Origin of the sequence: Arthrobacter sp. zg-Y844 (assembly GCF_024385465.1) — a bacterium.
Classification (GTDB): domain Bacteria; phylum Actinomycetota; class Actinomycetes; order Actinomycetales; family Micrococcaceae; genus Arthrobacter_B.
The window spans coordinates 113,242-170,009 of sequence record NZ_JANFLS010000004.1; the positions used below are offsets into that span (position 1 = coordinate 113,242).

The window sequence follows — 56,768 nt, forward strand, 5'->3', positions numbered from 1 at the left end:
ATGTGGGTCCGGCGGATGCGGGGCTATCAGGGGACCGTGCTGATGACCGCCATTGGCACGCCGCTGGTCTACCTGCTGGGCATGGGCACGGGCCTGGCCGTGCTGATCGACGGGAACTCGAATGCGGGTTTCCCGGGCGCCAACGGCTCGACGGTGTCCTACCTGATGTTCCTGGGACCGGCCCTCGTGGCAACCGCCGCCCTGATGGTCTCCAGCGAGGAAAACACCTACACCGTCATGGGCGGGTTCAAATGGCACCGCACCTACTACGGACCCAATGCCTCCCCGCTCTCCAGCGGGCAGATTGCCGTCGGACATGTCCTGGGACTGACCGTCCGCATCCTGCTGACCACAGGCATCTACTACCTGTTCCTGGTGCTCTTCGGTGCGGTTGCGCAGCCCGCAACCGGCTGGCTGATGATCTTCACCGCACTGCTGGCCGGACTGGCCTTCGGGATGCCGCTGATGGCCTTCAGCGCCACCCTGAAAGAGGACAAGGGGCAGTTCGCCTTGGTCCAGCGGTTCATCGTGATGCCGTTGTTCCTGTTCTCCGGCACCTTCTTTCCGCTGGAGTCGCTGCCGCTGGCCGTCCGCTGGATCGGCTGGATCTCACCGCTCTGGCATTCCACTGAACTGGGCCGGGTGCTCAGCTACGGGCACCCGGAACCGGCAGCCATGACCGCCGTCCACGTGGTGTACCTGCTGGTCCTAACCCTCGGCGGGCTGCAGCTGGCCCGGCGGAACTTCACGAGGAGGCTCGACGGATGAGCATCGAAAACCGCACGGCGCCCACGATGCTTGTACCGCAGGACCGGTTCCTCGGCTCGCTGTACGGGCGGAACATCCGTGCCGTGATTGCCCGCGGGCTGAAGGCCACGTGGGGCACCAACTGGAGCATCATGGTCAGCGGGTTCGTCGAACCGGTGCTGTACCTGGTGGCCATGGGCATTGGCCTGGGTGCCCTGGTGGGGGCGGTCACCGGCCCGGGCGGGCAGGAAATGGAGTATGCCAACTTCATTGCACCGGCGCTGCTGGCAGTCTCCGCGATGAACGGCGCGGTGTATGACTCCACCATGAACGTGTTCTTCAAGCTCAACTACGCCCGCCTCTATGAGGGCATGCTCTCGACGCCGCTGGGTCCGCTGGACGTCGCGATGGGGGAGATCTTCCTGGCCCTGCTCCGCGGTGCCCTCTACGCCACGGGCTTTACCGCCGTGATGGGCGCCATGGGACTGATCACCTCGCCCTGGGCGCTGCTGATGATTCCGGCAGCAGTGGTGATCGCGTTCGGCTTCGCCTCCTTCGGGATGGCCGTGACCAGTTACATGAAGACGTTCCAGCAAATGGACTGGATCCAAATGCTCATGCTGCCCATGTTCCTGCTCTCTGCCACCTTCTACCCGCTGAGCGTCTACCCCGAGGCGGTGCAGTCCGTGATCCAGGCGCTGCCGCTCTGGCACGGCGTGGAACTGCTCCGGCAGATCAGCGTCGGCATCTTCAGCTGGGGGACGGCAGGGCACTTGCTCTACTTCGTGGTGATGATTGTGCTGGGCCTGACCCTTACCACTCATAGGCTCCGGGCGCTGTTCCTGAAATAACTGCCGGTCAGCCGGCCAGCTGCTCATACTTGCGGGCGAAGATTCCGGCCAGGCGGTCGTTGAACAGCACGAACTCCGCGCGCTTCAACGTCCCCGGGGTGTGGTCCAGGAGCTCCTGCAGCCCGATCCCAGCCACGGTCTCCGGGTCCCAGCCGTAAATGCCGGCGCTGACGGCGGGAAAGGAAATGCTCTCGGCGCCCAGGTCCTCGGCCGCGGCCAGGGCAGTGCGGAAACATGACCTCAGCAGCTCCGGGTCCGTTTCCCCTGCCCCGGCGTTGGGTCCCACGGTGTGCACCACCCACCGGGCCGGCAGGTTGAACGCCTCGGTAGCGACGGACCGGCCGGTGGGCAGTCCCTGCGGCAGTGATGTTTTCCGCAGCTCCCGGCAGGCTGCCAGGAGCTGCGGGCCTGCCGCGCGATGGATGGCGCCGTCCACCCCGCCGCCGCCCAGCAGCGATGAGTTGGCGGCATTGACGACGACGTCGGTATCCCGGGTGGTGATGTCACCGGTGGCGATCGTGATCTGCATCGAGCCAGTCTGCCACTGCAGCTGCCCCGTTTTCCACCGCCGGGGGGAGGCAGGCACCAGCGCAGAGCGAACGCGGCACCGGGCACCTGTCCGAGTTTGAGAGAATAAAACCATGCAGTCGATCCGAAACGGCCAGATGCCGTCGTCCTCGTCCTCGCCCGGCCGCGGCATTAGCCGCAAGATGGGCTCTACGGGCATCGTCGTGATGCTCATTGTCTTCCTGGTGGCAGTGGTTTTCGCCGCCAACCAGAATGACGTCATCGGTTGGATAGTGGTTATTGTGTCCCTCGGCTGGCTGTTCCTCGCTACGTTCGTTGTGTTCTCCGTTCGGAGTGCCACGCGCAAGGCCACCGCAAAGCTCGCCGAAGCCACTGCCGGCCTTGCTCCCCGGGGCGGCGTCCAGATTGTCGACGAAAGCACTACTGTGCGCGACCAGAAACTGGACCACAGCTTCAAGATCATCCAGGTCCAGGCGAATGTCATTGCCCAAAACCTGGACACTGACCGCGAAATGGTGGACCGCGCGCTGGAGACCATCGAGATCACGGCGCACAACGGCCGTGGCATGATCAAGAAGGACGACGGCGGGTCCGTCGAAGGCACCATAGTCGACTAGTTCCCGCCTGCCGCTTCCGGAAGCGCCGCATCGACGCGGCGTGCCGGGGACGGCCGTTTCGGGATGAACAGCTACTGAGGAGTATGGTTATTCGCGTGAGTTCGGCATCAACAGGGACGGCATCAACAGGGACTGTGGACAGTTCCGGGGAAACGCTGCGCATTGCGTCCGTGAACGTCAACGGCATCCGCGCCGCCTACAAGCGGGGCATGGCCGATTGGCTGGCAGGACGCGATGTGGACATCCTGTGCCTGCAGGAGGTGCGCGCCCCCGACGCGATCCTGAAGGACCTGCTCGGTGATACCTGGCACGTCCAGCACGCCGAATGCCTCGATGCAAAGGGCCGTGCCGGTGTTGCCATCGCCTCCCGCACGGAGCCCGTGGCCGTCCGGGAACACATTGGCGACGAGTACTTCGCACGTTCGGGCCGCTGGGTGGAGGCGGACTTCAAGGTTGCCGTCGCGGGAGAAGAGAAGATCCTCACCGTCGTCAGCGCCTACGTCCATTCCGGCGAGGTGGATACGCCCAAGCAGGTGGACAAGTACCGCTTCCTCGACACGATGGCCGCCCGGCTTCCGGCCCTGGCACAGACGAGCGACTTCGTGCTGGTGGTGGGGGACCTGAACGTGGGACACACGCCCCTGGACATCAAGAACTGGAAGGGCAACGTCAAGCGCGCAGGTTTCCTGCCCGAGGAACGTGCCTACTTTGACCGCTTCTTCGGCGAAGAGATCGGTTACACCGACGTCCACCGGTCCCTGGCCGGCGAGGTCAACGGACCCTACACCTGGTGGAGCTGGCGCGGACAGGCGTTCGACAATGACTCCGGTTGGCGGATCGATTACCACATGGCCACGCCGGAGCTGGCGGCACGCGCCGTCACCGCCGTCGTCGACCGTGCCCCCACGTACGACTCGCGCTTCTCAGACCACGCTCCAGTAGTGATCGACTACCAGTTCTAAGGGTTTCCTCCATGACATCTGAGTCTTCCAGCAGCCGCCGGCGCATCCTCTCGGGCATGCAGCCGTCCGCGGATTCCCTGCATCTGGGCAACTACCTCGGCGCCTTGGTGAACTGGGTACGGCTCCAGGACGAATACGACGCCTACTTCTTCATCCCGGACCTGCACGCCATCACGGTGCCCCAGGATCCCGCGGACCTGCGCAAGCGCACCCGCGTCACCGCTGCCCAGTACATCGCGGGCGGCGTCGACGTCGACAAGGCCACTCTGTTCGTCCAGTCCCAGGTGCCCGAACACGCCCAGCTGGCCTGGGTGCTGAACTGCCTCACCGGATTCGGCGAGGCCTCCCGCATGACGCAGTTCAAGGACAAGCAGCAGCGCTTCGGCTCGGATTCGGCCAGCGTCGGACTGTTCACCTACCCGATCCTGCAGGTGGCCGACATCCTGCTCTACCAGCCGCACGGCGTGCCCGTGGGCGAAGACCAGCGGCAGCACGTGGAGCTGAGCCGGGACCTCGCCAAGCGGTTCAATACCCGGTTCGGCGAGACCTTCGTGGTGCCCGAGGTCTTTATCCAAAAAGAAGCAGCCAAGATCTACGACCTGCAGAACCCTTCGGCGAAGATGTCCAAGTCCGCCGCATCGCCGGCAGGCCTGATCAACCTCCTCGATGAGGACAAGGTCATAGCCAAGCGGATCAAATCGGCCGTGACCGACGACGGCAGCGAGATCCGCTTCGACCGGGACGCCAAGCCCGGGGTTTCGAACCTGCTGTCCATCTACTCCCTGATCAGCGGACGCAGCGTCGAAACACTGGAGAAGGAGTACGAGGGGAAGATGTACGGACACCTGAAGGTGGACCTCGCGGAGGTCGTCACCGAACACATCCGGCCCATCCGTGAACGTGCACTGCACCTGCTGGACGATCCGGCCGAGCTGGACCGCCTGCTCGCAGTGGGTGCCGCCAAGGCGCGGGAATCGGCTTCGGTGACCCTCGCGGACGTGTACAACAAGGTCGGCTTCCTGCCGCTGGGCAGCGTTACCGCGTAATCCCATGAGAATCTCCGAATCCTACGACCAGGCCATGGCAGCCGGCAGCATGAACGGCAGCCACGCTCCTCAATGCGATGCGCGCTGCGTGGGGATCGTGATTGCGGTTCCGGAGCCGATGGCGAGCGAGCTGAAGGCGGCACGGGCATCCTTCGGGGATCCCATGGCGGCACTGATCCCTGCCCACATCACCTTGGTCACGACCACGGAAACGGATGACTGGGAAGCGACGTTGCGGCATGTGCGCAAGGTCGCCGCGGCGCAGGAACCGTTCCGGGTGACGCTGGAGGGGACCGCCACCTTCCGGCCGGTTTCGCCGGTGGTCTTCCTGAACGTCGAGGAGGGCTTTGACGAGTGCACGGCGCTGCATAAGGAGCTCCAGAGCGGCCCGCTGGCCCGGGACCTGGCCTTCCCGTTCCACCCGCACGTTACGGTGGCGCACGATGTCAGCGAGCAGAGCATGGACGAGGCCGTCCGCCGGCTGGACCGCTATTCCGCAGGCTTTACGGTGGATTGCGTGGGCCTTTACGAGCACGATGCCACCGGCCTGTGGAAGCTGCAGGAGCACGTCCGGCTCGGATCTGGGAAACAGCCGGACTAGGACTCCCTGCCCAGATCAAGATAGGTGCCGGCCCACGCGGCGATGATTGCCGCTGCACGCGCTGTCTGGGCCCGGTCCACCATCAGATGGTCGCTGCCTTCCAGCGAAATGAAATTCCGGGGATGCCGTGCCGTCCGGAAGATCTCGCTCGCGTTGTCGATGCCCACGGTGTTGTCGGTGGGGGAGTGCATCACCAGCAGGGGCAGGTGCAGCTCCTTGATGCTGTCCGTGAGGTCATGGCCGCGCAGGTCCTCAATCAGGTGGCGGCGGATTTCCAGTTCCCCGCCGCCCAGATCCACGGCTGCCGAACCCTCTTCGTGGATCCGGTCCAGCTCCGATTCAAAGAGGTGGACCACATGTGAGGGACGGAAGGGCGCGGCAATGGTGACGACGGCGTCCAGTCCGGGAACCCGTGAAGCGGCCGCCAGGACGGCCGCGCCGCCGAGCGAATGTCCGACCAGCAGGGAGACCGGGCGGCCGGTATCCGCCATGAAGCCGCAGGCACTGAGCACATCTGCCACCTTGGTACTGAAGCTGCCGTCTTCCCACCTGCCGGTGGAGCTGCCCAGCCCCGCGGCGTCGTAGCGGAGCACCCCGATGCCGTGGCCGGCCAGGGCCTTGGAAATCCGGGAGGCCGCGGCGCTGTTCTTTCCCAGCGTGAAGCCGTGGCAAAAGACCGCCCAGGCGCGGGCACCGCCGTCGGGGACATCGAGGGTTCCGGAGAGCGTGGTCCCGTTGACGCCGGGAAAGGACACAGATTCAAACGAAGGCATGGAGCAACTCTATCGAGTACGCAAAAGGCGCCGGTAAGCGGAGGAATCCGCTTACCGGCGCCTTGCGCGGGGAAGTACTTAGAGGGAACGGGCCAGGATGGCCTGCTTGACCTCTGAAATGGCCTTGGTGACCTGGATGCCGCGGGGGCATGCTTCCGAGCAGTTGAAGGTGGTGCGGCAGCGCCACACGCCTTCCTTGTCGTTCAGGATCTCCAGGCGCATATCTCCGGCGTCGTCACGCGAATCGAAGATGAAGCGGTGCGCGTTCACGATTGCCGCCGGGCCGAAGTACTGGCCGTCGGTCCAGAAGACGGGGCAGGAGGACGTGCACGCGGCGCAGAGGATGCACTTGGTGGTGTCGTCGAAGCGCTCACGGTCCTCGGCGGACTGCAGGCGTTCCTTCGTGGGCTCGTGGCCCTTGGTCACCAGGAACGGCATGATCTCGCGGTAGGACTGGAAGAACGGCTCCATGTCCACGATCAGGTCCTTTTCCACCGGCAGGCCCTTGATGGGCTCGACGAGGATGGGCTTGGACGTGTCCAGGTCCTTCAGCAGGGTCTTGCAGGCCAGGCGGTTGCGGCCGTTGATGCGCATGGCATCGGAGCCGCAGACACCGTGGGCGCAGGAACGGCGGAACGAAACCGAGCCGTCGTGCTCCCACTTGACCTTGTGCAGTGCGTCCAGCACGCGGTCCGTGCCGTACATGGTCAGCTTCCACTCATCCCAGTAGGCTTCGTCGGAAACCTCGGGGTTGTAGCGGCGGACCTTCAGGGTGATCTCAAACGAGGGGATCTCTCCGCCGACTGACTCGGGGAGCTCTACCTTCGAGGCCGGCTCGGCGATTTCGGTTGTCATTAGTACTTCCTCACCATCGGCTCGTAGCGCGTGAAAATGACCGGCTTGGTGTCCAGCCGAATGCCGGCGGTGTGCTCGGCATTCTCGGCTTCGTCAACCTTGTAGGCCATGGAATGCTTCATGAAGTTCTCGTCGTCGCGCTCCGGGAAGTCCTCGCGGAAGTGTCCGCCGCGGGATTCGGTGCGGTGCAGGGCGGCAACGCTCATGACCTTCGCCAGTTCCAGGAGGAAGCCCAGCTCCACGGCCTCGAGGAGGTCGAGGTTGAAGCGCTTGCCCTTATCCTGGACGCTGATTTTCTGGTAACGCTCCTCGAAGGAAGCGATGTCCGTCAGGACCTGCTGGATGGTCTCCGCAGTGCGGAAGACCTGCATGTTGGCATCCATGGTGTTCTGCAGGTCCCGGCGGATTTCGGAGACACGCTCAGTGCCTTCCGAATTGCGGACGTGGTCCAGCAGATTGACCGTGTCCAGTTCGGAGTTCTCCGGCAGGTCGACGAAATCGGCGGTCAGGGCGTATTCGGCAGCGTAGATGCCGGCCCGCTTGCCGAAGACGTTGATGTCCAGCAGCGAGTTGGTGCCCAGACGGTTGGAACCGTGCACGGACACGCAGGCGACTTCGCCGGCCGCGTACAGCCCAGGGATCACCGTGTCGTTGTCCTGGAGTACCTCGGCCTTGATGTTGGTCGGAATGCCGCCCATCACGTAGTGCGCCGTGGGGAACACCGGCACCGGTTCGGTGTAGGGCTCCACACCGAGGTAGGTGCGGGCAAACTCGGTGATGTCCGGAAGCTTCGCGTCGATGTGCGCCGGTTCCAGGTGCGTCAGGTCCAGCAGGACGTAGTCCTTGTTCGGGCCGCAGCCGCGTCCTTCGCGTACCTCGTTGGCCATGGAACGGGCCACGATGTCGCGCGGCGCCAGGTCCTTGATGGTCGGGGCGTAGCGCTCCATGAAGCGCTCACCCTCGGAGTTGCGGAGGATGGCGCCTTCGCCGCGGGCAGCCTCGGAGAGGAGGATGCCCAGTCCGGCCAGGCCGGTCGGGTGGAACTGGATGAACTCCATGTCCTCCAGGGGAATGCCCCGGCGGAAGGCGATGCCCATGCCGTCACCGGTGAGGGTGTGCGCGTTGGACGTGGTCTTGTAGACCTTGCCGGCGCCGCCGGAGGCGAACACGACGGACTTGGCCTGGAAGATGTGCAGCTCGCCGGTGGCGAGGTCATAGGAAATGACGCCCGCTACCCGCTTCTGGCCGTCGAGGTCGACGACGGTGATGAGGTCCAGGACGTAGTACTCGTTGTAGAACTCAACGTTGTGCTTGACGCAGTTTTGGTAGAGCGTCTGCAGGATCATGTGTCCCGTGCGGTCTGCGGCGTAGCACGCACGGCGTACCGGTGCCTTGCCGTGGTCACGGGTGTGCCCGCCGAAGCGGCGCTGGTCGATGCGTCCTTCGGGCGTGCGGTTGAACGGCAGGCCCATCTTTTCCAGGTCCAGCACGGCGTCAATGGCTTCCTTGGCCATGACCTCGGCTGCATCCTGGTCCACCAGGTAGTCACCGCCCTTGACGGTGTCGAAGGTGTGCCATTCCCAGTTGTCTTCTTCGACATTGGCCAGGGCCGCGCACATGCCGCCCTGTGCCGCACCGGTGTGGGAGCGGGTGGGGTACAGCTTGGTCAGTACCGCCGTACGTGCGCGCTGACCTGATTCGATGGCGGCACGCATACCGGCGCCGCCTGCGCCGACGATGACGACGTCGTACTTATGGACCTGCATAGCAGATGCTCTTTCTGTTGAAACTACTAGAAATTCGTGGGCGTACCCTGGTTGTCCTGCGCAGGCCTTAGCTGGCGCCGCAGAACTCCTGGAGCGTCTCAGCCGAGGCGCCTGCAAGGCAGGGGTCAAAGGTGAAGATCACCAGGGTGCCGAGCACGATGATCACGAAGGTCGCGACATAGAGGACAGTCTTGAGCCACATGCGCGTGGCCTTCTTGTCTGCGTAGTCGTTGATGATGACGCGGACGCCGTTGGTGCCGTGCAGCATGGCCAGCCACAGCATGACCAGGTCCCAGACCTGCCACAGCGGGCTCGCCCACTTGCCGGCAACGAAGCCGAAGTCGACGGCATGGATGCCGTCGCCCAGGACCAGGTTCATGAACAGGTGCGTGAAGATCAGGACAACAAGGATCACGCCGGAGACGCGCATGAACAGCCACGCAAGCATTTCAAAGTTGCCGCGGCCCGATGAATTGCGCGTGTAGCGCGGGGCGATGCGTCCTGAACGGGGTGCTTCGAGGGCGTGCGCTTCGTTAGTAGATGTGCTCATTGGTTATTAACCCCCGAAGACGTTGGGCAGGTGGCGAATAGAGAAGCCGATAACCGTAACGGCCCACAGGGCAAGAACGCCCCAGAGCATCTGGCGCTGGTACTTCGGCCCCTTCTTCCAGAAGTCGATCAGGACTACACGCAGGCCGTTGAAGGCATGGAACACAATGGCCGCAACGAGACCAAGCTCGCCGAGGCCCATAATCGGGTTCTTGTAGGATTCGATCACCACGTTGTAGGCCTCCGGCGAAACGCGCACCAAAGACGTATCCAGAACGTGGACCAAAAGGAAGAAGAAGATCGCCACGCCGGTGATACGGTGCACAACCCACGACCATTGGCCCTCACGGCCACGGTAGAGAGTGCCTGCTGGTAACTTCGACACTGAATTTTCCTCCCTGCATCGCAGCGGCGTTAGCGCGTGTTCCACGCAGTGATGACGCCGGTGCGACAGCGATATAAGCTCTACCATAATCTAGGCTTGCGTGACCGGGGTTTCAATTTAGGTTCGCCTATGGTGTGACGCTGATTACATTGAACCCGCAGCGCAAACGCTGTATCGGGGGTGGTTCCTGATGCTCGCCGACCGGCTGGGCTAATCTTGGCTGTGATGAGTAACGAAAAGCCACAAGCAGACACTGCGTCCGTTCTTGACCGTTTTTACGGGGTCATCCCGGCGGGCGGCGTCGGGACGCGCCTTTGGCCCCTTTCCCGTGCGGCCGCACCCAAGTTCCTGCATGACCTGACAGGTTCGGGGTCCACCCTGATCAGGGCCACGTACGAGCGCCTCAGCCCGCTCAGCGGAGACCGCGTCATGGTGGTGACCGGGGCCGTGCACCGGCAGGCCGTGCGGCAGCAGCTGCCCGAAATCTCCAACAAGAACCTGGTCCTGGAACTCGAGCCGAAGGATTCGGCCGCAGCGATCGGCCTTGCAGCGGCGATCCTCTACAAGCGGGATCCGCAGATCATCATGGGATCCTTCGCCGCAGACCAGGTCATTGCCCCCGTGGAGGTCTTCCAGGCCGCCGTCCGGGAAGCCGTGCACACCGCGGCGCAGGGATATATCGTCACCATCGGCATCGAACCCACGCACCCGTCCACCGGATTCGGCTATATCCGTGCCGGCGAGCAGCTCCGGGTTGCCGGCGCACCGACCGCGCGCGCCGTGGTCGAGTTCGTGGAGAAACCGTCCGCGGACGTTGCGCAGACGTACCTGGACAGCGGCAGCTACAGCTGGAACGCCGGAATGTTCGTGGCCCCGGTGGACCTGATGCTCAAGCACCTGGAAGCCAATGAGCCGGTGCTCTACGCCGGCCTGATGGAAATCGCCGACGCCTGGGACACCACCCGCCGCCGCGAAGTGGTCCGTCGGGTCTGGCCCACGCTGCCAAAGATCGCCATTGACTATGCCGTCGCTGAACCGGCGGCCGCAGCAGGCGACGTCGCAATGATCCCAGGCGCCTTCAGCTGGGACGATGTAGGCGACTTCGCCGCGATCGGCCGCCTGAACCCCGCAGCGGAAAACAGCAACCTGACGGTGATGGGGGAGGGCGCCCGCGTCTACTCCGAAAACGCCTCCGGGATAGTCGTCTCCGATACCAAGCGTGTCATTGCGCTGATCGGGATCGAGGACATCGTCATCGTGGACACACCCGACGCCCTGCTGGTGACCACCAAGGAACACGCGCAGGAAGTCAAGAAAGCCGTGGAACACCTGAAGGCCAGCGGCGACACCGACGTCCTGTAGGCCGTCCGCGGAACACCGTCACGCAGCGTCGTTTCCGGCGTCGCACATTCCCGTTTTGGCTCCGGAATTGGCTAACCTTGAGGTTGTGCAGACTATCCCTTTGAGCAATTCGCCAATCCCCTCAATACAGGGGAGTGTGGCGCCGCTCCTGGGCGGGTTGATCGAGTTCCGTCGGGACCTGCACTCGCATCCCGAGCTCTCGCATAAGGAATTCCGCACTACCGACCGCATTGTCGAAGCCCTGGAGCATGCAGGCCTGACGCCCAAGCGACTCGACAACACGGGCGTTGTGGTGGACATCGGTGAGGGCCCCGTCCGCCTGGCGGTCCGGGCGGATATCGACGCCCTTCCCGTGCTGGAGGAGACCGGGCTGCCGTACGCCTCGGAGAACACCGGCATAGCCCATGCCTGCGGCCATGACATCCACACCACGGTGATGCTGGGCGTGGCCAAGGTGCTCGCAGGGTTCGACGCCGCCGGCCAGCTGGGCGGACGGGTGCGCGTTATCTTCCAGCCGGCCGAAGAGGTCATGCCGGGAGGCGCCCTCTCGGTGATCGAGCAGGGAGGCCTGGACGGTGTCCCGCGCGTCCTGGCCCTGCACTGCGACCCCCGGGTGGATGTGGGGCAGGTAGGCACCCGCATCGGCGCGATTACCTCGGCGTCAGACACCATCCGGATCGAACTCAGCGGCCGCGGCGGGCATACCTCCCGCCCGCACCTGACGGAGGACCTGGTCTTCGCGCTGGCCGAGATTGCCGTCAGTGTTCCGGCCGTGCTCTCCCGCCGCATCGACGTGCGAAGCGGTGTTTCCGTGGTGTGGGGGCAGATGCACGCAGGTTCCGCGCCCAATGCCATTCCCGGACACGGATTCATGGCCGGCACCATGCGCTGCCTCGACGCCGAGGCCTGGCACGCCGCCGGCGAGCTGCTGGACAAGGTGGTGCGGGAAATCGCGGCGCCGTTCGGCGTCGACGTGCATCTGGAACACATCCGGGGCGTTCCCCCGGTTATTAACGCCGACGCCGAGATCAGCCTGATCGAAGCGGCGGCCCGCGCCGAACTGGGCGAAGACGCCGTCGTGCTGGCCCCGCAGTCGATGGGCGGGGAGGACTTTGCCTGGATGACGCAGGCGGTTCCGGGCGCCCTGATGCGGCTTGGCACACGTTCGCCGGGCGGGGAAACCTTCGATCTGCACCGCGGAGACTACAACCCGGATGAACGGGCTATCAGCTGCGGCGTAAGCGTGATGGCGGCGGCCGCCCTCCGCGCCGCCCGGGGCCTGCGGCACTGAATCAGCGGCGCCCGTCCGGCCCTGCGGGCCCGCGTAACCTGGCGACACAATAGCGGCTGCCGCTGCGCATGTGAACGGGGCGGGACCATATCAGCCCGGTTCAGGCCGGAAGTGCCCGTTTGATAACAACATGTAAACAATGTTCCACCAGCACCGGATTTGGACTTGGTGTTGCCTCCGACACATTATGGTTATGTTGCTGCGGTCCAACGACGGACGGAGCGCTGCGCCACACGCTGCACCTTCAAGGGCACCGTTCGGCGAAAACCATTTCTTTTCTGGAGGAACATTGAAGAATTACCCGCGCAGCTTTAAGCGCAACGCAGGCGTCTCCGCCGCCATGCTCGGCGTGTCAGCTCTCCTGCTTTCCGGCTGCGGTGCTGCACCGGAAGAGGAAGAAGGCGGCTCCGAAGCAGCCAACAGCGACTTCACCGGCTGCATTGTTTCCGACGCCGGTGGCTGGGATGACCGCTCCTTCAACCAGTCCAGCTACGAAGGCCTGATGGCGGCGAAGGATTCCCTGGGCATCGAGACCCGCGACGCTGAGTCCCAGGCGCCCACCGACTTCACGAACAACGTTGACAGCATGGTCCAGGCCGGCTGCGACCTGACCGTGACCGTCGGCTTCCTGCTCTCCGACGCCACGAAGGCCGCTGCCGAAGCGAACCCCGACGTGAACTTCGCGATCGTCGATGACAACGCCATCGAGCTCGACAACGTCAAGCCGATCATCTACGACACGGCGCAGGCAGCTTTCCTTGCCGGCTACGTCGCTGCAGGCTCCTCCGAGACCGGCACCGTCGCTACCTACGGCGGCATGAACATCCCCACCGTCACCATCTTCATGGAGGGCTTCGCCCAGGGCGTTGAGTACTTCAACAAGGAGAACGGCAAGGACGTCAAGCTCCTCGGCGCTGACTCCTTCGTCGACAGCTTCGACAACCGTGCCGCAGGCAAGACCCTGACGCAGAACTTCATCAACGAAGGCGCCGACGTCATCATGCCCGTCGCCGGTCCGGTGGGCCTGGGCACCATGGAAGCCGTGGTCGAGGCCAACGAAGGCGGCAAGAACGTCCGCGCGGTCTGGGTTGACTCCGACGGATATGAGACCGCGGAAATCGGTCAGGAATTCATCCTGACCTCGGTCATGAAGCTGATGGGCGACGCAGTCGAGGACGTCATCACCGAGTCCACCGAAGACAACTTCAGCGCCGAGCCGTACGTGGGCACCCTGGAGAACGGCGGCGTCGACCTGGCACCGTTCCACGACCAGGAAGCCAACGTCCCCGAAGAGGTCAAGTCCGCAGTCGAGGACCTGAAGGCCAAGATCATCTCCGGTGAGATCAAGATCGAATCCGAGTCCAGCCCGCAGCAGTAACAGCGGACCGAACTGCCCTCAGACAACCGCCATGCCCCGCAGTTGCGACTGCCGGACATGGCGGTTTGTCTGTGCCGGACAGCCCTACCTCCCACACAGCACTTTTTAGAACAGATTGGTTGGGGTTTTGTGAAACTCGAGCTTCAAGGCATCACCAAGCGATTCGGTTCGCTGGTAGCCAATGACCACATCGACCTCGTGGTCGAGCCGGGGCAGGTACATAGCCTGCTCGGCGAGAACGGCGCCGGTAAATCGACGTTGATGAATGTCCTCTACGGCCTCTACGAGCCGACCGAGGGACAGATCCTCATCGACGGGCGACCGGTAACCTTCAGCGGCCCCTCGGATGCCATGGCCGCCGGCATCGGCATGGTGCACCAGCACTTCATGCTGGTACCGGTCTTTACCGTGGCCGAGAACGTGGCCCTGGGAAACGAAAAAACCCGGTTCGCCGGAATGCTGAACCTGGACGAAACCCGCCGCCGTATCCGGGAAATCTCGGACCAGTACGGGTTCGACGTCGACCCCGATGCCCTCGTGGAGGACCTGCCCGTCGGCGTCCAGCAGCGCGTGGAAATCATCAAGGCGCTGATCCGGGACGCTGAAGTCCTGATCCTCGACGAACCGACCGCCGTCCTTACCCCGCGCGAAACAGACGAACTGCTGGGCATCATGCGCCAGCTCACCAGTGACGGCAAGGGCGTCGTCTTCATCTCGCACAAGCTCCGCGAGGTCAAGGCCGTCTCCGACGTCATCACGGTAATCCGCCGCGGCAAGGTAGTCGGCTCCGCAGAACCCAGCGCCGGCACTACGGAACTTGCAGCACTGATGGTGGGCCGCTCAGTCAGCCTGAGCCTGGACAAGGCTCCGGCCGTCCCGGGCGAAGAGACCTTCCGGGTGGAAAACCTCACGGTTGTCTCCGCGGGCGGCCAGCCGGTGGTTAACGGCCTGAGCTTCGGCATTGCCAAGGGCGAAATCCTTGCCGTTGCCGGTGTGCAGGGCAACGGCCAAACCGAGCTCACCGAAGCGGTCATGGGCCTGCAGGAACACGTGACCGGCTCCATCAAGCTGGACGGACGGGAACTCGTGGGCATGAAGACCCACAAGATCATCGACGCCGGTGTCGGCTTCGTCCCCGAGGACCGCAACGTGGACGGACTGGTCGGCACCTTCTCGGTTGCCGAAAACCTGGTCCTCAACCGCTATGACGAGCCGCCGTTTGCGCGCGGCCTGTCGATGAAGCCTGCGGTGGTCGGCGCCAACGCCGAGGAAAAGATCACCGAGTTCGATATCCGTACCCAGACTGCTGCCACCCCGGCGGGCACACTGTCCGGCGGCAACCAGCAGAAGGTGGTTATGGCCAGGGAACTGTCCCGGCCGCTCTCGCTGTTCATCGCCAGCCAGCCCACCCGCGGGGTGGACGTTGGTTCCATCGAATTCCTGCACCGGCGGATCATCGCCGAACGGGAAGCCGGCACGCCGGTGATGATCGTGTCCACCGAACTGGACGAGGTCCTGGAGCTCGGTGACCGCATTGCCGTGCTGTACGGCGGCCGCCTGATGGGCATTGTGCCCGGCGGCACATCGCGGAATGTGCTGGGCCTGATGATGGCCGGCATGACCGCCGACGAGGCGCTGGCCCGAGAGGCCGCGCCCGAGGAAACACCAATTATTGAGGGAGGGGCGCAGTGAGCCCGGAAAAGTCCACCACTGGTGGGCCAGCACCAGACCGCAAGATTTCGGCTGCCGACGAGGCACGCCTCGAAGTAGCTGCGGAGACCGCCGGAGGCCAGCTGGCGCCGCCCGCCGCCGCCGTCGGCAGCACCATCCTGCCGGAGCTGGACGCCCGTCGCGGCGTCCTCGAGCGGATCGTGACCGGAAACGGGCTGGTATCCGTCCTCGCCGTCCTGATGGCCCTGATTGTGGGCGGGGTGCTGATCGCCCTGACCAACGAGGAAGCCACCGAGGCAGCCGGCTACCTGTTCAACCGTCCCGGCGATTTCTTCGCCGCGGCCTGGGACGCGGCGGCCGGAGCGTACTACTCGCTCTTCCAGGGGTCGATCATCAACCTGGAGGCTGAGTCCTTCACCCGTGCGATCTACCCCCTCACCCAGACGCTGACCACCGCCACCCCGCTGATCTGCGCCGGCCTCGGCGTCGCGCTGGCGTTCCGTGCCGGCCTGTTCAACATCGGTGCGCAGGGCCAGATCATCATCGGCGCCACACTGGCGGCGTGGGTCGGGTTCACCTGGCAGCTGCCCGCAGGGCTGCACATCCTCCTGGTGATCATCGCCGGCCTGCTCGGCGGAGCCATCTGGGGCGGCATTGCAGGCCTGCTGAAGGCCCGCACGGGTGCCCACGAGGTGATCGTGACCATCATGCTCAACTACGTGGCCATCCAGCTGGTCGCATTCCTGCTCACCACTCCCGGTTTCCAGCGAGAGGGCAGCAACAACCCGATCAGCCCGCTGCTGGTTGACAGTGCCATGTTCCCCAAGCTGTTCGGCTCTGACTTCCGCCTGCACTGGGGCTTCATCCTGGCGATCGCGGCCACGGTCTTCGTATGGTGGCTGCTCAACCGCTCCACCATCGGGTTCGAACTGCGTGCCGTGGGCGCCAACCCCGACGCCGCCCGAAACGCCGGCATCAGCACCACGAAGGGCTACGTGGTGGTTATGCTCATCGCCGGCGCCCTGTCCGGCCTCGCCGGCGTGTCCCAGGTCTCCGGAACCGAGCGCGTGCTGACCACCGACGTGGCTGCCAGCTTCGGCTTTGACGCCATCACGGTGGCGCTGCTGGGCCGTTCGACGCCGTGGGGAACCTTCGCTGCCGGCCTGCTCTTCGGCGCCTTCCGCGCCGGAGGTGTCGCCATGCAGACCAACACCGGTACCAGCATCGACATTGTCCTGGTGGTCCAGTCCCTGATCGTGCTGTTCATCGCGGCCCCGCCGCTGGTGCGTTCGCTGTTCAGGATCCCGCCGCCCGGAGCCTTCCGCTCCGCCCGCAAGCCCGCCGCAAGTGCCGGAGGAGCAGCATGAGCACCGCAACCACCACCACCCCCGCGCTGAACCCGGCGCCCGCCACACTTGTGCGCAGCTGGAAAACACCCATCCTGCTGGGCGTGCTCGCCCTGTTGTCCCTGGTGTTCTTCGCCTTCGGGGCTCCGGCCACCGACGTCACCTTCCGACTGACCGACCCCGGGGCGGCCATCACGCTGCCGGACCTGGTGTTCTCCGCCAAGGCTTTCGGCTGGGCAGGCGCAATCGTGCTCGTCCTGGCCGCTGCCTGGGCCTTCGTCCTCGTCCGGTCGGGGCGGCGCCTGCCGCTCTGGCTGCCGGTGATTTTCGGCGTCGTGTTCGTGGCGGCGTTCCTCTCCTGGTCCGTCGGCAGTGCAGGCACCCCCAACATCGCCCTCTACGGACTCCTTGCCGGCAGCATCACCCTGGCCGTGCCGCTGATCTTCGGTTCGCTCTCGGGCGTCCTGTGTGAGCGCGTCGGCGTGGTCAACATCGCCATCGAGGGGCAGCTCCTCTTCGGCGCCTTTGCCGCCGCAGTGGCCGGCACTGTCTCCGGCAGCGCCTTCGTCGGTCTGCTGGCAGCAGCCGTTGCCGGTGTGCTCGTCTCCCTGGTGCTGGCAGTCTTCAGCATCAAGTACGTGGTCAACCAGGTCATCGTGGGCGTCGTGCTGAACGTGCTCGTGTCCGGCCTCACCGGTTTCCTCTTCTCCACCGTGCTCAGCGCGAACCCGTCGGAACTGAACTCGGCGCCGCGCCTGCCGAACATCCGGATCCCGTTCCTGGCAGACATCCCGATCATCGGACCGATCCTGTTCGACCAGTCGCTGATCGGCTACCTGATGTACTTCGCTGTTGCCGCGGTCTACTTCGGGCTGTTCCACACCCGTTGGGGCCTGCGTACCCGTGCAGTCGGAGAACATCCCAAGGCGGCCGACACCCTGGGCGTCAACGTCAACCGGACCCGGTTCACCAACGTGCTGCTCGCCGGCGCGGTGGCCGGCGTCGGCGGGTCGTTCTTCACCCTCGTATCGGTCTCCAGCTTCGGCCAGGACATGACCGGCGGCCAGGGCTACATTGCCCTCGCGGCCCTCATCCTGGGCCGTTGGAACCCGCTCGGTGCCGCAGCCGCGGCCCTGCTGTTCGGCTTTGCCACGAACCTGCAGTACGTCTTGGGCCTGCTGGGTACCCCGGTGCCCAGCCAGTTCCTGTCGATGCTGCCCTACGTAGTGACGATCTTCGCGGTGGCCGGCGTCGTGGGCAAGTCCCGCGGACCGGCTGCCAGCGGCGTGCCCTACATCAAGGGATAGCTCTCAGGGGGACCTGCTGCCGGGAAGCCGGCGGCAGGTCCCTCTTGGTTTCCGGTCCGACCGGACCGGAAACCCAATTGGAAGGAAAACATGACACAGACGACCCCCGGCCAGGTGGACTGGGACCAGCTCCTGGAAACCGCACGCGCTGCCCTGGCCCACGCCTACGTGCCCTACTCGAAGTATCCGGTGGGTGCCGCGGCGCTTACCGACGACGGCCGGATCGTTTCCGGCTGCAACATCGAAAACGCCTCCTACGGGCTGACTCTGTGCGCAGAATGTTCAATGATCAGCCAGCTGCGCATGACCGGCGGCGGCCGCTTGGCCGCCTTCGCCTGCGTGGACGGTTCCGGCAATGTCCTGATGCCGTGTGGCCGCTGCCGGCAGTTGCTCTACGAATTCCGGGCACCGGGCATGCAGTTGATGACAGTAAGCGGGATCAAAAGCATGGACGAAGTCCTGCCGGATGCTTTTGGACCGCAGCACCTCGAAGGGCAGGACAAATAAACATGAGCGCTGAAAAGTTCGACGCCGTAGACATCATCGGAATCAAGCGGGACCGGGGCACACTGAGCCCGGAACAGATTGACTGGACCATCGACGCGTACACCCGCGGAGCAATCGCGGACGAACAGATGGCCGCGCTGAACATGGCCATCCTGCTCAACGGCATGAGCCGGGCGGAAATCTCCCGGTGGACCACCGCCATGATCAATTCGGGGGAGCGGATGGACTTCTCCTCCCTCGGGAAACCCACTTCGGACAAGCACTCCACCGGCGGTGTGGGGGACAAGATCACCCTCCCGCTGGCGCCCCTGGTGGCCGTTTTCGGAGTTGCCGTCCCGCAGCTCTCCGGCCGCGGGCTGGGCCACACCGGCGGCACCCTGGACAAGCTCGAAGCCATCCCCGGGTGGCAGGCCGCCCTGACCAACGACGCCCTGATGGCCCAGCTGCGCGACGTCGGCGCGGTCATCTGTGCAGCGGGTGCCGGTCTGGCTCCGGCCGACAAGAAGCTGTACTCGCTGCGCGACGTCACGGGAACCGTGGAAGCCATCCCGCTGATCGCTTCCTCGATCATGAGCAAGAAGATCGCCGAAGGCACGGGTTCGCTGGTGCTCGACGTCAAGGTCGGAAGCGGCGCCTTCATGAAAAACGAAGCCCGCGCCCGTGAACTGGCCGAGACCATGGTGGCCCTGGGCAAGGACGCCGGCGTGAACACGGTGGCCCTGCTGACCGACATGTCCACGCCGCTGGGCCTGACTGCCGGCAATGCCATCGAGGTGCAGGAGTCCGTGGACGTCCTTGCCGGCGGCGGCCCCGAGGACGTCGTCGAACTCACCCTGGCCCTGGCCCGGGAGATGCTCACGGCTGCCGGGCAGCCCGATGCCGACCCGGAAGCAGCACTGAAGGACGGCCGTGCCATGGACGTCTGGCGCCGGATGATCTCCGCGCAGGGCGGCGATCCGGATGCTGCGCTTCCGGTGGCCCGCGAATCCGAAACCATCTACGCGCCCGCCGACGGCGTGCTGGTGGAACTCGATGCCCTCTCCGTAGGCGTTGCAGCTTGGCGCCTTGGTGCCGGGCGTGCCCGCAAGGAAGACGCGGTACAGGCCGGTGCCGGCGTCGTTATGCATGCCAAGCCGGGCGCCGTCGTCCGGGCCGGTGAGCCGCTGATGACGCTGCTGACCGACACCCCCGAAAAGTTCGACCGGGCGCGCGAAGCACTGGCCGACGCCGTCGTCGTTGCCCCCGAGGGGTCGCGTCCGGCCCGGAAGCTGATCATCGACCGGATCAGCTAGGGGGTTCGGGGCCTCGTTGCTTCCGGGGCCCTGGGGTGCCGGGGTGCCTGGGGGTGCCGGGCCCTGCGGGCCCTACAGGCCCCGGAACGGCGGCAACGAAATTTCCTTGCTCGCTTCAGCTCGCAGGAAATATTAAAGCCGCCTTCCTCCGGGGCCCTCCGAGGCCCTTCGGGTCCGGCGCGCCGGTCCAGCCCCGCGCCCGCCCTCCGCAGACCGGAGGGACCGGGTCCCTCAGGTGGCGGGGTGCTCTACGCCCGCCCTCCACGTCCCTCCGGGGCGGGTGAAGGAGGGCGCGTCGCCCGGAAGGTTCGCCGCAGGCAGCTGTATCTGCGTGGCATGCTTGTAAAGGACCTAGGTAGCTTATTTCAAGGAGCGGCAGCTGTTGGACGTTCTCAGTGCCACAGTGGACGGCATAAACAACTTCATCCTCTCCACAGCGGGTTCGCCGTGGGTCTACATCGGGCTCCTGGCCTGCTGCCTGATCGACGGCTTCTTCCCGCCGGTGCCCAGTGAGTCACTGGTGGTCGCGCTGGCATCGCTGGCGCTCAGCGGCGCCGGCGTGAATATCTGGCTGATCATTCCCGCAGCAGCACTGGGAGCGTTCCTTGGCGACAACCTTGCCTATCTCCTGGGCCGCTGGATCGGGACCGAAAGGTTCCGCTGGATGCGCACGCCGAAGATGCGCCGTTCCTTCACATGGGCACGCCATGAACTCGACAAACGCTCCATGTCGCTGATCCTCGTGGCCCGGTTCATCCCGGTTGGCCGCGTGGTAGTAAACCTCACCGCAGGCGCGACAGGATTTCCCCGACGCCGGTTCATCTCCCTGACCGCGATCTCCGGGATTGTCTGGGCGGCCTACAGCGTGGCCATCGGCGCGATAGCCGGTGCCTGGTTCAACGAGCACCACCTGCTCGGCGTGGCGGTGGGTGTCACCGGTGCCCTTGTCCTGGGCCTGGTCATCGACCGCATCATCACCATGGTCCGGGGCTCCGCAGCGGGGACGGCACACGCGGCAGCGGACGACATGCCGAACGCCGATGACGACGAGAGCACGCAGAAGGCCGCCTGAAACACCGTAGAGTTGCCGTGTGACTGAGCCTACAAACCTCCCCGAATCCTCTTCCCTCGACGTGCGCAGCCTGCCGAAGGTATCGCTGCACGATCACCTTGACGGAGGCCTCCGTCCGGCCACCATCATTGAGCTGGCCGCCGCCGTCGGCCATACCCTGCCGAGCACCGACCCCGCCGCACTGGGGGAGTGGTTCCGCGATTCGGCGGACTCCGGATCCCTGGAGCGCTACCTCGAAACCTTCGACCACACCATCGCCGTCATGCAGACGCACGAGGGCCTGGTACGGGTGGCCCGCGAATTCGTCGAAGACCTCGCAGCTGACGGAGTGGTCTACGCGGAAGTCCGCTGGGCGCCGGAACAGCATGTGCAGGCAGGGTTGAGCCTGGACGAAGCCGTCGAAGCGGTGCAGGCCGGCATCGAAGAAGGCGTTGCGAACGCGGAAGCCGCCGGCAGCTTCATCCAAGTGGGCCAGCTGATCAGCGCCATGCGGCACGCGGACCGTGCGATGGAAATTGCCGAGCTGGCCGTGCGGCACCGCGACTCCGGCGCCGTGGGCTTCGATATCGCCGGTGCCGAAGACGGCTTCCCGGCTTCGCGGTTTAAAGACGCCTTCACCTACCTGGCCGAAAACCAGTTCCCGGCCACGGTGCACGCCGGAGAAGCAGCCGGCATCGAGAGCATCGTGGATGCCCTGGTATACGGCCGGGCACTGCGGCTGGGTCACGGTGTGCGGATTGCCGAGGACATCGACGTCGAATTCGAGGACAACGGCACGCCGGACGAACCCGAAGTGGGCATCGTGAGCATGGGCCGGGTGGCCAACTGGGTCCGCGACCGCGGTATCGCCCTGGAGGTGTGCCCGTCCTCGAACCTGCAGACCGGTGCCGTTGCCTCCTTCGGCGAGGACATCGAAACCCACCCGATCGACCTGCTCTACCAGACGGGATTCGCCGTCACCGTCAACACGGACAACCGGCTGATGAGCTCGGTGACGCTCAGCGGCGAGTTCGAGCTCCTGATGGACACCTTCGACTACGACCTCGACGATGTCCTGGAACTGACGATGAACGCCGTCAACGCGGCGTTCCTGCCGCTGGACGAGCGTGCCGCGCTTTCGGCCTACGTCACCGAGGGATTCAACCGCGCCCGTGGCTGAAATCCCCCTTCCCGATGACCTCGGCGAGCGGTTTACCCGCCTCGCCGAGGTCATCGGTGCCCTCCGGGAACGTTGCCCCTGGACCGGGGCCTTGACCCACGAATCCCTGCTCGAGTACCTCGTGGAGGAAACGTACGAGCTCGTTGAAGCGGTGGAAGGCGGAACGTCCGGTCCCGGGCGCGCTGAGGAACTACGCGGCGAACTCGGCGACGTGCTGCTGCAGGTGATGCTCCATGCCCGCCTGCAGCAGGAATCCGGCAGCTTTTCCGTCGCAGACGTGATCGATTCCCTCACCGCCAAGATGATCCGCCGCAACCCGCATGTCTTCCGCCCCGACGGCAGCCTCCGGGAAGAGTGCGGGGACTCCGGTATTGCGGCAATTGAACAGGCATGGGACGAGGCGAAGAAAGCCGAGACGCCCTCCCGGACCTCGCCGTTCGAAGGAATTCCGGCCGGCCTGCCGGCGCTGCTCCTGGCCGCCAAGACCCTCTCCCGTGCCCGCCGTGCCGGACGCCGGGAGCCACCGGAGCCGGCCTCCACTGTGGAGTTTTCCGATGAAAACGAGCTCGGTGACGTGTTGTTTTCGCTCGTCGGCCGCGCCTCGGAGCAGGGGCTTGACGCCGAAACGGCCCTGCGGGCAGCGGTCCGCCGGTACACAGCCGAAGACGCAGGCACCTGATTCCGGCGGTGCCGGCCTGTGCCGAAGAGATCCCCAATGTCCGTGATTCAGCTCACCGGACCTTACTCGGAGCCGTGATTCTATTAGGCTAAGAGGCAGACACTGTGACTTGCTGCCCACGCAGCAACGCGGTTTTCTCCCCAATCGTTCCAATGAACAGGAGCAATTCAATGGCCATCATCGATGCCATCCATGCCCGCGAGATTCTTGATTCCCGCGGCAACCCCACCATCGAGGTGGAGGTGCTGCTCGACGACGACACCTTCGGCCGCGCGGCTGTTCCCTCCGGCGCCTCCACCGGCGCTTTCGAAGCCAACGAACGCCGTGACGGTGAGAAGAACCGCTACCAGGGCAAGGGCGTACTGCAGGCCGTTGAAGCCGTGATCGAACAGATCCAGCCGGCACTGCTCGGGTTCGACGCCGCCGACCAGCGTGCCATCGACCAGGCCATGATTGACCTGGACGGCACCGAGAACAAGTCCGGCCTGGGCGCCAACGCCATCCTCGGCGTTTCCCTCGCCGTGGCCCGTGCCGCCGCCGAATCCGCTGCACTGCCGCTGTACCGCTACCTCGGCGGTCCCAACGCGCACATCCTGCCCGTGCCGCTCATGAACATCCTGAACGGCGGATCGCACGCCGATTCCGACGTCGACATCCAGGAATTCATGATTGTTCCACTGGGCGCCCAGACCTACTCCGAGGGCCTGCGCTGGGGCGTTGAGGTCTACCACAACCTCAAGTCCGTGCTGAAGGAAAAGAACCTCTCCACCGGTCTTGGCGACGAAGGCGGCTTCGCTCCGAACCTGCCCTCCAACCGTGCCGCCCTGGACCTGATCATCGAAGCCATCGAGCGTGCCGGCTACGTACCGGGCAACGACATTGCCCTGGCACTGGACGTGGCAGCCTCCGAATTCTTCAAGGACGGCTCGTACGTCTTCGAGGGGCAGAACCGGACCGCGGCCGAAATGTCCGCCTACTACGAAGAACTGGTCCGCGACTACCCGCTGGTCTCCATCGAGGATCCGCTGGACGAGGAGGATTGGGACGGCTGGAAGACCCTGACCGCGTCCATCGGCGACAAGGTGCAGATTGTGGGCGATGACCTCTTCGTCACCAACCCGTCACGGCTGGAAACCGGTATCCGGAACAACGCCGCCAACTCGCTGCTGGTGAAGGTCAACCAGATCGGCACCCTGTCCGAAACCCTGGACGCCATCACCATGGCCCAGCGCGCCGGTTACACCACCATCACGTCCCACCGCTCGGGTGAGACCGAAGACACCACGATCGCCGACATCTGCGTTGCCACCAACGCCGGCCAGATCAAGACCGGTGCTCCGGCCCGTTCCGAGCGCGTGGCCAAGTACAACCAGCTGCTGCGCATCGAAGAGGAGCTGGACGACGCCGCACGCTACGCAGGGCGCAGCGCTTTCCCGCGCTTCAACAACGCCAAGTAGCCGTACCGCCGCAGCGGATGCCGGCCCGATTCCGGGACCGTAGGCGTTGCGGAACAGGCTCCAAACACCGCGGGTGGGTAACCTCATAGGAGGGAACCCGCCCGCGGTTGTTTTTAACCGCCTGCCCCGCCTTTTTGACAGCACCGATTTAGACAGGAAGCGCATGCCAACCCGACGCCCCAAGGTGCCCCGGCCCGCGGCCCCAGCGAACCCGGACAGGGTAAAAGCCAGCGGAGGCAACGCGTCGAAACCGGTGACGGCGAAGCCGGCCGCCTCGAAGACGGCGGCGCCCAGGGCTGCTGCCCCCAGGGCTGCAGCGAAGACGGCGGCGCCCAAGGCTGCAGCGCCCAGGTCTGCTGCGCCCAGGGCCGCGGCCCCGAAAGCTGCAGCGCCCAAGGCTGCAGCTAAGAAATCACCGGCCCCCAAAGCCGAGGCAAAGCAGCCGGCGGCCCGGAAAACCGAAGCTTCGAAGGCCGGCGCCCAGCCGGGGAACCAGCGCTTCGGGAAGCTGTCGGCATCGGACGCCCGCGCAGCAGTGCGCTCCCAGCTTTCCGGCGCGATCCGCCGCAAGTCCGATCCGGCACCCGAATCCAAAGCCCCCGCAGCTGTGCCGGAGGTGGAAGCTCCCGATGAGCTGCGTCCCGTACCTGCAAAGGCATTCTCCGGACGGTTGCTGGTCCTCGCCATGGTGATGGTGGCCATCACCGTCCTGCTGGCACCGTCGGTTCGGACGTACCTCCAGCAGCGCTCGGAGATCGCCGTGATGAAGACGGAGATTGCCGAGGCCCAAGCAACACAGGCCGAATTGGAAGTCCAGCTGGGCCGCTGGGAAGACCCTGCCTACATCAAGCAGCAAGCGCGGGACCGCATTTTCCTGGTGATGCCGGGGGAGAAACGGTACCTGGTCAAGGGTGAAAACGGTGTGGAGCAGGCAGAGGAGCTTGCTGCCGAAGAAGAGCCCGAAGACCTGCAGTGGGTCGATTCGCTGTGGGACTCGGTCAAGAAATCCGCCACGGCACAGTAATCTGGAGGCTGATAGAAGAAGCAGCCCGGGGCCCTCGCCGGCCCCCACGGAAGGAACCTCCTGCATGACCCAGGACCAGCTCGCCCCCACCCAGGAAGACCTGGAAACCCTGAGCCGGCAGCTTGGCCGCCCGGTGCGCGACGTCGTCGAAATCGGCGCACGCTGCGTCTGCGGCAACCCTCTGGTAGCCACCACGGCCCCCCGGCTGAGCAACGGCATACCTTTCCCCACCACGTATTACCTGACGCACCCGGTCATCACAGCTGCCGTATCCCGGCTGGAAGCCGCCGGCCTGATGACCGATATGAGCCGCCGGCTGGAGGAAGACCCGGAGCTGGCGCAGCGGTACCGCAGCGCCCATGAACACTACCTCCGGGTCCGTGACGAGATCGGGGAGCGCACCGGAACCGGTCCGGTACCGGAAATCGACGGTGTCTCCGCCGGCGGGATGCCCAACCGCGTGAAGTGCCTGCACGTGCTGGTGGGCCATTCCCTGGCGGCCGGTCCCGGGGTTAATCCGCTGGGCGACGAAGCGCTGGCCGCTATTGAACAGTGGTGGACAACCGACCGCTGCTACTGCGAAGGTGCTTGGGACACTGCAGCTCCCGCTCCCGCGCGTGACCTCAGCCGCCACACGAAGACGCAGGGCCTCAGCCCGGAAGAGCTCGAGAGCAAGAAGGCCGCACGCCGGCAGGCAACGGATGCCGCAATGAACGAGGGGGAACTGTGACAGGCCAGGAAGATCACCGCGCGGAAAGCGTGCGGGTTGCAGCCATCGACTGCGGCACCAACTCCATCCGGCTCCTCATCGCGGACATCAGCCGGGACGAGCGCGGCGCAGCCCGGCTCACCGACGTCGTACGCCTGATGCGGGTGAACCGGCTGGGACAGGGAGTGGATGCCACCGGACGGCTGGCCCCGGAAGCGCTGGAACGCACCTTTGCCGCGGCTGATGAGTATGCCGCCCTGATCCGCGAGCACGGCGCGTCCCGCGTCCGGTTCGTTGCCACCTCCGCCAGCCGTGACGCCGAAAACCGGCAGGAATTCGTAGACGGAATCCGCGAACGCCTTGGCGTGGAACCCGAAGTGATCAGCGGAGACGAGGAGGCTGCGCTTTCCTTCGCCGGTGCGGCAAGCGTCTTCGCCGACGGCAACGGCGCCAAGACACTCGTGGTGGACCTGGGCGGCGGCAGTACCGAGTTCGTCCTCGGTGACGGCACCGGCGTCCTGGCGGCAAAAAGCACCAATATGGGCTGCGTGCGCTTTACCGAACGGTACCTGCTGTCGGATCCACCCACCGAAGCGGAAATCGCGTCCGCACGCACCGAGATCCTGGACATGATTGCGTCCGCGCTGGTCACCGTGCCGCTGGCCGAAGCCGATCGGCTGGTGGGGGTGGCCGGGACGATCACCACCGTCACCGCTGCAGCCCTGGGCCTGGCGGAGTACTCTCCCGAGGCCATTCACGGGGCCGAGCTGAGCCGGGAACGGATTGACGAGACGGCCGACTCCCTGCTGCGGCAGGACCGTGCCGGGCGGGCAGCATTGCCGTACATGCATCCGGGCCGCGTGGACGTTATCGGGGCCGGAGCGCTGATCTGGCGCACCATCGTGGACCGCATCGACGAACTGACCGACGGCCGCGTGGCCACGGCGTTCGCCAGCGAACACGACATCCTTGACGGCATTGCGCTGAGCGCGTGAGGGCAACGGGAACCGCCCCAGGCCGCCGCCGGGGAGGCGCAGCACGCCTGGGGGCCGCTGCCGCAGCGCTCTGCACAGCAGTGGCGCTGCCGCTTCTGGCACCTGCTCCGGCGCAGGCCGATGAATGGCGGGACAAACAGTACTGGCTAACCGACTACGGTGTGACCGAGGCCTGGAAGACCACCAAGGGCGCAGGCGTGAAGGTGGCCGTGATCGATACCGGCGTCGATGCCACTCACCCCGACCTTGCCGGCGCCGTCGCCGGAGGGTTCGACGTATCAGGAGCAGGCGACCCGCAGGGCGCCAAGGGCCTGGGCAGCACACCCGAGCACGGAACGCTGGTGGCGACCCTGCTGGCGGGCCGGGGGCACGAGAAACCCCAGGAGGACAAGGAAGCCGGCGAAGGGGAGAAGAAGGAGGGCGAGGACAAGGACAAGGACAAGCCCGCCGACCGCCCCGACGGCATTATCGGCGTTGCCCCGGAGGCAGAGATCCTCGCCGTTTCCACCTGGATCGGCGGAACAAATCCCGGCGGAGTCCCGATTGACACGCAGATCCCCGCCGCCGTCCGCTGGGCCGTGGACAACGGCGCCAAGGTCATCAACATGTCCCTTGGCAGTACCTCGACAGCTTGGCCCGAGAGCTGGGATGACGCCTTCCTCTACGCCGAACAGAACGACGTGGTGGTGGTCGCAGCCGCCGGCAACCGCGGTGGGGGCATGACCCAGGTGGGAGCACCCGCCACCATTCCGGGCGTACTTACCGTGGCCGGCCTGAACCGGCAGGGCGAGGCCAGCCTGGACTCGTCCTCCGAAGGCATCAGCATTGGTGTTGCCGCTCCTGCCGAAGACCTGATCGGGGGGATGCCCGGGAACACATCCCGGTATGCGACATGGGAAGGCACCTCCGGGGCGGCGCCGCTGGTTTCCGGCGTCGCTGCACTGATCCGTGCTGCCCACCCGGAAATGAGCGCGGCAGATGTGATCAACCGGATTGTCAGCACCGCGCGGGACGCCGGGGACCCCGGTACGGACACTATCTACGGTTACGGAATCCTGGACGCCAACGCCGCAGTGAACGCCGACGTTCCCTCGGTCACCAGCAACCCGCTGGGAACCATTGCCGAGTGGATCCGCGTGCACCGGCGGGTGGCGGAGGAGCCGCCCGGCGCAGCGGACATTCCCGCCCCCACGGTCCCGGACCTGCCGGAGCCGGCGGTGCCGGTGGCGCAGGAGCCGGTTGCCGCGGACGGCAACCTTCCCGCCGTCGTCGTCCTCGGATTCGGCGGGCTCCTGGTGGCCCTCCTGGTGGCCGGCACGGTGCATGTGACCCATGTTCGACGCCGGGGCAAGACAGCCGGCGGGACCCGGAGCACCGAAGCGGACTCCCTGGACGAGGCCGGGATCCGATAGCGAAAGGCCCGGTTCCCGGTTTGTCAAATGGTTCGTGAAGACTTTCACAAACTCAGGTAGGATTAGGGCATGGCATCGAACAAGCAGTTTTCTGATCGTCCCCGCGTTCTGGTGGTCGGCGGTGGTTACGTCGGTCTGTACGTAGCCAAAGACCTCCAGAAGAAGGTAAAGGAACAGGGAGGGATTGTTACGGTAGTGGATCCGCTGCCGTACATGACCTACCAGCCTTTCCTTCCCGAGGTTGCCGCAGGCACCATTGAAGCCCGCGACGCCGTTGTGTCCCACCGCATGCACCTGAAGAACACCGAGCTGATCAACGGCAAGGTGACTTCCATCAACCACGCCGCCCGCACCGCGACCATTGAGCCGGGCGACGGCAGCGAGCCGTTCGACCTGCCCTACCAGGACGTTGTCCTGGCCGCCGGTTCGATCACCCGCACCTTCCCGATCCCGGGCCTCGCCGAGGCCGGCATCGGCATGAAGAGCATCGAAGAAGCCATGGCCACCCGCAACCACGTGCTTGAGCGCATTGAAACCGCATCGCTCATGCCCGCGGGCCCGGAGCGCGAACGTGCCCTGACCTTCGTCGTCGTCGGCGGCGGCTTTGCCGGCATCGAAACCCTGACCGAGCTCGAAGACATGGCCCGCGACGCGGTCCGCATCAATGACCGGCTTCGCCGCGAAGACCTCCGCTTCGTCCTGATCGAGGCCATGGGCCGGGTCATGCCCGAGGTCAAGCCTGACCAGGCCGAGTGGGTTGTCTCGAGCATGCGTGAGCGCGGCATCGAGGTCCTGCTGAACACCTCGCTGGCGTCCGCAGAAGGCGGCGTCCTCAAGCTGATCAACATGGCGGACAAGTCCCCGGCGGGCGAGTTCGGTGCTGACACGCTGATCTGGACTGCCGGTGTGCAGGCGAACCCGATGGTCCGCGCCACCGACTTCCCGATCGACGAGCGCGGCCGTGTCCGCGCCAACGCCGAACTGCGCATCACCGGCGACGACGGCCCCATCGACGGCGCCTGGGCTGCCGGCGACGTCTCCGCCGTTCCGGATCTCTCCGGCGGCGGTGTAGGTGGCTTCTGCGTCCCGAACGCACAGCACGCCGTCCGCCAGGCAAAGCTGCTGGCCAAGAACATCATGGCTGCCCGCTACGGCGTCGGCACCGTGGAAGAGTACAACCACAAGAGCCTCGGCGCTGTCGCCGGCCTCGGCCAGTACAAGGGTGTCGCCAACATCATGGGCTTCGGCCTGAAGGGCTTCCCGGCCTGGCTGGCACACCGCGGCTACCACGGCCTGGCCATGCCGATGTTCGAGCGCAAGTTCCGCGTCATCTCGGGCTGGCTGCTGAACGTGAGCTACGGCCGCGACCTGACGTCGCTGCGCAACCTGGAAGACCCGCGCCGCGGCTTCGAGGAAGCAGCAACGCCGGCTAAAAAGCCGGCTGTGAAGGCCTAGTTCCGCAGTCGTTCACACACAACAACGGCGGCCCTCCAGCAGGAGGGCCGCCGTTGTTGTGTTTCCTGCGGTCCGCGCGTGTCCAGTAGGCTTGGAAGGCAATCGCAGAGCCCCAGTAGCCCAATTGGCAGAGGCAACCGACTTAAAATCGGTGTGTTGTCGGTTCGAGTCCGACCTGGGGTACCCCGACCGACTAGCCGCGCGAGCGGTTACGGTGGCGCAGCAGCAGTCCGCCGGCGAGCAGCCCGAGGATGACGACGGCCGCGATCGCCGGGAGCGCCAGATCCGAGGCGGTCCGTTCCTCCTCAACCTCGTCCGTGGCGGACGGCGAGGGGCTGGCGGTCCGGCTGGGACTCGGCGACGGCGTGCCGGCGGAAGAGTTCCCTCCGGCTCCGCCTCCGGTTGTTCCACCCGTACTGCCGGTGGAAGCCGGGGAGGGCGGCACAGTGGACGGTGTGGCTTCCGGCGTGGGCTCCGCGGGCTGGGCGGGTGCCGCCGGAACCGGAACGGCGGGAACCGCCTCGGAGTAGTTGCCGGTGGACGGATCGTAGTTGCTTTCGCCCGGGTTGTAGGACGGTGCCGGCACCGCGGGGCTGTAGGTGCTGACGACGCACGTCTCGACCCCGTCGACGACGGCGGAAAGGTAGCCCGGCGCGCACTCCAGGGCCTGTGCCGGAGCAGCTGGCCCCATCAGGAGCAGGGCAGCGATCGGAAATGCGGAAGCGGCAGTGGACAGGCGTGGAACGTGCATTGTTTCCCCCAAGATAACGGTTCTACGGCCATCGTATAGGTCGAACAGGCACTTCCCGGCAAGGGCGCCAATGTTGGAATGTGACGAGCGTTACAAGGCTGTAACCGGAGCCTCTTATATTCGTCACAATGTTCCATTAGCTTTTCTTCTAATCAGGAACACCTGGTAATTGCGTCAAAGGCACCCGCCTTTCGATCGGGGAGAAACTTTTATGACTGCACTACGCACTGCCAGCGGTCTTGGCCAGGGCACGGGATACGCCCGGACCGTCAAGATCGCCGCCCTTGGACTGGGGCTTGCACTGTTCGCCAGCGGCTGCAGCAGCAGCAGCAGCGGGGAATCGTCCGCTGAAGAAACATCCGCAGAGACCGAAACCGCCGCTGCCTCAGTCCTGTCCTGCCCGGAAAGCCAGGGGGGAACGGGGGAGGACCCGGGCGCCAAGGGCGATCCCGCAGCAGTGCCCGCCTCCACCGGCACCACGGACGTACCGCTTAAGATCGGCACGCTGCTGCCCACCACCGGTTCGCTGGCCTACCTCGGCCCGCCGGAAATCGCCGGCACCAACCTGGCAGTCGAGGAAATCAATGCGGCCGGCGGCGTCCTCGGCAAGGACATCGAAATTGTCCACCGCGATTCCGGCGACACCACCACGGATATCGCCACCCAGTCGGTAAACGACCTGCTCAGCCAGGGCGTCAGCGCCATTGTCGGTGCAGCGTCCTCGGGCGTCTCCAAAACGGTGATCGGCAACATCACCGGCGCCGGCGTCATCCAGTTCTCCCCGGCCAACACCTCACCGGACTTCACCACGTGGGATGACAACGGACTGTACTGGCGGACCGCTCCCTCGGATCTCCTGCAGGGACGCATCCTGGGCAATTACATCATGTCCTGCGGCGCCCAGACCGTGGGCATGATCGTGCTTAACGACGCCTACGGCACGGGGCTGCAGAGCAATGTGAAGACCTCGGTTGAATCCGCCGGCGGCCAGGTGGTGGCCGAGGAGATGTTCAATGAGGGCGACTCCCAGTTCAGCAGCCAGGTGGACTCCGTTGTGGCAGCAAAGCCCGACGCCATCGTGGTGATCAGCTTCGACCAGGCCAAGAGCATCGTGCCGCTGCTGACGGCCAAGGGTGTCGACTCCAGCCAGTTGTTCTTTGTGGACGGCAATACGTCGGACTACAGCAAGGACCTGGACGCCGGAACCCTTGAAGGGGCGCAGGGAACCATTCCCGGAACCTTCGCATCGGAAAACTTCAAGGAGTCCCTGCTTGCAGTCGATCCGGCCCTGAAGGACTGGTCCTACGCGGGTGAAAGCTATGACGCCGTCACCCTCTTGGCGCTGGCCGCCGAGGCCGCGGGCAGCACCGATGGCAAGGCCATAGCCGCCCAGCTGGAGAGCGTGTCCGGCGAGGGCGAGAAATGCTACGACTTTGCCGGCTGCGTGACCATCCTGCGCGGCGGCGGAGACATCGATTATGACGGCTACTCCGGACCGATCACGTTCGATGAGAACGGAGACCCGACGGAAGCCTTCATCGGTATCTACCAGTACGACGCTGACAACGTGCCGCAGCCGAGCCGCTCCGAAGCGGGCAAACTGTAACTGAAGCAGAACAGCAAGGAAGAAGCCCCCGCCGGTTCCGGCGGGGGCTTCTTCCTTGCTGCTGACTGTCCTTGGCGGTGCCTCGCCGAGCGTTGCCCGGCCCGGGGCTAGGCCGTGTCTGCCAGGGTGCCCAGATAGAGCTGGATGACCTTCGGATCCTTCATGAGTTCGCGCCCGGTACCGGTGTAGGCGTCCCGGCCCTGGTCCAGCACGTACGCCCGGTCACAGATCTGCAGGCAGCGGCGGGCGTTCTGTTCCACCATGATCACGGAGACCCCTGCCCGGTTGATCTCATGCACCCGTAGGAACGCCTCGTCCTGTTTGACGGGGGAGAGCCCGGCGGAGGGTTCGTCCAGCAGCAGCACTGCGGGATCCATCATCAGGGCACGGCCCATGGCGACCATCTGGCGTTCACCGCCGGACAGGGAACCCGCCCGCTGGGCCCGGCGCTTGGCCAGTTCGGGGAACACTCCGGCCACGAAATCGAAGCGTTCCCGAAAGGTCCTGGGCGCCTGGTAGACGCCCATCTGCAGGTTCTCCTCGATGGTCAGGGAGGGGAAGACGTTGTTGTTCTGCGGGACGAACCCCACACCCCGGCTGACGAGCTTGTTGGCCTTGAGCCCGGTGAGGTCCTGGCCGCGGACCACCACGGTCCCGGAATGCACCTTGACCAGGCCGAACATCGCCTTGAGCAGGGTGGACTTGCCGGCGCCGTTGGGTCCGATGATCCCGATCAGTTCTCCCCGGCGGGCTTCGATGCTGCAGCCGTTGAGGATATTCACCCCGGGGATGTACCCCGCCACGAGGTCGGTCACCTTGACAACCGAGTCGCCGTCAAATGCCTCCGCGCTCATGCCTGGTCCTTCCGTTCGTCGTGGTGCCGGGCCGATGCCCCGGCAGGTTGGATGGCGGGTTCGGTTCCCACCGATGACTCGGCGTCGTGCTCCAGCTCCGCCTCCAGTTTTTCGAAACCCTCCGAATCGGCGAGGTCCACGTCATGGTGGGCGCCCAGGTAGGCGTCGATCACGGCTTGGTCCTTCATGACCTCGGAAGGCGGCCCCTCGGCCACCACCTTGCCTTCGGCCATGACCACCACCCAGTCGGCAATGTGGCGGACCATGTGCATGTCGTGCTCAACGAACAGGACGGTCATGCCCTCGGCCTTTAGGTTCTTGATGTGATCCAGCAGGGACTGGGTCAGCGCCGGGTTCACGCCCGCCATGGGCTCATCCAGCATGACCAGTTTGGGGCGGACCATCAGGGCGCGGGCCATCTCCAGCAGCTTGCGCTGGCCGCCGGAGAGGGACGCTGCATAGTCGCTCCGCTTGGTGTCCAGCTTGAACTTGGACAGCAGGACGTCGGCCTGTTCGGTAATCTCCTTTTCCCGCTGGCGCCACAGCGGAGGCAGGAGCGCCCGCCTGAGGGATTCCCCCGGCTGGGCGGTGGCACCCAGGCGCATGTTCTCCAAGACGGTCAGCTTGCCCATGACCTTGGTCAGCTGGAAGGTGCGGACCATGCCAAGGCGTGCCACCTTGTAGGCGGAGACCCCGGCCAGGTCTTTGCCCTCGAACTGCCACGTGCCTGACTGGGGCGTGTCGAAGCCGGTCAGCAGGTTGAACAGAGTCGTTTTCCCGGCACCGTTGGGACCGATCAGTGCGGTGATTTTATGCCGGGGAATCTCCACATGCTCCACATCCACGGCGTTGATTCCGCCGTAGGTCCGGGTGACGTTTTCCGCGACCAGGATCGGATCCCGCTTGGCGCAGCCCGGGCCGATCTCACCTTGCGCGATGGGACGGGTATCGTCCATGTATTCGTTGTCTGCGGCCGCCCGAGGCTCGTCTGCTTGGTGGCTCATGCGAACGACAGCTCCTTCTTGTTGCCCAGGATGCCCTGGGGCCGGAAGATCATCAGCAGCATCAGGGCTACGCCTACAAGGATGTAGCGGATCTGGCCTGCCTGGGTAGTGGTGATGAACGTGATGTACCCGGATTCAATGGCGCCGTAAAGCACACCTTGCGTGACGGAGAGGATGGCCCAGAAGATCATCGACCCCAGGACCGGCCCCAGTACGGTGGACATTCCACCCAGGAGCAGGGCCGTGTAGAGGTAGAACGTCAGCTCGGTCCCGTAGTTTGCCGGCTGCACGGCATCCCGGGGGAGGGTGAAGATGATTCCGGCCAGCGAGCCCAGGAGGCCGCCGATGACCAGCGCCTGCATTTTGTAGGCGTACACGTTCTTGCCCAGGGCACGGACGGCATTCTCGTCCTCCCTGATGCCCTTGAGTACGCGGCCCCAGGGACTGCGGATCAGCATCCACACCAGGAGGCAGGCGAGGGCCACCAGGAGCCAGGCCACCAGGCGGATCCAGAGGTCCCGCTCGTTCATGGAGACGGGGCCGAGACTGTAGGAGCCGGCCGGAATCGGGTTGAGGGCATAGAAGCTGCCGGTAAACGCGGCGAGGCCGTTGGCGGATCCGGTCACCGGTGTCATGGAGTTGGTGGTGACGACGTACCGGATGATCTCGGCGGCGGCAATGGTAACGATGGCAAGGTAATCCGCACGGAGGCGAAGCGTGGGTATGCCCAGGATGACGGCAAACACCGCTGATGCCAGCAGGGCGATCAGCAGCGCCAGCGGCAGGGGGGCATTAAAGGACAGGATAGGGATGGCGAAACCGTACGCACCGACGGCCATGAAGCCGGCCTGGCCGAAGTTCAGCAGGCCGGTGTAGCCGAAGTGCACGGCCAGCCCGAGGGCGGCCAGTGCATACGCGGCCGTGGTGGGGCTGATGATTTCGGTGAAGGCACCGAGAAGAATATTGGCGAAATCCATCTGTAACTAAGCCCCTAACCTATGCGCTCGCGGCGGCCGAGGAGTCCCTGCGGCCGGACCAGCAGGACAAGAATCATGATGACCAGGGCGCCGACGTATTTCAGGTCCGCCTCCAGCCAGAGGGTGGAAATCTCGACGAAGAGACCCACCAGGACGGAACCGACCAGCGCCCCGAATACCGTGCCGAGGCCGCCGAGGGTCACTCCGGCGAAGATCAGCAGCAGGATCTGCTGGCCCATGTTGAAGGAAACACCCGGACGGTAGTACGCCCAGAGGATGCCGCCCATGGCGGCAAGGGCTCCGCCGATGACCCAGACGAGCCGGATGACCCGGTCCACGTCAATGCCCGACGCCGCGGCCAGGGCGGGGTTGTCCGCCACTGCCCGGGTGGCCTTGCCGATCCGGGTGCGCAGCAGCAGGAGCGCGACCACCAGGATGACGGCCAGGCTGACGATCAGGGACACCAGGGTATTCCGGGGGATGGAGACGGGGCCGAGTTCCAATATCGGGCTCTGGGAGCCCGGGAGCTGCTGGGTGCCGCCGCCAAAGAAGAACAGCACGGTGTAGCGGACCGCCACGGCCAGGCCGATGCTGACGATCATCATGGGCACCAAACCGGTGCCGCGGCGGCGCAGCGGTTTCCAGATCCCGGCGTCCTGCACGTAGCCAAAGGCCGCACCGCCCACTACCGCCAGCGGAAGCGCGGCCCAGAGCGGCATGCCCAGTGAGGCGAAGGCGAAGGCCAGGACGGCACCGAGGGTCACCATCTCTCCATGGGCGAAGTTGGTCAGGCCGGTGGTGCCGAAGATCAGCGAGAGGCCGACGGCGCTCAGTGCCAGCAGGAGCCCGAAGCTCAGGCCCGCCACGGCACGCTCGAGAAGCAGGGATCCGAAGCTTTCCTCCTGCAGCACAATGCCTTCACCCAGCAGGAACAGCGTGGTGATGTTGGTGGTGTTGGCGAAGGTCACGGTGCGCGGGTTCTGCTGGCCCTCCGCCAGGGCGACGCCTTCCGGAAGGGTTGATTCGTCCAGCTCCACTTCATACGCGCCCTGCTGAGGGACGCCGATGGACCAGGAGCCGTTTGCCCCGGTGACGGCTTCGCCCTCGTATCCGTTGCCGTTCGCGGTGATTTTCACCCCCTCGAGCGGAGTGCCCGCATTCTTGATGACGCCGCTGATCCGGTCACGGTAGTCCGCCCCGGAGGCAGGACTGGTGGCTGATGGCGAGGCATCAGACGTTGCAGTTGTTGCAGACGCGGCTGGAGCCGCGAGCAGCAGGGCAGCAAACATTGCCGCCACGGCCGCCAGCATCCCCAGATAACGGGTCAGCGCCGATGTTCTTACCAAGTTTTGAAACCTCCACGCAGGGCTGCGGAACCGAGGGAACGGCGCGCAGGCGGGCAGATGTGACACAGGTCACCGATTGGAGAACATGCTACCCACAGAATGTTTCAGGCAATGACCTTTCTCCCGGCGTGCATGTCGCAATCGAGTAACGACTCCGTTGCGGCAACGCAAGCGAAGCCTTCCCCCGAGGGGACCCGCGGTACCAAACCGTTACCGCCAGGCAGCGGTTTCGCGGGAATCCGCCGCCCCCCGTGCTCGTTGTACTTGGTAGGCTGGGCTGAAACAGCCCCCCAGATGGAGGACAGATTCAATGGCACTTGGCGGAAATCCGGTATTCAACGGAAAAAACTTCCGTTCCCAGACCCGCGGCGGTACCGCAACGGGCTCCCTGGCAACAGACAACAGCTACATGACCCCGCAGCAGCTGCAGGATCTTTACACGGCCCCTTCGGCGAAGCCGTCCGACATGGGCCGCATGACCTATGACGACGTGATCATGAAGACGGTGTTCTGCCTGGCGATGGTCCTGGTGGGTGCCGCCGTTCCGACCTTCCTGCTGCCGGGAATGGGCAGCGGACTGATGATCCTGGGCGCCCTGGGCGGTTTCGTCCTGGGCCTGGTGAACTCCTTCAAGCGTGAGCCGGTTCCCGCACTGATCCTGGCCTACGCCTTCCTTGAAGGTATGTTCCTCGGCGGTCTGACCGCTGTCCTGGACAACATGTACCCGGGCGTCGGCCTTCAGGCAGTGCTCGGCACGCTGGCAGTCTTCGCGGTCACCCTCGTGCTGTTCCGCAGCGGCAAGGTGCGCGCGACTCCCAAGGCCGTCCGTTTCTTTATGATCGCCATCATCGGCTACGCGGTCTTCTCGCTGCTCAACGTCGGCCTGATGATCTTCGGCGGCGTGCAGGACCCGTGGGGCCTGCGGGGCAGCGTGGAGATCTTCGGGATTCCCCTGGGCGTCTTCATCGGCGTCCTGGCCATCGGCCTGGCAGCGTTCTCGCTCATCATGGACTTCACGTCCATTGAGCAGGGCGTCAAGGCCGGCACCCCCGAGCGTTACTCCTGGACCGCTGCGTTCGGCCTGACCGTGACGCTGGTGTGGCTGTACGTGGAGATCATCCGTCTCCTGTCGATTCTCCGAGGCAACGACTAGACGTTCCCGGCAACGACACATCGGTAGCACTCCCGGAAGGACCGCAGGCAATGCCTGCGGTCCTTCCGCCGTTTAAGGCGCTGGACTCTGGGCACCCTCCGCATACGGACGTAGCATGGCCGCTGGGGGACCGGGAAAGGGGGCTTCGATGGCCGAATCTGAGCGGCAGCCGGTGGTCGAGGAGCTCGTTGCCGCCCTGTTAGCCGGGTCGGATACCGAGGTATTCCTGTCCGTTGCCGCCGGGATCGCTGCCCGACGGCTGGGCCTGTCTGCACCGGACGGCTGTTCGATCGCCGTGGAACGCAGCCGGCGGCCGCTGCTCAGCGTCCGGACCCCGGGGTTACCGGCAGTCCGGGCGGAGCATGGTCCCGGCAGCCCGGGCGGAACCGTGCTGGGCGGCGGACCCGACGTCGTGGTGACGGACCTGGCCGCGGAGCAGCGATGGCCGGGGATGGCCGAGGCCGCCGCTAACGGAATCCGGTCGGTTGCCGCCGTCGCCCTGCCGCTGGAGGGGGACCGCGGGGTCCTCAGCTGCTTTTCGCCGCGGACGCACGCGTTCGGCCCGGGCGAGGTTGCCGGTGTGCGTGCCGTTGCAGCCGAAACAGCCAAGGTCCTCCGGCTGGCCCTGCAGATCGATGCGCAGGCGAACCGGGCGGCGAATCTCCAGGCCGCCCTGGAGTCGCGGACGGTGGTGGACCTGGCAGCGGGCATCATCATGGGGCAGAACGGCTGCAGCCAGCAGGCTGCCATCGACATCCTCCGCAGTGTCTCGAACAGCCGCAACATCAAAATCCGCAATGTCGCAGCAGGCGTGGTGGCCGCCGTCAGCGACCGGGTCAACACACATTTTGATGAGTGACCGCCGGGCGCACGGGTAAGATCGGATGGCATGAACGCAACCGGCAGCGAACCGGGAGAGGCCGGCCCGGCCACCGGTGCACAATACGAAATCAGCCGCGGCAAGGCCCGCGCCGTCATCGCCTCACTGGCCGGCGCGCTGCGCCGGTACACGGTAGACGGGGTTGACCTGGTGCAGACGTATCCGGACAACGCCATACCCCCGTCCGCCAACGGGGTGCTGCTAGCGCCCTGGCCCAACCGGACGGCGGACGGACGCTGGACCCTGGCGGGGAAGACGCAGCAGCTGGACATCACCGAGCCCTCCCGCGGGCACGCCAGTCACGGACTGCTGCGCAATACCGGTTACACGGTCCGGGAACAGGTGCCGGGCGCCGTGGAACTCAGCGCGGAGATCTTCCCGCAGCACGGGTATCCCTTCCACCTCGTGCACCGGGCGCGCTACAGCCTGGACGACGACGGCGGCCTGCGGGTGCAGCAAAGCCTGACGAATGCGGGCGCAACGGGCGCAGCGGCCGCTCCCGTTGCCCTCGGCGCCCATCCCTTCCTGCGGCTCGGCGATGTACCGACCGAAGACCTGGTGCTCACAGTGTCCGCCTCCACCGTGCTGACCGTTGATGAGCGGCTCATTCCCAATGGGCGGCGGGAACCAGCCGGAGCGGCGGACCTCCGCGGCGGGGCCCGGGTAGGGGATCTGGCACTGGACAACGCCTACACGGACCTTTCGTTCGATGAGGCAGCCCCCGGCACGCACCGGCATACGCTCACCGCGCCGGACGGACGAAGCGTGAGTCTCTGGACCGGAGCCGAATGCGGTTATGTCCACGTTTTCGTCACCGACACATTCCCCGGGCAGCGCCGCGCGGTGGCCCTGGAACCGATGACTGCTCCGGCCAACGCGCTGAATTCGGGGGAGGGGCTGGCGTGGCTGCCCCCGGGGCAGGTCTTCTCCGCCCGCTGGGGCATCCGGGCCGAGCTGGCCCCGGCGGCAGGGAACAGCAGTGCTCGAGGTAACAGCGGAGGATAGGCACGTAAAGGGGGTCCGGGCCCAAGCCCGGTATGGAAAGATGGCCCCATGAAACCCCATGCACGCCGCACATCGGCGCCCCGCGCGCTGCAGGCTGCGGCGGCGAATTCCAACCGGAACAACGACGAGGTCCCTTTCGCCCTGCGGGTCAGTGCCGCCTGGGCCTGGCGCCTCGGCATTGTCCTGATTGTCGGCGCCGGGCTTGTCTGGATCCTCAGCCATTTCTCGCTGCTGATCATTCCGCTGATGATCGCCGCCCTGCTGGCCGGGCTGTTGTCGCCGGTTTCGAGTTGGCTGCGGCGCAACCGGCTTCCCGGCGGCCTGTCGGTTGCCGTGACCATCGTGGCCTTCCTCGGCGTCGTTATCGCTGCCCTGACGTTGGTGGGACGGCAGCTTGCCCTCGGGTTCCGGGATCTCTGGGGTGAAACCCTTGCAGGGGTCCGCCAGATCCAGGGCTGGCTGTCCGACGGCCCGCTGAACATCACTGCAGGTGACATGGACTCGTTGTTCAACGAAGCCACCACCACGCTGCAGGACAATTCGGCCAACATCCTCTCCGGTGCCCTGAGCGTGGGCAGCAGCGCCGGCCACTTCGCCGCCGGCATCCTGCTGACCCTCTTCGCCTTGGTTTTCTTCCTGCTGGACGGCCGCCGGATCTGGGAGTTCACTTCCGGACTGCTGCCGCGACGGGCACGGCCCGCCGCCTACGGAGCCGGCATCCACGGCTGGGAATCCATGGTCAACTACGTGCGGGTGCAGGTGGTGGTGGCACTCATCGATGCCATCGGCATCGGCGGCGGCGCAGCCCTCATCGGTGTTCCGCTCGCCCTGCCCCTCGCGGTTTTGGTGTTCCTGGGCTCGTTCGTTCCGTTGGTAGGTGCGTTTGTCACCGGCTTCGTGGCCGTCCTGCTGGCGTTGGTGGCCAACGGCGGAGTCAACGCGCTGATCATGCTGGGCATCGTCCTGCTGGTACAGCAACTGGAATCCCACATCCTCCAGCCGCTGGTCATGGGCAGGGCCGTCTCCCTCCACCCCCTGGCCGTGATCCTGGCAGTCACGGGCGGCACCCTCGCCGCGGGGGTCCCCGGGGCCCTGTTTTCAGTGCCGCTGCTGGCCATCCTCAACACGATGGTCCGTTACATAGCGGCCCGCGGCTGGGAGGACGACCCGGCCATGGAACCGGAGGGGGAAGAGGACGACGACGGCGATAACCCTGTGCCGGAGGAACACGGTTCCGGCACGGAGGACACGTCGGCTACACAGGAAGAGCGCCGCCCATGACCGATCTGTCGCAGTTGCCCGTCACCCTGGATGACATCCGGGCAGCGGCAAAGCTCCTCGACGGAGTTATTGCCCACACCCCCGTCGAGTCATCACGGGCGCTGGCCCGCGAAACCGGTTCACCGGTGTACCTCAAATGCGAAAACCTCCAGCGGGCAGGGTCATTCAAGGTACGCGGCGCCTACGTCCGCATGGCCAAGCTGTCCCCTGCGGAGAAAGCCCGGGGAGTGGTGGCTGCCTCTGCCGGCAACCATGCGCAGGGCGTGGCCGTAGCTGCGGCGCGCTTGGGCATTTCCGCCCGGATCTATATGCCGCAGGGAGTGGCGCTGCCCAAGCTGGCCGCCACCCGGGGACACGGCGCGGAAGTCATCCTTCACGGCCATACCGTCGACGAGGCCCTGGCCGAGGCCCAGCGGTACGCCGACCAAACGGGCGCCGTCTTTGTCCACCCGTTCGACAACGTGGATGTGGTGGCCGGACAGGGGACCATCGGCCTTGAGCTCCTGGACCAGATACCGGACCTGGACACCGTGCTGATGGGGGTGGGAGGCGGCGGCCTGCTCGCCGGCGTCGCTGTCGCGATCAAGTCGCGGGCACGGGAACTTGGCCGTGAGATCCGGATCATCGGGGTGCAGGCCGAAAACGCAGCCTCCTATCCGCCCTCGCTGGCCGCTGACGCGCTGGTACCCCTCACCAGGGTCAGCACCATCGCGGACGGCATTGCCGTCGGCCGGCCCGGACAACTGCCCTTTTCAATCATCCGCGAGCTGGTGGACGATGTGGTGACCGTGAGCGAGGATGCCCTTGCCCGTGCACTGATTTTCCTCCTTGAGCGTGCCAAGATGGTCGTGGAACCGGCCGGGGCCGTGGGAGTGGCTGCGCTGATGGAAGGGAAGATAGAAAATCCCGGAAATACGGCGGTAATCCTGTCCGGCGGCAACATCGACCCGATGCTGATGCTGAAGGTCATCCAGCGGGGACTGGCGGCTGCGGGCCGTTACCTGGTGGTCCGCATCCTCCTTGACGACCGTCCGGGGTCGCTGGCGACCATCTCGCGGATCATCGCGGAAGCGGACGCCAACGTCACCGGAGTGGACCACACAAGGGTAGGAGGATCAATCAGCATGGGAGACGTAGCGATCACCATCAACATGGAAACAAAGGGGCACGAGCACTGCGAACTGGTGCTGAAGAACCTGCGTACTGTTGGTTTCCAACCCGTCGTACTGGCCGGTTAAGCCATGTTTGCCTCTCGTGCACGCACCGCATTGGCCGGGTCGCTTCTGTTCGCCGCCGTGCTCTGGGCGGTCTACCTGCTCACGCTGCTCTTTAAGCCGGTCCTCTTCCCGCTGCTGGGAATCCTGCCGAGGCAGCTTGAGGGGCTCGACGGCGTGGTGTTCGCCCCGTTGCTCCACGCCGGGACGTCCCATCTCCTGGGCAACACCCTGCCCCTGATCGTCTTTTCATTCCTGACGCTGCTGGAAGGGGTGCGGCGGTTTGTTTCGGTGCTGGCCATTTCCTGGCTGTGCTCGGGCATCGGAGTCTGGCTGTTCGGCAGCGGGCTGACCGTAGGCGTCTCCGGCGTGGTGTTCGGATTATTCGCGTATCTGATCGTCCGCGGCTTCTACAACCGCAACACTGGCCAGATCCTGCTCAGCGCCGTGCTGTTCCTCGTGTACGGATCAATTCTCTGGGGCCTTTTCCCCACTGCACTGGGCGTCTCCTGGCAGGCGCACCTGTTCGGGGCAGCGGGCGGCGTGCTGGCCGCCGTCGTGCTGCGGCATGACCGCCGCGCACCAACGCAAAAGCGGGCCCTCCCGTAGGAGAGCCCGCCGCCACTGAACCGCGGAAAACCTAGCCGGTGTAGGGCTTGGCGGAGATGATCTCGACGGTGATGTTCTTGCCGTTCGGCGCGGTGTAGGTAGTGCTGTCCCCGGCCTTGAGGCCCTGGATGGACGCACCCAGCGCAGACTTTTCGCTGTAGACGTCGATGTTGCCGTCGCCGGCGATCTCGCGGCTGCCCAGCAGGAAGGTCTCCACGTCGCCGGCGACGCGGGCTTCCACCAGCATGCCCGGCTCTACGACGCCGTCGTCGGCCGGAGATTCACCAACCTGTGCACTTTCAAGGAGCTGCGTCAGCTGCCGGATCCGGGCCTCAGCCTTGCCCTGTTCCTCTTTGGCTGCGTGGTAGCCGCCGTTTTCCTTGAGGTCGCCCTCGGACCGTGCCTGCTCGATGCGGGCAACGATTTCCGTCCGACCGGGGCCGGACAGGTGATCCAGTTCCGCCTTCAGGCGGTCGTAAGACTCCTGCGTGAGCCAGGCGACAGATGCGCTGTTGGTTGACACGGGTATCTCCTTATATAAACGTCCGGGCCATCGATTGGTCCGGCATGGCTGAATGCCCGCCGGCCGGATTGGCCTGACAAGCAAAGACCCCGCCGGGCGGAGACCAACTGGTTTGGAATGTCTACCAAAGACCAGCCGGACACCTGGGCGGGGCATGTCGTAAGTTCCCATAGTAGTTTGCCCGCGCACATAACCCAATATGCGGGACGGAACGTCTTAGGGGGCTAGTCCTCGTCCACTATCCAGCAGGAGGACACGCCGCCGGTCACTGCCGGGGAGTCCGTGCGGAGTTCAACCCGCTGGGTGCTGCTTTCCGGAGCATCCGGCCCCAGGACCACCGTCTTCCAACCCACGACGGCGTAACTTTCGTTGAGTGCCTGGATGGCGCAGGCAGCGGTGCTGCCGGCGGATTTATCGACCTTGAAGTCCACCGTCACGCGGCCGTCCTCGGGCAAGGTGTAACCCACATCCTTGGACGTGACCGTTCCGGTGGAGGCAGGGATGTTCATCCACGCCGCGGCCACTACACCGGCGGCCACGGCGGCCGACACCGCGATGATCTGCGTCCGCCGCGACAGACGCCGCTTTGGAGCGCCGTAGCGATTGGCTAATCTGGAGTCGGACGTGGAAACGTCCGGCTGATGGGGTGCCGACGTCTCGGGCTGACCTTCCGAAGTGCTCACAGGCCCATTTTAGCTTCTCCATTCCACCGCCGTTTTCCGCTTACTTCAGGAGTTGCCTTGTCTGCCCGCGAAAGCACCTATTCCCGGCCTACCGCCCCGCTGCGCCTGCTTGCGGTGCATGCCCACCCCGACGACGAGGCCAGCAAGGGCGCGGCCATGATGGCCTCCTACGCAGCCGCCGGCGTCGAAGTGATGGTTGCCACCTGCACCGGAGGGGAACGGGGATCCATCCTCAACCCCGGTGCCGAAGACGATCCCGCAGGCAAGCGGGACCTGGCCGGACTGCGCCGGCGTGAAATGGCTGCTTCACAGGCGGCCCTGGGGATCCAGCACCGCTGGCTTGGATTTGCGGATTCCGGGCTGCCCGAGGGGGATCCGCTGCCGGACCTGCCCTTCGGCTGCTTCGCGCTGCAGCCGTTGGAACGGGCTGCGGCACCCCTGGTGAAGCTGGTCCGCGAGTTCCGTCCGCACGTCATCATCAGCTACGACGAAAACGGCGGTTATCCGCACCCGGACCACATCATGGCCCACAAAGTCGCCGTGGAGGCGTTCGCCGCGGCCGGCGATCCGGAGCGGTACCCCGGGACAGGTGCCGCGTGGGAGCCGTCGAAGCTCTACTACGACCGGGCTTTCAACCCGGAGCGGTTCCGTGCCCTGCACTTTGCCCTGGAAGAGGCCGGGCTGCAGTCCCCGTACGCAGAGCGGATCGCCGCCTGGCAGGAAACCGATACGGAAGGCCACCAGCCGCCCGCTCCCACTCATGCGACCACCACGCAGATCGAGTGCGGTGACTTCTTCGAAGTCCGCGACGAAGCACTGCGCAGCCACCGCACGCAGGTGGATCCGAACGGCTTCTTTTTCGCGGTCAGCCCGGATCTGCAGCGCAAGGTCTGGCCCTGGGAGGACTACTCGCTGATTGAGTCGCGCGTGGAAACAGAACTGCCGGAAACCGACCTGTTCGCTGGCATACGATAGACCCTAGGAACGTAGGTTCCGCCGCAGTATTGGCTAAAAGAGAGATATACCGTGAACTTCCTGTACAGCCTGGCTACGGCCGCCACCCCGGCACCCGAGGAGTCCCTCGCGCCGGGAGTTGCCGCAGAAGACGTCACCCCGGGCACGCTGGGGTTCCTCTTCACGCTCTTCGTGGTGATTGCGATCATCTTCCTGATCCGCGATATGACCAAACGCATCCGCCGGGTCCGGTACCGCGAACAGGTGCTGGCCGCCCAGGAAGCCGCCGAGCGCGACGCTTCCGGCCAGCCGGATGCCTCCCGGACGGCGCTTTCCATGGACAAGGCCGAGGATAATCCCGCGGACCGCGACACCACCTGGGACCACCTGCGGTAGCGGGAATGCCATGGCTGAAAGACTGAGGAACCAGGCGTCGGCCTACCTGCGCCAGCATGCGGACAACCCCGTCGACTGGTGGCCCTTCGGTGAGGAAGCCTTCGCCGAAGCCCGGCGCCGGAATGTTCCCGTCTTTATCTCCGTGGGTTACGCGGCCTGCCACTGGTGCCACGTCATGGCGCACGAATCGTTCGAGGATGCCGCCACGGCGCAGTACCTGAATGAGCACTTCGTGTCGGTGAAGGTGGACCGCGAGGAACGTCCCGACGTCGACGCCGTGTACATGGCAGCGACGCAGGCACTGACCGGCCAGGGCGGCTGGCCGATGAGCGTGTTTACCCTTCCGGACGGCCGCACCTTCTATGCCGGCACCTATTTTCCGCCCCGGCAGCTGCAGGGCATGCCGTCCTTCCAGCAGGTTCTGGAAGCGGTTTCCTCCGCCTGGCGGGACCGCCCGGCCGAAGTGCAAGCAAGCGCGGCGCAGATCGCCGCCCACCTGGCCTCCGCCCAGGCGGGAAACCGCCGGCTGATCGGCAGCCTCGAGGTTACTCCCGAATCCGGTCCGCTTTCGGGCGAGGTGCTCGAGGCTGCGGTGGGCGCGGTTATCGAACAAGTTGACCCGCGTTTCGGCGGGCTCGGCGGTGCACCGAAGTTCCCGCCGTCGCCCCTGCTGCGGTTCCTGCTGGTGTACGGATCGACTGACCGGCCGGCCGCCGGCGCCGCGGCGTCCGTGGCTGGCCGCACCTTGGAAACCATGGCCCGCAGCGGACTGTACGACCAGCTCGAAGGCGGCTTCGCCCGGTACACCGTGGACCGGGCCTGGGCCATTCCGCACTTTGAGAAAATGCTCTACGACAATGCCCAGCTGCTGCGCCTCTACGCACACTGGAGCCGCTCGGCGCCCACGGAGGACCAGCGGCAGCTTGCCCTGCAGGTAAGCGCCGATACCGCAGCCTGGCTGGCCAAGCGGCTGCGCGTGGAGGGAGGAGGATTCGCGTCCTCGCTCGACGCCGATACCCTCGTGGACGGGCAGCGCCGCGAAGGCGCCACCTATGTGTGGACAGCCGAGGAGCTTCGCACCGCCGTCTCCGGTGCCGACGCAGATGCGGTCCTTTCCTTGCTGGACCTGGAAACCGGCCGAATGGGGGACGGCGGGTCCACCCTCCACTTCGGCCGCAGCCTGGAGCCGGAGGAGGAGCTGCTCTGGCAGCGCGTGCGGCCTGCGCTGCTGGCCGTTCGTGACCGGCGGCCCCAGCCGGACCGCGACGACAAAGTGGTGGCAGGGTGGAACGGGCTGGCCATCGCGGGCCTGGCCGACACGGCGTTGGCCCTCGACGATGCCGGGGACCCGGGGGAGAAGGCCGCCGTTCTGCTGGACCTGGCCCGGGATGCCGCGGAATACCTGCTGCGCGTCCACTACCGCAACGGTCTGCTGTCCCGGGTCTCCCATGCCGGCACCGCCTCCGGCATTGAAGGCCTGCTCGAAGATTATGCCGGTGCGGCCGAGGGGCTGTTTGCGCTCTACGCCGCCACCGGTGAGGAACAGTGGTACCGCGCCGCTGAGGAGCTGGTGCTGGCCGCCGAACAGCGTTTCATCGTGGACGGGGTCCTGCAGGACACCGCTGTGCGCACGGATCAGCTGGCAGCCGCGCAGGGAGCGCTCTCAGCAGCGGATCCGATGGACGGCCCCGCTCCCAGCGGCACAGCGCTGTTTGCCGGCGTGCTGGTGACGTATGCGGCCTATTCCGGTTCCTCCCGGCACCGCGCCCTCGCGGAAGCACTGCTGGCCCACGTTCAGCTGGTGGCGGCACGTGCACCGCGCGCCGGCGGGTGGGCGATGTCCGTTCTCGTGCAGGCCCTGGAGGGGCCGCGGGAGCTGGCCGTTACGGGCAGTGATCCCGTGCTGGTGCGGCAGCTGCTCCGGGCCGGCCGGGCCGCGGGCGGTCCCGCCGTCGTCGTGGCCAGCGGACCCGGCGGCGAAACGTCGGTGCCGCTGTTGCGGGACCGGCCCGCGCCGGACGGGGGAGCCTTGGCCTACCTGTGCCGCGGGATGGTCTGCAACCGGCCGGTATCCGACCCGGAGGAGCTGGCGGCCCAGTTCAGCGCGCTGCGTTCCTAGCCGGCCACCGAACGGACGGCCATCATGATGGCGATGTAGTGTGCGGCGAATCCAGCCAGGGTAAAGGCATGGAAAATCTCATGGAAGCCGAACCAGTCCACCGAGGGATTGGGCTTCTTCATGGCGTACATAACGGCACCGGCGATATACATGGCACCACCCACGCAGATGAGGATGGCTGCCGTCGGGTTGGCCGTGTAGAAATCCGGAAGGTAGAACAGGGAGGCGCAGCCCAGGGCAATGTACACGGGTGTGTACAGCCAGCGGGGAGCATGCAGCCACAGGAGCCGGAACGCGACACCCACCAGGGCGCCGGCCCAGATGATCCACAGCAGGGTCACGGCGGTGTCCCGGGGCAGCAGGGACCAGGCCAGCGGGGTGTATGAGCCGGCAATGACCAGCATGATGTTGGTGTGGTCCAGGCGCTTGAGCACCGTTTTCACCTTCGGGGACCAGTTGCCGCGGTGGTAGACGGCGCTGGTGCCGAACAACAGCACGCCGGTGAAGGCATAGATTGCGGAGGCGATCCGGGTGTCGGCCGTCGGAGCGAGGACTACGAGGATGATCCCGGCCGCCAGCGCGAGGGGAGCGGCACCGGCATGCAGCCAGCCGCGCAGCCGGGGCTTGATTTCCAGTTCTTCGGCGACTGCTTCAACCGCGTTTTCCAGGGGGCCGGGTGCGGCCTTCGATTCCGGGTCGTGCTGGGCTGGAACCCGGGAGGCAGGGGCGGAAAATGGTGACGAATCCATAACGGAAATTCTAACCTACGTTCGGGTAACTTATGGCTGGGTAACCCCGCGCCCGCTCCGGTCTGCGCTTCGGCAAGCCGAGCTAGCGGTAGCCTAGGAGAAGATTTTTATCCTTTGGGCAGACCCGGGGCAGGCGGGACCATGTGGTGGTGCCCGCTCCGGATCCCAGGTACGTGAGGCAAACAATGAAATTCCCCGGTGTTGTCTACGCCTACTACGAGCGTAAGCTGCGGCGGTCCCTGATTGGAGACCGCATCCCCGAACACATCGGGGTAATGGTGGATGGAAACCGGCGGTGGGCCAAACTGGCCGGCGCGCCTACCAGCGACGGGCACCAGGCCGGAGCGGACAAGATCCTGGAGTTCCTGGGCTGGTGCCAGGAACTGGGTGTGCGGATGGTGACCCTCTACATGCTGTCCACGGACAACCTCAACCGTGACGCGGACGAGCTGGAACCGCTGCTGGACATTATCGGCAACACCCTGGACCGCCTGGGCGAAGAGGGCAACCTGCGGGTCCAGCCGGTAGGGGCCCTGGAGATCCTTCCGTCACGGCTGGCCAAACAGCTCACGGAGCTTGGCGAAAGCACCGGCGACGCCGACGGGCTGCATGTAAACGTGGCCATCGGTTACGGCGGCCGGCGGGAAATCGTCGACGCCGTCAAGGAACTCCTGCGGGACGCCGACGCCGAAGGCAAAGGCATCGCGGAAGTCACCGAGGAAATCTGCGACGCCAAGATTTCCGAATACCTCTACACCCGCGGCCAGCCGGATCCGGAACTGGTCATCAGGACCTCCGGCGAGCAGCGCCTCTCCGGCTTCCTGATGTGGCAGAGCGCCTACAGCGAGTTCTACTTCTGCGAAGCGCTCTGGCCGGATTTCCGGCGGGTGGACTTCCTGCGTGCCCTGCGCGATTACGCCAGCCGGCAGCGGCGCTTCGGCTCCTAGCGGGCTCCCCGTACGGCCGCCAACGGCCGTGTCCTGCTGCGGGGCGGCGCCCTGCGGGCGTACTTTGGTGCTATCGGCCCGGCTGAGGCAGCGGGCGGAACGTCCAACGCAACATTGAGATGGAATACATCCAGCGACCGGGGCCCTGGGGCGCCCCTGACGGGAGTTCCACATGGCAGCTGAACAGCAAGTGCAGGAGCGGGCCAGCTTTGTGCTGGATACCTCGGTGTTATTGTCCGATCCACGGGCGATCCTCCGCTTCGCCGAACATGAAGTAATACTTCCCCTGGTGGTCATCACCGAACTGGAGCGTAAGCGCCAGGATCCCGAGCTTGGGTATTTTGCCCGGAACGCGCTGCGGCTGCTGGACGACCTCCGGGTCCAGCACGGCGGGCTCGGGGCGCCTATCCCGTTGGGGGAGAGCGGCGGCACGCTGCGGGTGGAACTGAACCATATCTCCACGGACGTGCTGCCCGCGGGCATCCGGGGCAGCGACAATGACAGCCGGATCCTCGCCGTGGCCAAGAGCCTGGCCGACGGCGGCCGGAACGTGACTGTGGTGTCCAAGGACCTGCCCATGCGGGTGAAGGCCTCGGCGATGGGGCTGGCAGCGGATGAATACCGCAACGAACTGGTCCGGGATTCGGGCTGGACCGGAGTGGCGGAACTGGAAATCTCCGACGCCGACATGGCGCTGCTGTACGACCACCAGGCGCTGCTGATCCCCGAAGCCGCGGACCTGCCCGTCAACACCGGCACGGTGCTGATGGCCGGGCGTGCTTCGGCGCTGGGACGGGTGGGGGCGGATAAGCGGCTGCGGCTGGTCCGCGGGGACCGGGACGTCTTCGGGCTGCACGGACGCTCGGCCGAACAGCGGCTGGCCATCGACCTGCTGATGGACCGGGAGGTGGGCATTGTCTCGCTGGGCGGCCGGGCAGGGACCGGTAAGTCCGCGCTGGCCCTGTGCGCCGGGCTGGAAGCGGTGCTCGAACGCAGGGAACACCGCAAGGTGATGGTGTTCCGGCCGCTCTACGCCGTGGGCGGCCAGGAGCTTGGCTATCTGCCCGGCACGGAGTCCGAGAAAATGGGCCCCTGGGGGCAGGCGGTCTTCGACACCCTTGAGGCGCTGGTCTCCGTGGAGGTGGTGGAGGAGGTCCTGGACCGCGGCATGCTCGAGGTGCTCCCGCTGACCCATATCCGGGGGCGTTCACTTCATGACGCCTTCGTGATCGTGGACGAGGCACAGTCCCTGGAGAAGAACGTGCTGCTGACGGTCCTGTCACGGATCGGACAGAACTCCAAGGTGGTCCTGACCCACGACGTCGCCCAGCGGGACAACCTGCGGGTAGGCCGGCACGACGGCGTGGCCGCCGTGGTGGAGACGCTCAAGGGCCATCCGCTCTTTGGCCACGTGACGCTCACCCGCTCGGAGCGCTCGCCGATTGCTGCGCTGGTGACCGAGCTGCTGGAGGAAGGGCAGATCGGCTAGCTTGTCCACAGCCGCCGGCCCGGCCGCCTGAACCGGCCGGGCCTCCGGCTACGGTGGTTCCATGGTGGGCATCCTGGCGGGTTATTGGGCAGCGGGCGCAAGCGGTGGACCAGGCGCATCCGTTGCCGCGGTGCTGCTGGTTGCCGCGCTGGCCTGGTTTGCGGCCGTCGCCGTCCGGCTGGCCCTGGCCGACATCCGGACCCGCCGCCTGCCCAACGCCGTGGTCCTGCCGTCCTATCCCGTAGCCGCCGTGCTGCTGGCCGGTGCCGCGCTGGCCGGCGGGGAACCGGAGCGTGTTGGCGCAATGCTGCTGGGGGCCGCTGCGCTGTGGATCGGGTTTTTTGCCCTGCGGCTGCTCAGTCCGGCCGGAATGGGCTTCGGAGACGTCAAGCTGGCCGGACTGCTGGGCCTCTATTTGGGATTTCTCGGTGCCGGCCACGTCCTGGCAGGGGTGGTGGCTGCATTTGTTTTCGGCGGACTCTGGGGGCTGGCGTTGATCATTACCCGGCGGGGAACGGCGTCGTCAACGGTGGCGTTCGGCCCGTTCCTGCTCCTGGGGGCCGCCGTGGCCATGGCTGCCCCTGCCCTACAGTAGAAGCATGCCTACGCCTGATTTCGTCCTGTCCCTGCGGAAGCGGATAGGACATGATCCGCTCTGGCTTCCCGGTGTCACGGCCGTCGTGTTCAACGCGGAAGGGAAGGTGCTGCTGGGCCGCCGCGCGGACAACGGACGGTGGGCCCTGATCACCGGAATGCTCGAGCCGGGGGAGGAGGCAGGGCCGGGAACGGTGCGTGAAGTGGAAGAGGAGACCGGTATCCGGGCCGAGCTGGAGCACCTCATCCACGTCGGCGCCCACGGGCCGGTCACCTTCCCCAACGGGGATGTCTGTTCCTTCCTGAACCTGGCTTTCAGCTGCCGGTACGTTTCGGGCGAGGCACGGGTGAACGACGACGAGTCCACCGAGGTGGGCTGGTACCACCTGGATGCCCTGCCGCCCCTGAGCGAACGGCACCGAATGCTGATTGACCTGGCCCTGACGGCCGACGGCGTGCCGGTCTTCGAACGCTGAGCCGCCGACAACCAAAACAGTGAAGGGCCGCCCCGCAGCAGCGGGACGACCCTTTCGCCCGTTAATGCAGCGAAGCTCCTACTTCTCCCGGTAGGGGTTCTCCGGAGCCTGCAGCGGAGCCTCCGAAGCATCCGCACGCCCGGCTTCCGTGCCCGACGGGGCGGTAGTCTCCCGGCCGGTTCCCTTGAGCACGGCCAGGCGTTCCGCTTCCAGCCGGTCCGCCTCCGGGCCGGCGACAGCTTCACCGCGGGCCACCATGCCGGCGACGTCGGACAGCGGAATCTGCTTCAGGAAGAGGGCCAGGACCAGTGCGATGACCAGGAACGGGATCAGGTACCAGAAGACAGGGGCCAGGGAATCGGCATAAGCGGTGACAATGCCGTCCCGGATCGGTTCCGGCAGATCATTCATGACGGACGGCTGCAGGGTCGCGGTGGCCTCGCCCGCAGCGGAAGGATCGAAGCCGGCCTTCGTGAAGACCTCATGCAGGTTCTCGGAAAGGCGCGAGGTGAACATGGCACCAAAGATGGCCACGCCCAAGGCGGCACCGACCTCGCGGAAGTAGTTGTTGCTGGACGTGGCGGTGCCGATCTGGTCCACGGGCACGGAGTTCTGCACCACCAGGACAACCACCTGCATGATGTAACCGAGCCCGGCACCGAAGACGAACAGCTGCGCGCAGATCACCCAGACCGGGGTGTCCGCCGAAAGGGTTGTCATCCACAGCATGGCAGCGATCACCAGGGCCGCACCCATGATCGGGTACTTCTTGTAGGTGCCGTGCTTGGTGATGGCGAGGCCGGAGTAGATCGAGGTACCCATCATGCCCACCATCATCGGCAGCATCAGCAGGCCGGAAACGGCTGCCGAGGTGCCGGTGGACATCTGCAGGAAGGTCGGCACGAAGGCAAGGGCAGCGAACATGCCCATGCCCAGGGTGAAGCCGATGGCGGTGCTGTTGACGAAGATCGGGTTCCGGAACAGGCTCATCGGGATGATCGGGTCCGCAACGCGGTTTTCCACCATCACGAACAGGATTGCCGCAACCAGCATCCCCGCGCCGAAAGCCAGCGTCAGCGGGTCGGTCCAGCCGCGCTCGTCGCTGCCGCCGAAGTCCGTAAAGAAAATCAGGCAGGTGGTGGCTATGGACAGCAGCACCACGCCGCCGATATCGATCCGTTTGGTTGCCTTCTTGCTCGGCAGCGTCAGAGTGAAGAAGGCGATCAGGAAGGCAACGATGCCGATCGGGATGTTGATGTAGAACGCCCACTGCCAGGTCATGTGGTCCACGAAGAAGCCGCCCAGCAGGGGACCTGCGACGGCGGAAAGACCGAAGATGCCGCCGAGCGGGCCGAGGTACTTGCCGCGCTGGTCGGCCGGCACGATGTCCGCGATGATGGCCTGCGACAGGATCATCAGGCCGCCGCCGCCGAGGCCCTGAATGGCCCGGAAGACCACGAAGCCCCAGAAATCGGTGGCAAAGGCACATCCGACCGAGGCCGCGGTGAACAGGACAATGGCGAACAGGAACAGGTTGCGGCGGCCCAGCACGTCACCGAACTTGCCGTAAATGGGCATCACGATGGTGGTGGCCAGCAGGTAGGCGGTGGTGATCCAGGTCTGGTGCTCGACGCCGCCGAGTTCGCCCACGATGGTGGGCATGGCGGTGGAAACAATGGTCTGGTCGAGGCTGGCAAGCAGCATGCCGGCGATCAGGGCGGAGAAGATGATCCAGATGCGTTTCTGGGTCAGCAGGAGCGGCCCGGAAGCACGTTCGGCGGTGGAGGTCATTTACGTGTCCTTGGCGGTATCGGATGGGGCGGTGGAGGCAGAACGGGGATGCGTCGGCGCGGGGGGAAGCAGGGGCGCCGCCGAAAACACTTCGATTGCGGCATTGACCTCCGTGACGAGGATGCTGCGGTAGGAATCTGTGTTGGCCGGATCAAAGAAGCGCAGTCCGGCGCGCTGGACCAGTGCCCCGAAGACGGCAACCGTTGCCCGGACGCGTGGATCATCGGCAGGCAGGGATTCACGGGCAGCTACTATCCGCGCAAAGGCTTCCTCGGTCTCCTGCGAGCCGTGCATGGCCTTGGAGATAAGCCGGGGTTCGGCACTGACAGCTTCCTTCAGCTGGGCCATCTCCACGCGGGACATGGCCATGCGTTCGGTCATGCCGACGGCCAGGTCAACGAAGTCCGCCACCAGGGCAGGGGAGATCCCTTCCCTCGCGGTGCCGGTCCCGCCGTCGATAAAACGCCGGACCAGATCCTCCGGAAGGTCATCAGCGGGCGAGCCCAGGATGGCGTCTTCCTTGGCGGGAAAGTAGTTGAAAAACGTCCGCCGGGAGATGCCGACCTGATCGCACAGCTGTTCGACGGTGAAGCCGTTGACGCCGTGGGCAGCGGTCAGCGCGCGGGCCTGCGCCGTGATGGCGGCCCGGGTGGCCGTACGCTTGCGTTCGCGCAGGCCGCAGTCTTCTGTTGCACTATTCGGCATGGCGTAAAGTTTTGCACTCTGCATCAGCGGGTGCAAATTTCCGGTCTGCCGGGCAAGCAAAAGGAGCGCCCGGGATTCCGGACGCTCCTTCGGCAGGCCTGCCGTGCGGGGACGGCGGTGGTCCTTAGGCCTGCGGCGGCTTCGTCATGGACAGGACGTCAAGGGCCTTGTCCAGCTGCTCCACCGTGAGTTCGCCGCGCTCGACGTAGCCGAGGTCCTCGACGGCCTGGCGGATGGTCTTGCCTTCCTTGACCGAGTACTTGGCGATCTTCGCGGCGTTTTCGTAACCGATGAACTTGTTCAGCGGAGTCACGATGGACGGGGAAGCCTCGGCCAGGTAGCGGGCACGCTCGACGTTGGCTTCGATGCCGTCGATCATCTTGTCCGCCATCACGCGGGAGGAGTTCGCCAGGAGCCGGATGGATTCGAGCAGGTTCGCGGCGATCACCGGGATGCCCACGTTGAGCTCGAAGTAGCCGAAGGTTCCGGCCCAGGCCACGGCGGCGTCGTTGCCCACTACCTGCGCGGCGACCTGCAGGACGGCCTCGGAGATGACGGGGTTGACCTTGCCCGGCATGATCGAGGAGCCCGGCTGCAGGTCAGGGATGGCAATTTCGCCCAGGCCGGTGTTGGGACCCGAACCCATCCAACGGAGGTCGTTGGCGATCTTGGAGAAGGACACGGCGATGGTGCGCAGCATGCCGGACACCTCAACCAGTGCGTCGCGGTTGGCCTGTGCTTCGAAGTGGTCCCGTGCCTCGGTCAGCGGCAGGCCCGTGTCAGCGGCCAGCAGCTCGATCACGCGCTGCGGGAATCCGGCAGGAGTGTTGATGCCGGTGCCGACGGCGGTGCCGCCCAGCGGAACTTCGGCTACGCGGGGCAGGGATGCCTGCACGCGCTCGATGCCGTAGCGCACCTGCGCGGCGTAGCCGCCGAATTCCTGGCCAAGGGTGACCGGAGTGGCGTCCATCAGGTGGGTACGGCCGGACTTGACGACGTCCTTGAATTCCTCGGCCTTGCGCTCCAGGGACACGGCAAGGTGCTCGAGGGCGGGGACCAGGTTATTGATCAGGGCGGATGTGGCGGCAACGTGCACGGACGTCGGGAAGACGTCATTGGAGGACTGCGAGGCATTCACATGGTCATTGGGGTGGACGCTGGTCTCGCTGCCGGCTTCCTTCAACGCCCGGGTGGCGAGCTCGGCGAGCACCTCGTTGGTGTTCATGTTCGAGGAGGTGCCGGAACCCGTCTGGAAGATATCGATCGGGAACTGGTCATTGTAGGTGCCGGCGGCGACGGCGTCGGCGGCCTTTTCAATGGCCCGGGCGCGCTCGTCGTCGAGCACTCCCAGTTCCGCGTTGGCAGTCGCCGCGGCCTTCTTGATCCGGGCGAGCGCTTCGATGTGCGAGGGTTCCAGCGTGGTGCCGGAAATGGGGAAGTTCTCGACGGCGCGCTGGGTCTGGGCACGGTAGAGGGCGGAGGCCGGAACGCGGACCTCACCCATGGTGTCGTGTTCGATGCGGTATTCGGAGGTGTCAGAAGTCATGCCCCCAAGCCTAATCTCCGAAGGCACCGCAGTGATAACCGCTACTTCGGCAGCGCCGAACGCAGCACGGCGGGGTGCTCAAGGGCGCCGAACCCGGAGACGAGCTCGGCGTTGCCTTCCGCCAGCCGGTAGGACAGGCCGATGACGGCGACCCGCCCTTCCTCCACAGCCGCGGAAATGAGGCGGGAACTTTCCACCAGGCGTTCCGCGGTCTGCTTCGTGTGTTCAACCACCATGTCGTTGACGTCGTGCAGGTCCTTGCGCTGCGCCGCCAGCACGGACGGAGTGATCCGCTCGACGAGGGTACGGACGTAGCCGGTGGGCATTTCGCCCGTGTCCACGGTGGCTTTGGCGGCAGTGACGGCGCCGCAGTTGTCATGCCCCAGCACCACGATGAGGGGCACGCCCAGCGTGCCCACGCTGTACTCCAGCGAGCCGAGCACCGCGTCGTCAATGACCTGCCCGGCGGTGCGCACCACGAATGCGTCCCCAAGGCCGAGGTCGAAGATGATCTCGGCGGCAAGGCGGGAATCCGAGCAGCCGAAAATCACTGCAAACGGGTTCTGCCCTTCAACCAGCGAACTGCGCCGGGGGGCGTCCTGGTTGGGGTGGCTGGCGGTGCCGGCCACGAAACGTTCGTTGCCTTCGCGCAGCTTCTGCCAGGCCTGGGCGGGTGTGATGGTCTTTTCGCTCGCTGTTTCCACGATATCGAGGTTACTCCTATGGGAACCGGCGGGGCCTCAGCAGGAACGCCCGCAGCCGTCAGGGTTAGTTGCTGCGAAGTTCGCGGACCACGTGGTCGGCCAGCACATCGAATTCCGCCAGGTCGGCGGAACCGGTGAGGATCACGGTCTGCCCGTCGATCTCCGCGACCAGGGTTGAGTCCGCGTTGGAGGAATCACGCAGCTCCCAGGTGACTCCACCTGCCGGCCGTTCACCGGACACGGTCGAATCGCCGCTGTGTTCGTAGATCCAGGTGGGATTGGCGGCGTTGGTCTGCGTCAGGGAGATGAACTCGGTATCCGGAGTGACATATCCGACTTCCCAGTTCGGGACGCCGTTGTTGGTCCCGGCGTTCCAGCGGGCGTAGTTGGCACTCCAACCGTCCGGAAGCTCCAGTGCCAGCGGCTGGTAGCCGGCGTCGCCGGCAGCCTGGTTGGCAGCGGCAGCAACATCGACGTTGCGGGCCTGCATCTTGGGTGCGGGATTAAGCAGCACCGGCACCAGGCACAGCGCCAGGGTGAGCCCGGTGGCGATCAGCATGCCTATCACGGTGGCATTGGCCCGCTTGGCCTGCTTGGCGGTCAATACCGGCGTTAC

The 56,768-nt window shown here is 65.6% G+C and carries 56 protein-coding genes and 1 tRNA gene (2 of these 57 only partly in view); 38 read left to right on the plus strand and 19 right to left on the minus strand.

The genetic code is table 11. The features are described 5' to 3' along the window. Window positions 1-768: the 3' portion of an ABC transporter permease gene (locus NNX35_RS12995; RefSeq protein WP_255766937.1), read on the plus strand. 126 nt of this gene lie to the left of the window's left edge; 768 of the gene's 894 nt are visible here — the last part of the coding sequence; its start codon lies off the left edge, out of view; its stop codon occupies window positions 766-768. Continuing rightward, window positions 765-1,598 carry an ABC transporter permease gene (locus tag NNX35_RS13000; protein ID WP_255766938.1) on the plus strand — a complete coding sequence of 278 codons (834 nt, stop codon included), beginning with the start codon at window positions 765-767 and terminating at the stop codon, window positions 1,596-1,598. Before NNX35_RS12995 ends, NNX35_RS13000 begins: the two co-directional genes overlap by 4 nt. Window positions 1,599-1,605: 7 nt before the next feature. Here the strand turns inward: NNX35_RS13000 and NNX35_RS13005 are convergent, their stop codons facing one another. Beyond that, window positions 1,606-2,127, minus strand: coding sequence for an O-acetyl-ADP-ribose deacetylase (locus NNX35_RS13005; protein WP_255766939.1), 522 nt, complete (start codon window positions 2,125-2,127; stop codon window positions 1,606-1,608). A 112-nt stretch (window positions 2,128-2,239) separates the two neighbouring features. Here NNX35_RS13005 and NNX35_RS13010 point away from each other — a divergent pair, with 112 nt between their 5' ends. From NNX35_RS13010 to NNX35_RS13025, 4 genes are all read left to right on the plus strand, one after another. Next, window positions 2,240-2,743, plus strand: a complete 504-nt coding sequence (locus NNX35_RS13010) for a hypothetical protein (protein ID WP_255766940.1) — start codon at window positions 2,240-2,242, stop codon at window positions 2,741-2,743. A 134-nt stretch (window positions 2,744-2,877) separates the two neighbouring features. Then, window positions 2,878-3,705 (plus strand): exodeoxyribonuclease III, encoded by an 828-nt coding sequence (locus tag NNX35_RS13015; RefSeq protein ID WP_255766941.1) that lies wholly within the window; start codon window positions 2,878-2,880, stop codon window positions 3,703-3,705. 11 nt (window positions 3,706-3,716) lie between these two features. After that, a complete protein-coding gene (gene trpS / locus NNX35_RS13020; RefSeq protein ID WP_255766942.1) occupies window positions 3,717-4,751 on the plus strand; it encodes a tryptophan--tRNA ligase in 1,035 nt (344 codons plus the stop codon). A 4-nt stretch (window positions 4,752-4,755) separates the two neighbouring features. Next, window positions 4,756-5,352 carry a 2'-5' RNA ligase family protein gene (locus NNX35_RS13025; protein WP_370647058.1) on the plus strand — a complete coding sequence of 199 codons (597 nt, stop codon included), beginning with the start codon at window positions 4,756-4,758 and terminating at the stop codon, window positions 5,350-5,352. Here NNX35_RS13025 and NNX35_RS13030 read toward each other — a convergent pair. The 5 genes from NNX35_RS13030 to sdhC form a co-directional block, all read right to left on the minus strand. After that, the gene (locus NNX35_RS13030) at window positions 5,349-6,125 is read right to left on the minus strand and encodes a S9 family peptidase (protein WP_255766943.1); all 777 of its coding nucleotides are present in this window, start codon (window positions 6,123-6,125) and stop codon (window positions 5,349-5,351) included. The two genes, NNX35_RS13025 and NNX35_RS13030, sit on opposite strands and share 4 nt — an antisense overlap. A gap of 78 nt (window positions 6,126-6,203) precedes the next feature. Beyond that, entirely contained in the window at window positions 6,204-6,980 is a 777-nt protein-coding gene (locus tag NNX35_RS13035) for a succinate dehydrogenase iron-sulfur subunit (protein ID WP_146363732.1), read from the minus strand. Further along, window positions 6,980-8,746, minus strand: coding sequence for a succinate dehydrogenase flavoprotein subunit (gene sdhA / locus NNX35_RS13040; RefSeq protein ID WP_255766945.1), 1,767 nt, complete (start codon window positions 8,744-8,746; stop codon window positions 6,980-6,982). The genes NNX35_RS13035 and sdhA overlap by 1 nt, the downstream gene beginning before the upstream one ends. A gap of 67 nt (window positions 8,747-8,813) precedes the next feature. Next, window positions 8,814-9,296 (minus strand): succinate dehydrogenase hydrophobic membrane anchor subunit, encoded by a 483-nt coding sequence (locus NNX35_RS13045; RefSeq protein ID WP_227924224.1) that lies wholly within the window; start codon window positions 9,294-9,296, stop codon window positions 8,814-8,816. 6 nt (window positions 9,297-9,302) lie between these two features. Then, the gene (gene sdhC, locus NNX35_RS13050; protein ID WP_255867992.1) at window positions 9,303-9,680 is read right to left on the minus strand and encodes a succinate dehydrogenase, cytochrome b556 subunit; all 378 of its coding nucleotides are present in this window, start codon (window positions 9,678-9,680) and stop codon (window positions 9,303-9,305) included. A 225-nt stretch (window positions 9,681-9,905) separates the two neighbouring features. Here sdhC and NNX35_RS13055 point away from each other — a divergent pair, with 225 nt between their 5' ends. The 18 genes from NNX35_RS13055 (at window position 9,906) to NNX35_RS13140 (ending at window position 29,979) form a co-directional block, all read left to right on the plus strand. Continuing rightward, complete coding sequence (locus NNX35_RS13055; protein ID WP_255766946.1) at window positions 9,906-11,042, plus strand: mannose-1-phosphate guanylyltransferase; 1,137 nt, start codon at window positions 9,906-9,908, stop codon at window positions 11,040-11,042. Between the two features lie 100 nt (window positions 11,043-11,142). Beyond that, window positions 11,143-12,333, plus strand: coding sequence for an amidohydrolase (locus tag NNX35_RS13060; protein WP_255867993.1), 1,191 nt, complete (start codon window positions 11,143-11,145; stop codon window positions 12,331-12,333). A 289-nt stretch (window positions 12,334-12,622) separates the two neighbouring features. Continuing rightward, the gene (locus tag NNX35_RS13065) at window positions 12,623-13,711 is read left to right on the plus strand and encodes a BMP family protein (RefSeq protein ID WP_370647059.1); all 1,089 of its coding nucleotides are present in this window, start codon (window positions 12,623-12,625) and stop codon (window positions 13,709-13,711) included. A 129-nt stretch (window positions 13,712-13,840) separates the two neighbouring features. Continuing rightward, on the plus strand, window positions 13,841-15,403 hold the full coding sequence (locus NNX35_RS13070) for an ABC transporter ATP-binding protein (RefSeq protein WP_255863480.1): 1,563 nt from the start codon (window positions 13,841-13,843) through the stop codon (window positions 15,401-15,403). After that, complete coding sequence (locus NNX35_RS13075) at window positions 15,400-16,749, plus strand: ABC transporter permease (RefSeq protein ID WP_370647061.1); 1,350 nt, start codon at window positions 15,400-15,402, stop codon at window positions 16,747-16,749. The genes NNX35_RS13070 and NNX35_RS13075 overlap by 4 nt, the downstream gene beginning before the upstream one ends. Next, window positions 16,746-18,035: an ABC transporter permease gene (locus NNX35_RS13080; RefSeq protein WP_255863479.1), complete on the plus strand. Its 1,290-nt coding sequence runs from the start codon at window positions 16,746-16,748 to the stop codon at window positions 18,033-18,035. Before NNX35_RS13075 ends, NNX35_RS13080 begins: the two co-directional genes overlap by 4 nt. A gap of 90 nt (window positions 18,036-18,125) precedes the next feature. Continuing rightward, on the plus strand, window positions 18,126-18,542 hold the full coding sequence (locus NNX35_RS13085; protein ID WP_255766950.1) for a cytidine deaminase: 417 nt from the start codon (window positions 18,126-18,128) through the stop codon (window positions 18,540-18,542). A gap of 2 nt (window positions 18,543-18,544) precedes the next feature. Beyond that, on the plus strand, window positions 18,545-19,834 hold the full coding sequence (locus NNX35_RS13090) for a thymidine phosphorylase (RefSeq protein ID WP_255867994.1): 1,290 nt from the start codon (window positions 18,545-18,547) through the stop codon (window positions 19,832-19,834). Between the two features lie 403 nt (window positions 19,835-20,237). Then, window positions 20,238-20,906, plus strand: coding sequence for a DedA family protein (locus NNX35_RS13095; RefSeq protein WP_255767258.1), 669 nt, complete (start codon window positions 20,238-20,240; stop codon window positions 20,904-20,906). A 19-nt stretch (window positions 20,907-20,925) separates the two neighbouring features. Then, complete coding sequence (locus NNX35_RS13100; protein ID WP_255867995.1) at window positions 20,926-22,065, plus strand: adenosine deaminase; 1,140 nt, start codon at window positions 20,926-20,928, stop codon at window positions 22,063-22,065. Beyond that, the gene (locus NNX35_RS13105) at window positions 22,058-22,744 is read left to right on the plus strand and encodes a MazG nucleotide pyrophosphohydrolase domain-containing protein (protein WP_370647062.1); all 687 of its coding nucleotides are present in this window, start codon (window positions 22,058-22,060) and stop codon (window positions 22,742-22,744) included. Before NNX35_RS13100 ends, NNX35_RS13105 begins: the two co-directional genes overlap by 8 nt. Window positions 22,745-22,914: 170 nt before the next feature. Further along, window positions 22,915-24,201 (plus strand): phosphopyruvate hydratase, encoded by a 1,287-nt coding sequence (gene eno, locus NNX35_RS13110; RefSeq protein ID WP_255766953.1) that lies wholly within the window; start codon window positions 22,915-22,917, stop codon window positions 24,199-24,201. Between the two features lie 163 nt (window positions 24,202-24,364). Beyond that, on the plus strand, window positions 24,365-25,225 hold the full coding sequence (locus NNX35_RS13115; RefSeq protein ID WP_255867996.1) for a septum formation initiator family protein: 861 nt from the start codon (window positions 24,365-24,367) through the stop codon (window positions 25,223-25,225). 64 nt (window positions 25,226-25,289) lie between these two features. Beyond that, on the plus strand, window positions 25,290-25,955 hold the full coding sequence (locus tag NNX35_RS13120; protein WP_227924235.1) for a DUF501 domain-containing protein: 666 nt from the start codon (window positions 25,290-25,292) through the stop codon (window positions 25,953-25,955). After that, window positions 25,952-26,929 carry a Ppx/GppA phosphatase family protein gene (locus NNX35_RS13125; protein WP_255863474.1) on the plus strand — a complete coding sequence of 326 codons (978 nt, stop codon included), beginning with the start codon at window positions 25,952-25,954 and terminating at the stop codon, window positions 26,927-26,929. The genes NNX35_RS13120 and NNX35_RS13125 overlap by 4 nt, the downstream gene beginning before the upstream one ends. After that, window positions 26,926-28,341 carry a S8 family serine peptidase gene (locus NNX35_RS13130; protein ID WP_370647063.1) on the plus strand — a complete coding sequence of 472 codons (1,416 nt, stop codon included), beginning with the start codon at window positions 26,926-26,928 and terminating at the stop codon, window positions 28,339-28,341. The genes NNX35_RS13125 and NNX35_RS13130 overlap by 4 nt, the downstream gene beginning before the upstream one ends. 69 nt (window positions 28,342-28,410) lie before the next feature. After that, window positions 28,411-29,796, plus strand: coding sequence for an NAD(P)/FAD-dependent oxidoreductase (locus NNX35_RS13135; protein WP_227924237.1), 1,386 nt, complete (start codon window positions 28,411-28,413; stop codon window positions 29,794-29,796). A gap of 109 nt (window positions 29,797-29,905) precedes the next feature. After that, window positions 29,906-29,979 (plus strand) — tRNA-Leu (locus tag NNX35_RS13140). Window positions 29,980-29,989: 10 nt separating this feature from the next. Here the strand turns inward: NNX35_RS13140 and NNX35_RS13145 are convergent. Then, a complete protein-coding gene (locus NNX35_RS13145; RefSeq protein WP_255766956.1) occupies window positions 29,990-30,547 on the minus strand; it encodes a hypothetical protein in 558 nt (185 codons plus the stop codon). A gap of 211 nt (window positions 30,548-30,758) precedes the next feature. On the opposite strand from NNX35_RS13145, the gene NNX35_RS13150 reads away from it, so the two are divergent. Beyond that, window positions 30,759-32,153, plus strand: coding sequence for an ABC transporter substrate-binding protein (locus NNX35_RS13150; protein WP_255867997.1), 1,395 nt, complete (start codon window positions 30,759-30,761; stop codon window positions 32,151-32,153). Window positions 32,154-32,260: 107 nt separating this feature from the next. Here the strand turns inward: NNX35_RS13150 and NNX35_RS13155 are convergent, their stop codons facing one another. From NNX35_RS13155 to NNX35_RS13170, 4 genes are read right to left on the minus strand one after another with little or no spacing between them, the layout of a single operon-like run. Continuing rightward, window positions 32,261-33,007, minus strand: coding sequence for an ABC transporter ATP-binding protein (locus NNX35_RS13155; RefSeq protein WP_255766958.1), 747 nt, complete (start codon window positions 33,005-33,007; stop codon window positions 32,261-32,263). Beyond that, window positions 33,004-34,011, minus strand: coding sequence for an ABC transporter ATP-binding protein (locus NNX35_RS13160; RefSeq protein WP_255867998.1), 1,008 nt, complete (start codon window positions 34,009-34,011; stop codon window positions 33,004-33,006). Before NNX35_RS13160 ends, NNX35_RS13155 begins: the two co-directional genes overlap by 4 nt. Continuing rightward, on the minus strand, window positions 34,008-34,988 hold the full coding sequence (locus NNX35_RS13165) for a branched-chain amino acid ABC transporter permease (protein WP_255766960.1): 981 nt from the start codon (window positions 34,986-34,988) through the stop codon (window positions 34,008-34,010). The genes NNX35_RS13160 and NNX35_RS13165 overlap by 4 nt, the downstream gene beginning before the upstream one ends. Window positions 34,989-35,002: 14 nt before the next feature. Beyond that, window positions 35,003-36,298, minus strand: coding sequence for a branched-chain amino acid ABC transporter permease (locus NNX35_RS13170; RefSeq protein WP_255863573.1), 1,296 nt, complete (start codon window positions 36,296-36,298; stop codon window positions 35,003-35,005). 346 nt (window positions 36,299-36,644) lie between these two features. On the opposite strand from NNX35_RS13170, the gene NNX35_RS13175 reads away from it, so the two are divergent. The 6 genes from NNX35_RS13175 (at window position 36,645) to NNX35_RS13200 (ending at window position 42,476) form a co-directional block, all read left to right on the plus strand. Continuing rightward, on the plus strand, window positions 36,645-37,487 hold the full coding sequence (locus NNX35_RS13175) for a Bax inhibitor-1/YccA family protein (protein ID WP_255863470.1): 843 nt from the start codon (window positions 36,645-36,647) through the stop codon (window positions 37,485-37,487). Between the two features lie 148 nt (window positions 37,488-37,635). Further along, window positions 37,636-38,346, plus strand: coding sequence for an ANTAR domain-containing protein (locus NNX35_RS13180; protein ID WP_255867999.1), 711 nt, complete (start codon window positions 37,636-37,638; stop codon window positions 38,344-38,346). 30 nt (window positions 38,347-38,376) lie between these two features. Beyond that, the gene (locus NNX35_RS13185; protein ID WP_255868000.1) at window positions 38,377-39,372 is read left to right on the plus strand and encodes an aldose 1-epimerase family protein; all 996 of its coding nucleotides are present in this window, start codon (window positions 38,377-38,379) and stop codon (window positions 39,370-39,372) included. 48 nt (window positions 39,373-39,420) lie between these two features. Next, entirely contained in the window at window positions 39,421-40,653 is a 1,233-nt protein-coding gene (locus tag NNX35_RS13190) for an AI-2E family transporter (protein ID WP_255868001.1), read from the plus strand. Beyond that, on the plus strand, window positions 40,650-41,891 hold the full coding sequence (gene ilvA / locus NNX35_RS13195; protein WP_255766965.1) for a threonine ammonia-lyase: 1,242 nt from the start codon (window positions 40,650-40,652) through the stop codon (window positions 41,889-41,891). The genes NNX35_RS13190 and ilvA overlap by 4 nt, the downstream gene beginning before the upstream one ends. 3 nt (window positions 41,892-41,894) lie before the next feature. Then, entirely contained in the window at window positions 41,895-42,476 is a 582-nt protein-coding gene (locus NNX35_RS13200; RefSeq protein ID WP_255766966.1) for a rhomboid family intramembrane serine protease, read from the plus strand. Window positions 42,477-42,507: 31 nt separating this feature from the next. On the opposite strand, the gene greA is transcribed toward NNX35_RS13200, so the two are convergent. Beyond that, entirely contained in the window at window positions 42,508-42,999 is a 492-nt protein-coding gene (gene greA / locus NNX35_RS13205; protein WP_255766968.1) for a transcription elongation factor GreA, read from the minus strand. A gap of 224 nt (window positions 43,000-43,223) precedes the next feature. After that, complete coding sequence (locus NNX35_RS13210) at window positions 43,224-43,682, minus strand: DUF4307 domain-containing protein (RefSeq protein WP_255868002.1); 459 nt, start codon at window positions 43,680-43,682, stop codon at window positions 43,224-43,226. Between the two features lie 57 nt (window positions 43,683-43,739). Between NNX35_RS13210 and mca the strand changes: the two genes are divergently transcribed. From mca to NNX35_RS13225, 3 genes are read left to right on the plus strand one after another with little or no spacing between them, the layout of a single operon-like run. Continuing rightward, entirely contained in the window at window positions 43,740-44,657 is a 918-nt protein-coding gene (gene mca, locus NNX35_RS13215) for a mycothiol conjugate amidase Mca (RefSeq protein WP_255868003.1), read from the plus strand. Between the two features lie 51 nt (window positions 44,658-44,708). Beyond that, a complete protein-coding gene (locus NNX35_RS13220) occupies window positions 44,709-45,032 on the plus strand; it encodes a hypothetical protein (protein WP_255868004.1) in 324 nt (107 codons plus the stop codon). A gap of 10 nt (window positions 45,033-45,042) precedes the next feature. Next, window positions 45,043-47,151, plus strand: a complete 2,109-nt coding sequence (locus NNX35_RS13225; protein WP_255868005.1) for a thioredoxin domain-containing protein — start codon at window positions 45,043-45,045, stop codon at window positions 47,149-47,151. Here NNX35_RS13225 and NNX35_RS13230 read toward each other — a convergent pair. After that, window positions 47,148-47,900 (minus strand): hemolysin III family protein, encoded by a 753-nt coding sequence (locus NNX35_RS13230; RefSeq protein WP_255868006.1) that lies wholly within the window; start codon window positions 47,898-47,900, stop codon window positions 47,148-47,150. The two genes, NNX35_RS13225 and NNX35_RS13230, sit on opposite strands and share 4 nt — an antisense overlap. 185 nt (window positions 47,901-48,085) lie before the next feature. Here NNX35_RS13230 and NNX35_RS13235 point away from each other — a divergent pair, with 185 nt between their 5' ends. From NNX35_RS13235 to NNX35_RS13250, 4 genes are all read left to right on the plus strand, one after another. Then, a complete protein-coding gene (locus NNX35_RS13235) occupies window positions 48,086-48,847 on the plus strand; it encodes an isoprenyl transferase (RefSeq protein ID WP_255766974.1) in 762 nt (253 codons plus the stop codon). A 172-nt stretch (window positions 48,848-49,019) separates the two neighbouring features. Continuing rightward, on the plus strand, window positions 49,020-50,336 hold the full coding sequence (locus NNX35_RS13240) for a PhoH family protein (protein WP_255868007.1): 1,317 nt from the start codon (window positions 49,020-49,022) through the stop codon (window positions 50,334-50,336). Between the two features lie 61 nt (window positions 50,337-50,397). After that, entirely contained in the window at window positions 50,398-50,931 is a 534-nt protein-coding gene (locus NNX35_RS13245; RefSeq protein ID WP_255868008.1) for a prepilin peptidase, read from the plus strand. Between the two features lie 4 nt (window positions 50,932-50,935). Further along, window positions 50,936-51,406, plus strand: coding sequence for an NUDIX domain-containing protein (locus NNX35_RS13250; RefSeq protein WP_255868009.1), 471 nt, complete (start codon window positions 50,936-50,938; stop codon window positions 51,404-51,406). Window positions 51,407-51,484: 78 nt separating this feature from the next. Here the strand turns inward: NNX35_RS13250 and NNX35_RS13255 are convergent, their stop codons facing one another. The 5 genes from NNX35_RS13255 to NNX35_RS13275 form a co-directional block, all read right to left on the minus strand. Then, window positions 51,485-53,197, minus strand: a complete 1,713-nt coding sequence (locus NNX35_RS13255; protein ID WP_255868010.1) for an MDR family MFS transporter — start codon at window positions 53,195-53,197, stop codon at window positions 51,485-51,487. Then, on the minus strand, window positions 53,198-53,902 hold the full coding sequence (locus NNX35_RS13260) for a TetR/AcrR family transcriptional regulator (protein ID WP_255868011.1): 705 nt from the start codon (window positions 53,900-53,902) through the stop codon (window positions 53,198-53,200). A gap of 124 nt (window positions 53,903-54,026) precedes the next feature. Beyond that, a complete protein-coding gene (locus NNX35_RS13265) occupies window positions 54,027-55,448 on the minus strand; it encodes a class II fumarate hydratase (RefSeq protein WP_255766980.1) in 1,422 nt (473 codons plus the stop codon). 41 nt (window positions 55,449-55,489) lie between these two features. After that, on the minus strand, window positions 55,490-56,152 hold the full coding sequence (locus NNX35_RS13270) for a carbonic anhydrase (RefSeq protein WP_255868012.1): 663 nt from the start codon (window positions 56,150-56,152) through the stop codon (window positions 55,490-55,492). Window positions 56,153-56,216: 64 nt separating this feature from the next. Next, a protein-coding gene (locus NNX35_RS13275) for a DUF4245 domain-containing protein (protein ID WP_255766982.1) crosses the window boundary here: on the minus strand, window positions 56,217-56,768 show its 3' portion. It continues 42 nt past the right edge of the window; 552 of the gene's 594 nt are visible here — the last part of the coding sequence; the start codon falls outside the window, past its right edge; the stop codon is at window positions 56,217-56,219.

Coding starts and splice junctions, on each gene's coding strand:
- NNX35_RS13000 (WP_255766938.1), top strand. CDS start 765: ATGAGCATCGAAAACCGCACGGCGCCCACGATGCTTGTACCGCAGGAC.
- NNX35_RS13005 (WP_255766939.1), bottom strand. CDS start 2,127: ATGCAGATCACGATCGCCACCGGTGACATCACCACCCGGGATACCGAC.
- NNX35_RS13010 (WP_255766940.1), top strand. CDS start 2,240: ATGCAGTCGATCCGAAACGGCCAGATGCCGTCGTCCTCGTCCTCGCCC.
- trpS (WP_255766942.1), top strand. CDS start 3,717: ATGACATCTGAGTCTTCCAGCAGCCGCCGGCGCATCCTCTCGGGCATG.
- NNX35_RS13025 (WP_370647058.1), top strand. CDS start 4,756: ATGAGAATCTCCGAATCCTACGACCAGGCCATGGCAGCCGGCAGCATG.
- NNX35_RS13030 (WP_255766943.1), bottom strand. CDS start 6,125: ATGCCTTCGTTTGAATCTGTGTCCTTTCCCGGCGTCAACGGGACCACG.
- NNX35_RS13035 (WP_146363732.1), bottom strand. CDS start 6,980: ATGACAACCGAAATCGCCGAGCCGGCCTCGAAGGTAGAGCTCCCCGAG.
- sdhA (WP_255766945.1), bottom strand. CDS start 8,746: ATGCAGGTCCATAAGTACGACGTCGTCATCGTCGGCGCAGGCGGCGCC.
- NNX35_RS13045 (WP_227924224.1), bottom strand. CDS start 9,296: ATGAGCACATCTACTAACGAAGCGCACGCCCTCGAAGCACCCCGTTCA.
- NNX35_RS13055 (WP_255766946.1), top strand. CDS start 9,906: ATGAGTAACGAAAAGCCACAAGCAGACACTGCGTCCGTTCTTGACCGT.
- NNX35_RS13080 (WP_255863479.1), top strand. CDS start 16,746: ATGAGCACCGCAACCACCACCACCCCCGCGCTGAACCCGGCGCCCGCC.
- NNX35_RS13085 (WP_255766950.1), top strand. CDS start 18,126: ATGACACAGACGACCCCCGGCCAGGTGGACTGGGACCAGCTCCTGGAA.
- NNX35_RS13090 (WP_255867994.1), top strand. CDS start 18,545: ATGAGCGCTGAAAAGTTCGACGCCGTAGACATCATCGGAATCAAGCGG.
- eno (WP_255766953.1), top strand. CDS start 22,915: ATGGCCATCATCGATGCCATCCATGCCCGCGAGATTCTTGATTCCCGC.
- NNX35_RS13115 (WP_255867996.1), top strand. CDS start 24,365: ATGCCAACCCGACGCCCCAAGGTGCCCCGGCCCGCGGCCCCAGCGAAC.
- NNX35_RS13120 (WP_227924235.1), top strand. CDS start 25,290: ATGACCCAGGACCAGCTCGCCCCCACCCAGGAAGACCTGGAAACCCTG.
- NNX35_RS13135 (WP_227924237.1), top strand. CDS start 28,411: ATGGCATCGAACAAGCAGTTTTCTGATCGTCCCCGCGTTCTGGTGGTC.
- NNX35_RS13145 (WP_255766956.1), bottom strand. CDS start 30,547: ATGCACGTTCCACGCCTGTCCACTGCCGCTTCCGCATTTCCGATCGCT.
- NNX35_RS13150 (WP_255867997.1), top strand. CDS start 30,759: ATGACTGCACTACGCACTGCCAGCGGTCTTGGCCAGGGCACGGGATAC.
- NNX35_RS13155 (WP_255766958.1), bottom strand. CDS start 33,007: ATGAGCGCGGAGGCATTTGACGGCGACTCGGTTGTCAAGGTGACCGAC.
- NNX35_RS13160 (WP_255867998.1), bottom strand. CDS start 34,011: ATGAGCCACCAAGCAGACGAGCCTCGGGCGGCCGCAGACAACGAATAC.
- NNX35_RS13165 (WP_255766960.1), bottom strand. CDS start 34,988: ATGGATTTCGCCAATATTCTTCTCGGTGCCTTCACCGAAATCATCAGC.
- NNX35_RS13170 (WP_255863573.1), bottom strand. CDS start 36,298: ATGCTGGCGGCCGTGGCGGCAATGTTTGCTGCCCTGCTGCTCGCGGCT.
- NNX35_RS13175 (WP_255863470.1), top strand. CDS start 36,645: ATGGCACTTGGCGGAAATCCGGTATTCAACGGAAAAAACTTCCGTTCC.
- NNX35_RS13180 (WP_255867999.1), top strand. CDS start 37,636: ATGGCCGAATCTGAGCGGCAGCCGGTGGTCGAGGAGCTCGTTGCCGCC.
- NNX35_RS13185 (WP_255868000.1), top strand. CDS start 38,377: ATGAACGCAACCGGCAGCGAACCGGGAGAGGCCGGCCCGGCCACCGGT.
- NNX35_RS13190 (WP_255868001.1), top strand. CDS start 39,421: ATGAAACCCCATGCACGCCGCACATCGGCGCCCCGCGCGCTGCAGGCT.
- ilvA (WP_255766965.1), top strand. CDS start 40,650: ATGACCGATCTGTCGCAGTTGCCCGTCACCCTGGATGACATCCGGGCA.
- NNX35_RS13200 (WP_255766966.1), top strand. CDS start 41,895: ATGTTTGCCTCTCGTGCACGCACCGCATTGGCCGGGTCGCTTCTGTTC.
- NNX35_RS13225 (WP_255868005.1), top strand. CDS start 45,043: ATGGCTGAAAGACTGAGGAACCAGGCGTCGGCCTACCTGCGCCAGCAT.
- NNX35_RS13230 (WP_255868006.1), bottom strand. CDS start 47,900: ATGGATTCGTCACCATTTTCCGCCCCTGCCTCCCGGGTTCCAGCCCAG.
- NNX35_RS13235 (WP_255766974.1), top strand. CDS start 48,086: ATGAAATTCCCCGGTGTTGTCTACGCCTACTACGAGCGTAAGCTGCGG.
- NNX35_RS13240 (WP_255868007.1), top strand. CDS start 49,020: ATGGCAGCTGAACAGCAAGTGCAGGAGCGGGCCAGCTTTGTGCTGGAT.
- NNX35_RS13245 (WP_255868008.1), top strand. CDS start 50,398: ATGGTGGGCATCCTGGCGGGTTATTGGGCAGCGGGCGCAAGCGGTGGA.
- NNX35_RS13250 (WP_255868009.1), top strand. CDS start 50,936: ATGCCTACGCCTGATTTCGTCCTGTCCCTGCGGAAGCGGATAGGACAT.
- NNX35_RS13255 (WP_255868010.1), bottom strand. CDS start 53,197: ATGACCTCCACCGCCGAACGTGCTTCCGGGCCGCTCCTGCTGACCCAG.
- NNX35_RS13260 (WP_255868011.1), bottom strand. CDS start 53,902: ATGCCGAATAGTGCAACAGAAGACTGCGGCCTGCGCGAACGCAAGCGT.
- NNX35_RS13265 (WP_255766980.1), bottom strand. CDS start 55,448: ATGACTTCTGACACCTCCGAATACCGCATCGAACACGACACCATGGGT.